Here is a 45,951-nt window from a genome sequence, read left to right on the forward strand (position 1 = left end):
TAAGTGAAGGGAAGGCCGTCCATGTTGGGTCGCCGGCAGGGAGGAAGGCGTCCTGCCATTCGCGGCTGCAGCGCAGCCAACGTGGATCTGTCGTTTTCAGCCCCTCCAGTGCGGAGCGCTTCTCCTCGCGCGTTCCGGTCAATTCGAGATACCGGACGTCGGCTGCTTCCTCCTCATCGGAACAGGCGGCGTTAGCGAAGATGAGGACGCTGAGTTGCCGGCCCACATCGGGTCCGAAGATGCGAGTGGGCATCGGTGGACGGTTGCCCTCGGGGGTGAGTTCGATGACCCAGCCCACCTTGCACTTGCGTCGCAGATACTCACGCAGACCGCTGAAGGCGCGGCCTCTGGTCACGCTGGACGGGACGATGAAGGCGACTATGCCCGCCGGCATGCGCTGCTCGGCCTCGAACACCTTCCAGGTCGCCCAGCGCAGGAAGTACCAGGGCGTGCCGTGCAGGTCGGACTCGTAGCGGCCGAGACCGTCGGCTCTGAACTCGTCGATGGAAGGGCGCTTGGAGACGGACCGGGACCCAGATGCTCCCCGCCGCGGATGTTCGATCCATGGGGCGCGGCCCTTCGCGTTTTCCACGTGCGGTGGATTGCCGATGACCACCATCACCGGAACCTTGAGCTTGATGTCGTTCGCCTCGTCGCGCGCTTCCTCCATCACCCGGTAGGGGGCGCCCAGCTTTCGCTGCACGTGGTTCGGGTCGGCCAGCGCATCGGTGAGGAATCGCCGCGCCTTGGGGGGTGTCTCCACCTGGAACCGGGTCTTGAAGGAGCCGTGGATGCGAAGTTCGGCGACCGCATACGGGGCGACCTGGATCTCGAACCCGATGAGCCTTTTCGAGACCAGGTCATGGACGAAGTCCTCGCGTGTCCCGGGACCGAGCTTGTCGCCGACGCGGTCGGCCACGGCGCTGATGATCTCGACGAGGAAGGTCCCGGTGCCCATCGCGGGATCCACGATCACGACGTCGTCGTCGGCGAAGCCCCACTCCTTGCCGAGATGTTCTTGCAGTACCTCGTCGACAAATCTGACTATATGGCGGGCGACGTCAATAGGGGTGTAGTAGGAGCCGGTGTCCTTGCGCAGCACGGGGTCGTAGGTCGCGAGGAAGCGTTCGTACAGGTAGGCGTAGGCGTCCGCCGGGCTGACGTCGAGATCATGGAGGCGGGCGACGTTGATGACACGGCGCAGGGTCTCGATCGTGTCCAGTTCATCGTCCACGCCGCTGGTGAGCACGGCGAACGCCTGCCCCATCAGCAGGTGCCGCTTCCCCAGTTTCTGGGCGATCTCGTGGTAGGTCTCGCCGAGGAGGTCGATGCCGTCGACACGGGCCAGGAGCAACGCGAACGTGATCGTTTGTGCGAACGCGTCGGCGAACCGTTCGTTGTCGAGACCGGGGAAGAGCAGGTCCCGCCAGTCGTCGGCGAGCAATGCCAGCCGCATCTGCGACCGCTTCTTCAGCGGGTCGGTGATCGCGGCGTGGACCTCCTCCTTCAACAGTCCGCACAGGCCCCCGATGATTTTCACCAGCGAGGTCAGCGTTTGCGGGGACTCCGGCTCCCAGAGCAGGAAGCGCCGAAGGACGCCGACCAGTTCGGTGACGGCATGCTCCGAGGGGCGGCGCAGGTCAGAGATCGTGTTGGCGAGCCTGACGATCGACGAGATCCGCTCGCCGTACGAGTACTGCGCCCACGTTACGCCGTCGGTATAGACCACGTTCGGGAGCGAGCAGAGCTTGCTCCACTGTTCCTGGTCGCCTTTCGTCGGGCGCCACTCCGCCGCTCCGGGGACACCCTTGCCAGGCTTTTTCAACTCGACGTAGCCGACTCGTACTTGCCCGATGTTCACGGCGTAGTCCGGCCGCGCGCGGAGTGGGCCGAGCCTCACCTCGCCATAGGGAACGGCCTCTACGCCGATGAGGGAACCGAGTTTCCGCAGGAGTATCTCTAGCGGCCCTCGTAGCTGGTCCTCCTCTGCTCCTCCCAGCCCCCGTTTCTGGGATACCGTCCGGCCGAACTCTGCCACGATCGCCTGTGCGGCGGCCCTGGTCTCGGGCTTGGAGGACCGTGTCACGCCCACCTCCAGAGAAGAGCGGCACCGCCCTCACCGTGAGCGCTGTTTCGGACTTCATCAAGTCGCTGGAGGGTCGCATCTGCACTGTTGGCCACATCCGGCTCAGCCCGTCACGCCGGACATACCTCGCTGAGCCGCGAAACGTGTCCGGAGTTTTCATACGTGCTGATCAAGGAGGGGGCCTATCGCAACGGGCCCGTGCGGCTTTGAGCCGCATCCAGCCGATGAAACCCGGATTACCGGGCGCCGTGCGGTCGTCTGGACCGTGACCCGCGTCGAGCACTGGCATTTGCCGAGCGCATGAAATGCCGCCCGGAGGTGACCATTTCATCGCGAGGCCTTGACGCGGTGCGGGTGCCACCGCCGCCCGCGGAGGGAACGTACGCGGTGACAGCACACGCAGGAAGCGCACGCCGCCGTGCGCGACGGTGACGGCAGGACGTCGCGCTCCCGGAACACGGGTGCCCGCTTCCGGTTCGGCCCGCTGGGGGAGAGAGATCATGGCGAAGGGCTTCAAGGGCAGGATCGCTCTGGACATCCGGGATTCGGAGCCGGACTGGGAGCCGTTCCTGTCGCCGTGGGCCCCGAAGGGCTCCCCGAACGTGCTGGTGATCGTGTGGGACGACGTCGGGTACGGGACGATGGACTGCTACGGCGGGCCGGTGAAGACGCCGACGATGACCCGGATCGCGAATCTCGGCGTGCGGTACTCCAATTTCCACACCACCGCGCTGTGCTCGCCGACCAGGGCGTCACTGCTGAACGGGCGGAACGCGACATCGAACGGGATGGCCACGGTCGCCGAGTTCAGCGCCGGGTTCCCCGGGATCTCCACCCGCATCCCGGCGGGGAACGGGTTCATCTCCGAAGTCCTCGCCGAACGCGGCTACAACACCTACTGCGTCGGCAAATGGCACCTCACTCCCGGGTGGGAGACCGGCATGGCCGCGTACAAGGGGCGCTGGCCTCTCGGGTGCGGGTTCGAGCGGTTCTACGGCTTCCTCAACGGCGAATCGAGCTCCTGGTACCCGAGCCTGGTCCACGACAATCATCAGGTCGCCACGCCGGGGACGCCCGAGGAGGGGTACCACATAGCCAAGGACCTGTCCGACAAGGCCATCCAGTTCATCCGGGACGCCAAGGCCGTCGATCCGGACAAGCCGTTCTTCATGTACCTGGCGCTCGACGCGGCCCACGCGCCGCACCATGTCTTCAAGGAATGGGCCGACCGGTACAAGGGGGTGTTCGACCAGGGCTACGAGGCGATCCGGCCCGAGATCCTGCGCCGCCAGAAGGAGCTCGGCCTGCTGCCCGAGGACACCGAGCTCTCCCCGATCAACCCGCACGGCGAGCCGCAGGCCACCGGACCGGACGGGCAGCCGTGGCCGGTGCTCGACACGGTCCGGCCGTGGGACTCGCTCAGCGCCGGCGAGCGGCGGCTGTTCGCCCGGATGGCCGAGGTCTTCGCCGGCTACGTCTCCTACTCCGACGACCAGCTCGGCCGGGTGATCGACTTCCTGGAGTCGGCCGGCGAGCTCGACAACACGATCATCGTGGCCGTCTCCGACAACGGCGGAAGCGGCGAGGGCGGCCCGGACGGGACGTTCAACGAGTGGCGCTTCTTCAACGGCCTGCCCACCCCCGCCGAACTGTCCCTGGAGCACATCGACGAACTCGGCGGCCCCTCCTCCTACAACCACTACAACACCGGATGGGCGTGGGCGTTCGACACCCCGTTCCCGTACTGGAAGCGCTGGGCCGGCTACGAGGGCGGTGTGGCCGACATGTGCCTGGTCGCCTGGCCCGGCAGGATCAAGGCCCGGGGCGAGGTGCGTCACCAGTACGTCCACGCCGTCGACGTGGCCCCGACGCTCTATGACCTGCTGGGCGTCCAGCCGCCCGAAGTGCTCGGCGGGCGCCCGCAGAACCCGATCGAGGGCGAGAGCTTCGCGGCCTCCATCACCGACCCGTCGGCGCCGGGGAAGCGGACCCAGTTCTACACGATGCTGGGCCAGCGCGCGATCTACCACGACGGGTGGCTGGCCTGCACCGTCCACCCCCCGCTGAGCGGCTGGGGCAGGTTCGAGGACGACGAGTGGGAGATCTACGACCTCTCCCGGGACCGCGCCCAGTCCAAGAACCTGGCCGACCGGGAGCCCGGCCGGCTCGAGCGGATGAAGAGCCTGTGGTACTACTACGCGGGCAACTACAGCGGGCTGCCGCTGGACGACCGCACCGCGCTGGAGCAGACCCTCGCCGAGCGCCCGCAGGGCACCCCGGCCCGGGACCGCTACATCTACTACCCCGACTGCGCGCCGGTGCCCGAGCAGTCCGGCGTCATGACCAACGGCCGGTCGTACACCATCGTCGCCGGGGTCGACGTCCACTCGGACGACGTCGAGGGCGTCCTGTTCGCCCATGGCGGCGTCTCCGGCGGGCACAGCCTCTACATCAAGGACGGCCGCCTGCACTACGCCTACAACTGGGTGGGCAGCCGCCTGCAGCTCGTGGCCGCCGACCTGTCCCTTGAGCGGGGCAGGCACACGTTCACGGCCGAGTTCAGGGCCGAGGAACGCAGCACCGACCCCGAGATGCCCGGCACCACGGGATCCCTCACCCTGTACGTGAACGAGCAGCGGGTGGCCGGCGCCCGCATCATCACCCAGCCCAGCTACTTCTGCCCCGTCGGAGACGGGATCTGCGTGGGCCGCGACGACGGCTCGCCCGTCACCCCCGGCTACCGGCCGCCGTTCCGGTTCACCGGAGGCGCCATCGACCGGGTCGCCGTCGACGTCTCCGGCGACCGCTTCATCGACCACGAGGCCGAGGTGCGCGGCTGGCTGATGGTCGACTGACCGCCTGCCGGCGATCGGCGTCCGCCCGGGCAAGGGGTCATTCGCTCGACCGCACCGCCGTGGCAGCCCGGGGGCTGAAGCATCGCTCCTGGCCGAAGCGGTACGGCACCGACCCGTCGTCCGATGTCACTGAGCGGCCAGCCATTCCTCTACGCCGCGTTGGTCGACGCCCAGACGACGGAGGACCTGCGCGCCGACGCCGTGTTGCTCGGCAAGGACTCCGAGCAGGATGTGCTCCGTTCCGACGTAGTCGTGACCGAGCCGTTGCGCCTCCCGCACACTCAGTTCGATGGCCCTCGTGCCTCGCGGGGTGTAAGGGAATTCTCCCGACAGGTCGTCAGACCGCGGCCCGAAGACCTCACTCATCGCCGCGCGCAGCCGTTCCGGCGTGGTCTTCTCGGCGAGGGCCTTCGCCGCCAGGCCCTGTGGCTGGCTCAGCAGGGCGAGAACGATGTGCTCGGTACCCACGTAGTTGTGCCCGGCGGCGCGCGCCTCGTCCTGGCAGGCGACCAGGATCGCCTGCGCACGGGGAGTCCACCGATCGTGGGCCCGCGCGAGTGCGGCCACGTCCGCGGGCTTGGTGACGAACCGCTTCTGGGCGGCCTGTCTGGTCATTCCCATCGTTCTGCCGATCTCGGCCCAGGTCGCCCCGGCGTTGTGCGCCGCGTTCACGAAATGCCCGACGAGCTGATCGGAGACGTCGTCGAGCATCCCGGACATGGCTATCGCGTCGGAGAGGTGCACGAGCGCGCCGCCATCCGGGTGAGACGCGGTCACGCGGTTTATCAGGTCATCGAGTCGCACTGGTTCTTCCATGCTGTCAACCTGAAAATGACAGATATGAGGTGATATGACCGTGGCCCGGCCCAGAGCCCCGCACCGCGACATCGAAGTTCTGTGTCATGGCAACCATGATCGGTTCCTTCGGCGGGAGAGGCCACTAAACTTGCGAGAATGGCAAACACGGACGAGGTGCTGGCCATGGTCGGGCCGCGGCTGCGCGCGATCCGTAGGCAACGTGGGACGACCCTTGCCGACGTGGCGGCCGAGACGGGTATCTCGGTGTCCACGCTGTCGCGGCTGGAGGCCGGTCGCCGCCGTCCCACGCTGGAGCTTCTGTTGCCGCTGGCGCAGGCGTACGGTGTGCAGATCGATGAGCTGATCGGTGCGCCGCCGACCGGTGATCCGCGTATCCACCTGCGTCCGGTGCAGCACAAGGGCATGACGTTCATCCCGCTGACCCGCCAGGTCGGGGGCGTGCAGGCGCACAAGGTGATCATTCCGCCGCAACGCCGCACACCCGAGCAGAAGACCCACGAGGGTTACGAGTGGATGTACGTGCTCCGGGGCCGTCTCCGGCTGCTCCTGGGCGACCAGGAGCTGGTGCTGACCGAGGGTGAGGCGGCCGAGTTCGACACCCGGGTGCCGCACTGGTTCGACAGCGCCGATCCCACCCCGGTCGAGGTGCTCATCCTGTTCGGTCATCAGGGCGAACGCGTCCACCTCCGCGCGCGCTCCGTACCGCGATAACGGCCGGCCACGCCGGCGGATCGGGTGAACGTCGGCGCGCGCCATCGTCCGCACTTTCGTGTGGCATATGGTCCGCACCCCCGGGGCTTGTCCACAACGGTGTGGTCTCGGAACGTGATTCGTGGGTCTGGTATCGCTAATTCTTGAGATGTTTGTGAACGCCATCTTTTCTCTCAGTTAGGTGCGCTGATGACAGCTGAGCAGACCTCGTCCGGGCTCTCCCGCGACGTACGGGCCGACTTCCCGATTCTCGCAACGGATCTCGACGGCAAGCCGCCCGTATATCTGGACAACGCCGCGACGACGCAGATGCCGCGTCAGGTGCTGGACGCCATGTACGACTACTACAGCAACGACAACAGCAATGTCGGACGTGGTGTCCACACGCTCGGCATGCGGGCGACGGATCGTTTCATGCGGTCACGCGAGCGCGTCCGTGCCTTCCTGAACGCCGCCCAGGCGAGTGAGATCGTGTTCACCAAGAGCGCGACCGAGTCGGTGAACCTGGTGGCGCAGAGCTTCGGGCGCCAGGTCGTGTCGGACGGCGACGAAGTCCTGATCAGTGGGCTTGAGCACCACTCCAACCTGCTCCCGTGGCGGCGGCTGTGCGAGCAGACCGGGGCCGCTCTGAAGGTCGCGGCCGTCGACGAGCACGGCGAGCCGTCCCTGGACTCCTTCCGCGCGCAGATCACCGAACGGACGCGGCTGATCGCGGTGGCCCACGTCTCCAACGTCCAGGGCACCGTGAACCCCGTACGCGACATCACCGCGGCGGCGCACGACCACGGCATCTTCGTGGTCGTGGACGGCGCCCAGGCCGTCGCGCACCGGAGCGTGGACGTGCGGGACATCGGCGCCGACTTCTACTGCTTCTCGGCGCACAAGATGTACGGCCCGCATGGCACCGGGGTGCTGTACGGCAAGGCCGAGCACTTCGAGCGGATGGAGCCGGTGCTCCTCGGCGGCGGCATGGCGCCGATCGCCTCGTACGACGGCCCGCTCATCTCCATGCCGCCACTGCGGTTCGAGGCGGGCTCGCCCAACATCGCCGGCATGGTGGGCACCGCGGCGGCGATGGACTATCTCGACGGCCTCGGCCGGGACGCGGTCCACGAGCACGACGCGGCGCTGGCCGCGCGCGCCGCCGAGGGGCTGCGCGCCCTGGGCGGCGTCACCGTGTACGGGGCCCAGGCGCCGCGGGGCGGCATCCTCTCCTTCAACGTGGACGGCGTGCATCCGCATGACGTCGGCGGCCATCTGAACACCTTCGGCATCGCCACCCGTACCGGCGTGCACTGCGCGTCTCCCTTCATGGACGGCCTCGGGCTCGTCGGATCCGTACGTGCCTCGTTCGGTGTGTACAACACGATGGACGAGGTCGAGCTGCTCATCGAGTCGGTGAAGACGTCGGAGAAGGGCTTCTGGTCGACGAACCACCCGAACGAGCGATTCCTGCCCCCCGGCCGAGACAGCGGCTGACCTATCGGAACGCCTCGGAAGCCTGGGGATGGCGAGGGGTGCCCTTCACCACACATCACCAAGGAGAACCGTCATGCCGGAGCACCGATCCGCCGTGGCCGTCGCCACGACGGAGGCGGCGGATCGGCGCGCCGAGGCGCGTCGTATCGCGTTTCTTTTCCAGGACGGGGTGCTGCTCGCCGCGGCCGTCTCGGCGTTCGACGCGCTCGGCCTGCTGGACGGAAAGCCGTACAACACCGGCGGCCTTCCCGGCACCGGGTACCTGGGTGCGGCCTGGCACTGCCTGGCCGCGGCCGGCTGGATCGAATCCGACCCCGCGGCATGGACCGAGCGGGGCCTGGAGGCGCTGCGGCACCGTGCGCGGCTCGTCGCCGGTGGGGCGTTCCTCACCCGCTTCGACGACAACGCTCCCGACTGCTGGGCCACCCCCTGGGACGCCGCCACCCGGGCGGCCTTCACCGCCCTGCTCCGTGAGCACGAGCGGTGGCGGGCCGGCGCCGACCCGGCCGACCCGCTCACGACCTACCTCGACGCGACCCTCGCCGTGCCGGCGATCCTCACCCTGCGCGGCACCGGCGGCCTGCACCGTCCGACCGGCGACTTCGCGAGGTTGTTCGTCCTGCTCGGGTGGCTCGACCGCGACGGCGGCTGGACCGGGCTGGGAAGGGCCTGCCTCGCCTTCTCCGGCCACTGCGGTCTCGTCGGCTCGTATCTGCCCATGCTGAGCCGGCTGCAGCGGCTGTTCCGCGGGGAACTGGTGGTCACACCCGGCCGCGACGAATGGCACTGCCAACGGCGAATCAACGTGGAGGCCAGCTCAGCCGCGCACCGGCGGTACTTCTCGGACACCGACTCGATCATCCAGGAGATATTCCGCCGCGCACCCCGCCCGTCCTTCGTCGCCGACATGGGCTGCGGAGACGGAACCTGGCTCGCCCATCTGCACGCCCTCCTCGGGGACGGCATCCGGTACGTCGGCATCGACGCCAGCCCCGTGGCCCTCGACCGAGCCCGCGAGGTGCTGAGCGCGGCGGGCGTGCCCGACCCGCTGCTGCTGATCGGCGACGTCACCGACCCCGACGCCCTGCGCGCGCGGCTCGCCGAGCACGGCCTCGCGATCGACGATGGGCTGCACATCAGATCGTTCCTCGACCACGACCGCACCTATCTCGGTGTGGACTCGCGCGACGACGGCCCGGGGTGGTCCGCCGGCGTCCATCTCGCGCCCGACGGGAGCCCGCTGAGCGCCCGCGAGGTCGAATCGGATCTCGTGGCCCACCTTCGGCGCTGGCGGCGGCACGTCGGCAGATTCGGGCTGGTCGTCATCGAGGCCCACAGCGTGGCCCCGAAGGTGGCCCGCCACCAGGTCGGCGCGTCGCACTCCGCGGCACTCGACACCTACCACGCCCTGTCGCACCAGTATCTCGTCGAGTACTCCGCGTTTCTGCGCTGCTGCGGACTCGCCGGACTGCAACCGGTCGGCCATCTCGAGCGCCGGTATCCCAGGAACAAGCCGTTCGTCGCGGTCTCCGCGAACCACCTCGTGACGGAACGGCCGATGCCGGCCGGCCCGCCGCGGGCGCGGCACGACACCTGGTCGCCGGGTCCGGAGGAGGATCTGGACGACGGCGCCGCTCTGCACCGGCTGCTGTTCGCCGACGGCGACCTCGCCCGCCCACGAACCTGGTGCTCCGGCCCGACCGGCATTGTCGTCCACCAGGTGCTCGAGGCGGTGGAGGCGCGCATCGAACACGTCCGCCCCGGCGACGCCGTCCGGGTGCTCGATTACGGGGCGGGCACCGGCTTCGCCTCCATCGAGCTGACGAAGGCGTGCCTTGAGCGAAACGTCGTACCACGCCTGGCCGAACGCGACGCGACGTTCGAGCTGCATCTCGTGGACATCCCGGGCGGGTGGTTCGCGCAGGGGTACGAGCTGCTGCGGGACGTCCCCTGGACGCGCTTTCACGCCCTCCGCCGGCCCGGCGGCGGAAGCTTCCGCCCACTGCGCGAGGTCCTGGCGGGGCAGGAGACCGACGCCGTACTCGCCAACATGGTCTTCCACCTTCTCCCCGCCCGGGCCATGCGGCGGGCGGCGGCGTCCATCGCCGGCGTGCTGCGTCCCGGCGGGCTGCTCGCCTTCAGCGCGCCCGACCTGGCCGACCGGCGGGCGGACTCGGTGCTGTTCCACGACGCCAACCGGCTGGTGAGGCGGTACTGGCTGGCCGCGCTCGACACCGACGACCCGGGTGGGCTCGCACCGGTCCTGCGCGAGGCGGCGGCATCGGTCCGGCAGCCGCTGCGCGCGGACGCCCAGCGGCGCGCGGACCGCAGGATCCTGCCGGCGCCGGTGCACGGCGAGGCGGTGGCCGCCGCGCTGGCGCCGTACTTCGAAGGGGCCGTCGAACGGCGCACGTACGAGTTCCTGGCCGAGGAGTGTCTGCTGGGCGCCCTCGTCCCGGCGAATCAGCGAGAGTACTTCGCGGAGATATCCGACCGCCGGCTGCGGGAGGCCGTGATCCGTCATCTGATGCTGGACCGGGTGCTGCCCGAGATGATGAGCGGCCCGGCAGGGACCGCGCACGGAGTGAACGTGGAATGGAAGCTCGGCCGGTTCACAGCGAGGTGATGTCCCTGATCTCGGCGCTCAGCCGGCGGGGAAGGGCGCGGCCCCCGCCGGCGGGGCGGGCTCCGGGGCCGGGCCGGGGACGGGGATATCAGGCCAGGTCAGGGTGGTGGAGGCCCAGGCGAGTCCGGCACCGAACGAGGTCAGCAGCACGCGCATGCCTGGTTTCAGTGCCCCCGCGTGCACGGCGTGGTGGAGGACGAGGGGGATGGACGCGGCCGCGGTGTTTCCGACATCGGCGATGTCGGACAGGACGCGCTGCTCGGGGACGCCCAGCCGGCGGGCCACGTCGGCGGAGATGCGCTCGTTGGCCTGATGGGGGGCGACCGCGTCGATCTCGGTGAGCGCCCAGCCGGCCTGCTCGGCGGCACGCCTGGAGGAGGCCACCATGCGCTGCACGGCATGGCGGAACAGGTCGCGGCCCGACATGGTGAGGAACGGGGCCTTGCCGGGCGCGGCGTGGTGATCGGCGCGCTGTCGTGACCCGCCGGCCGCGATGTGCACCACACTGCCGTGCGCCCCGTCACTGCCCAGGTCGAACGGACCGAGCGCGCCGCTCTCGCCGGGTGTTCCCGGACGCAGGACCACGGCTCCCGCACCGTCCCCGAAGAGGGGCGCGGTCTGGGCGTCATCGGGGTCGGCCACCCGTGTGATGGTGTCCGCGCTGATCAGCAGCACGTGCTCGGCGACACCGGCGCTGATGAGACCGTGGGCGACGGCGAGTCCGTAAACGAAGCCGCTGCAGCCGGAGTTGAGGTCGAAGGCGGCGACGCCGTCCAGTCCCAGACGGGCGGCCACCCAGGGGGCGCTGCTGGGAACGATGTGGTCCGGGGTCGTCGTGGCCAGGACCACCGCCTGCACCTGCGTGACCGAGGCCGCCTCCAGCGCTCTGCGCCCGGCTTCGGCGGCGAGATCGCCGGTGCTGACGCCGGGGGCCGTGACGCGGCGCCGCCGGATTCCGGTGCGCTGCGCGATCCAGTCATCAGTGACTCCCAGCCTCGCGCCCATCTCGTCGTTCCCGACTTCGCGCTGGGGGAGGCAGACGCCCAGCCCGCAGAGAACCGAGCCGGGTCCTCGCCGCCTACCGGTTGTTTCGTCCATGTCACCCTTCCGCCCGAAGGTTCGACGAGGATCGCCGAGATCTTTGATGTTAGTTCGGGACGGTGCTTCTATCGGGCGCCGGATGTGCGCGCCATGGTGCGCACTTTCGCGCGGTATATCGTCCGCTCCCCCGGGGCTTGCCCGCATCGGCCGGGTCCCATGAAGTTTAAGTCGGAAGCCGCTTTGCAAACGTTCGGTCTCACGACCACTAAAGGCTCACGACCACAAAACGGCATCATCCTCATGACACCACGCAGTGTGCGCTCCACGGAAAGCAGGTCCGCCGTGCTCGTCGACCGGCAGCGGATCGAAGACTGGCTGGTCGCCCAGATCGCGAGCATGCAGCGGATCGAGCCCGAGCAGGTCGACGTTGACGATTCCTTCATTGCCAATGGCCTCAGTTCGAGTTCGAGCGTCGCGCTGATAGGTGATCTCGCAGAAGTGCTGGGTGTCAGGCTGTCGGAGACGCTCACTTGGGAATACCCCACCATCGCTGCGCTGGCTGAGCATGTTGCCGGCATTGGCGCGAGTCCGCACGACGACTGACGATCCAAACAGGAGTGCGTGTCGCATGGAGCCCATCGCGATCATTGGCATGGGGTGCCGGTTTCCCCGTGCCGACGGCCCCGACGAGTTCTGGAGGCTTCTGCTTGACGGGGTGGATGCGATCAGGGAAGTGCCGCCCGATCGTTGGAAGGCCGACGAACTCTACGATGCCGACCCCGCCGCTCCAGGAAAGATGATCACGCGCTGGGGCGGCTTCCTGGACGATGTCGACCGCTTCGACCGGGAGTTCTTCGGCATCTCACCGCGTGAGGCGAGCGCCATCGATCCGCAGCAGCGGCTGCTGCTGGAGGTCGCCTGGGAGGCGCTTGAGGACGCCGGCCAGGTGGTCACGGCGCTCGCCGGCACCGACACCGGAGTCTTCATCGGCATCAGCAGCTACGACTACGCCCTGCTGCAGGCGCCCCGCTTGGAAGGCATCGACGCGTACTGGGGCACGGGCGTCGCCCTCAGCGTGGCGGCCAACCGGATCTCGTACATGCTCGATCTGCGCGGCCCGAGCCTGGCCGTCGACACGGCCTGCTCGTCGTCCCTGGTGGCCCTGCACACCGCGTGCCAGAGCCTGTGGAGCGGGCAGTCGCAACTCGCGATCGCCGGGGGCGTGAACATGGTCCTGTCGCCCGCCTTCGGGATCAACCTGACGAAGGCCGGCGTCCTGGCCCCGGACGGACGCTGCAAGACGTTCGACGCCTCGGCTGACGGCTATGTCCGCGGTGAGGGCGCGGGCATCGTGGTGCTCAAGCCACTGGAGCGCGCGCTCGCCGACCACGACGAGATCCGGGCGGTGATCCGTGGCGGCGCGGTCGGGCAGGACGGGCGCACCAATGGGCTGATGGCGCCGAACGGGCGGTCACAGGAGGATCTGCTGCGCGCCGCGTACCGGCACAGCGGCGTCGCGCCGGGCGACGTCGGCTACGTCGAGGCGCACGGCACGGGGACGCTCCTCGGCGACATGATGGAGGCTCAGGCCCTGGGGCGCGTGACCGGGCGTGACCGCCCGCCTGAGCGGCCGTGCCTGGTCGGATCGGTCAAGTCGAACATCGGCCACCTGGAGGCCGCCGCCGGGATCGCGGGCGTGATCAAGACGGTGCTGATGCTCGAGCATCGTCAGATCCCCGCCAGCCTGCACGTCGAGAACCCCAATCCGCAGATCGACTTCGAGTCGCTGCGGCTGCGGGTTCCGCGTGCCGGCGAGCCGTGGCCCCGGCACGAGGGTCCGCTTCGGGCGGGTGTCAGCTCGTTCGGCTTCGCCGGGACCTGCGCCCATCTCGTGCTAGAGGAGGCCCCGCCCCGCCGCTCCGACGGCGGTCATGGCCGGCCGCACAAGGACGGAACCGTACTGCTCCCCCTCTCGGCCCGGAGCCCCGAATCGCTGCGGCAGGCGGCGGAACGATTCCTGGGCGTGCTCACGAGTGAGGGCGATGCCCGGCACGGCCTCGCCGACCTGGCCCATACCGCCGGCACCCGCCGCTCACACCATCGCCACCGCCTGGCGCTCATCTCCGGCTCCCGCGACGGGGCCGCGGACCAGCTGCGGGCCTTCCTGGCGGGTGAACCCAGTCCCGGCATGATCTCGGGCGACGCGGGCCGGCGCCGTCGCCGCCGGCTGGCCTTCGTCTGCTCAGGACAGGGACCGGTCTGGTGGCCGCTCAGTCCGGCGCTGCGCGAGGAGCCGGCGTTTCTCGCCACGCTGGAGGAGTGCGACCGCCTGGTCCGGGCCGAGGCCGGTTGGCCGCTGCTCGAGCAGCTCTGGGCCGATGAGCGGGCATCCCGCCTCGACGAGCCCGACTTCTGCCAGCCGGCGCTGTTCGCCGTTCAGGTCGCGCTGGCGAACCTGTGGCGGTCGCACGGCATCGCGCCGGATGCCGTGGTCGGCCACAGCATGGGAGAGGTGGCGGCGGCGCACCTGTCGGGCGCGCTCAGCCTGGAGGACGCCGTGCGCGTCATCTGCCGGCGCGGCCGGGTGATCCGCACCGTCTCGGGCCGGGGGCGGATGGCCGTCGTCGAACTCCACGCTGACGCCGTCCGGGATGAGTTGCGCGGCCTGGAGGACCGCGTTTCGGTGGCGGCGGTCAACGCTCCGACGTCGACCGTGATCTCCGGAGACGCGGACGCCGTCGAGGAGGTCACGGCCCGGCTGCAGGCGAGCGGGGTCTTCGTCCGAATTCTGCAGTCGGTGGACTTCGCGTCGCACAGCCCGCACATGGAACCCCTCATGGGCGACCTCGCCGGTGCCCTGTCCGGCCTGAGCCCGACGTCGCCGCGGCTGCCGATGTATTCGACGGTGACGGGCAAGCTGGTCGGCGGAGGCGCCCTCGACGGCGGGTACTGGGCCGAGAACATCCGGACCCCGGTGCTCTTCGCCGCGGCGGTCGACGGCCTCCTCGACGGCGGTCATGACGTGTTCGTCGAGCTGTCGCCGCACCCCGGACTGCTCCCCGCGATCGCCCAGAGCGCGCAAGCCGGGGGCCGGGAGACCGTGCTCGTGCCATCGCTGCGCCGCGACGAACCACCGCGCGACGTCATGCTGACGTCGCTCGGCGCGCTGTACGCCATCGGCTTCGAGCCTGAGTGGACCGCGCTGCATCCCGAGCCTCGGCGCCCGGTGCGGCTGCCGGGCTACCCCTGGCAGCGCGAGCGCTGCTGGCTGCCCTCGCCGGGTGCCCTGCCGTACCTCCCCGGCCAGGCCGACGGCCACCCCCTGCTCGGGCGCCACCTGCAGCTCGCCGGCGCGGCGGGGAGCCATGTCTGGGAGAGCGCCGTCAACGTGGAGGCCCAAGCCGTCCTCGACGACCACCGGGTCCAGGGCGTCGCCGTATTCCCTGGCGCCGCCTGGCTCGAGATGGCGCGGACGGCGGCGGCACAGGTGTTCGGCGGGAGTTCCGGTGTTCTCACGGCGGTCGAGTTCCCACGCATGCTCGCGCTGGACGACGCCGACACGGCCACGATCCAGCTGAGGGTGTCCGCCGCGGACGGCGGTGGTGCGAGCGTGCGCGCGTACGCACGTCCAGCGGACGACTCCGGCCGCCGGCCGGAGTGGACGCTGCACATGACCGGGACCATCGAGCCCGGAGCACCGGCCGAAGCGGATCTTCCGGCACTGGACCTGGACGCCGTCCGCGCGCGCTGCCCGAACTCGATCGCACCCGCCGGCTTCTATCGGGACCTGGAAGCGCGGGGGCTCGAGTACGGCCCGGCGTTCCAGGCGGTCGAACAGCTTTGGCAGGGGGAGCGAGAGGCGCTTGTCGCTGTCGTCCCGCCGGCCAAGGTGGCGCCCGAGACCGGTTCCTATGGCATCCATCCGGTGTTCCTTGACGCCGCTCTTCAGGCCCTGGCCGCCGCCTTCCAAGGCGATACCGATGCCGACGACCGGCGCCCTCATGTCCCTCTCGCGATCGAACGAATGGTCGTGCGGCCTCCGGGGACGGGCAAGCAGGATCGCCTCTGGGCCCATGCCCGCATCCGCTCGGGAAGCGAATCCGTTCCGGCCGGCCTGGTCGGGGACGTCCGGCTGGCCGACGCCGACGGAACGACCGTTGCCGTCCTTGAGGGCGTCCATGTCAGGCGGCTCGACGGTGACGCGTGGATGCCCGCGTCGATGGCGCTCGATCGCGCACTCTACGAAGTGCGGTGGCAGCGCCGGGGGCGTGGCGCCCCCCGGCGAGCGAGCCGGCCCGGCGGTGGCTGGCTGATCTTCGCCGACGGCCGCGGTGTGGGGACGGCTCTGGCGGCGTGTCTCACCGAGGACGGCGAGCGAGCCGTCCTGGTGATCGCCGGAGACGGTTATGACGACTCGGACCCCGACCGGCTCGTGATCCGCCCCGATCATGGCGACGAGACGCGCCGAGCGGTCGGTGCGGCGCGGGAGCGGATGGGCGGGCTGAGGGGTGTCGCGCACCTCTGGAGCCTGGACGCCGCGTCGCTCCGCGACGCGCAACAGCGGGGCGTCGTCACCGTGCTGCACCTGGTCCAAGCGCTCGCAGAAGGCGCGACGGCGGATTCGGACACCCGTCTTTGGCTCCTGACCAGCGGCGTCCACGGCGTGGACGGCTCGTCCCCGGTGTCGGTGACTCACGCGCCCATCTGGGGGCTCGGCAGGGTGGCCGCGCTCGAACACCCCGAGCTGCGGCCCACCCTGGTGGACCTCGATCCCTCCCCGGATCCGGCGGCCGCGCGGTGGATCGCCGACGAGCTACGGGCTGACGACGCGGACACCCAGGTGGCGGTCCGGGACGGAGTGCGGCACGTGGCGCGGCTGGTTCGCCGGGCATCACCGCGCACCGCACCCACCGATGTCGTGCGCCGGGACGCGACCTACCTCGTCACCGGCGGCCTCGGCGCGCTGGGACTGCTGGTGGGACGCTGGCTGGTCGAGCACGGTGCGCGCCACCTCGTGCTCGTCGGCCGCGGGGATCCCGATGACGGTGCCGGCCGGGAACTGCGGTCGCTGCGCGATGCGGGCGCCGAGGTCCGCGTGGCGCGTGCCGACGTGAGCGATGAGCAGGCCCTTGCGCGGGTCCTCGCCGACGCGGCGACGTCCATGCCGCCCATCCGCGGCGTCGTGCACGCGGCCGGCGTCCTCGACGACGCCACCCTCGCCACCCTCGACCCGGCGCGTCTGCTGGCCGTCCTCGAACCGAAGGTCGCCGGGGCGTGGAACCTGCACAATCTGACGGCCGGCCTGCCCCTGGACCTCTTCGTGATGTTCTCTTCGCTCGCGGGGGTGCTCGGGTCGCCGGGGCAGGGAAACTACGCGGCGGCCAACGCGTTCCTCGACGCACTCGCCTCGTTGCGGGCCTCGCAGGGCCGGCCGGCTCTGAGCATCGCCTGGGGATCGTGGGAGAACACGGGGCTGTCGGTACGGCGTGAGGGCGTCGGCCGGTTCGTCGAACGCGCCGGGATCAGGGGCATCGCGCCGTCCAGCGGCGCTGGTTGGCTGGGGCTGCTGTTCGGCATCGAGGCGGCGCAGGTCGCCGTCGGGTTGGTCGATTGGCGGCGCTGGGCCGAGGCGGCGGGATCCCCGCTGATCTCCGAGCTCGCGGCCGGCGCCGGGCCGGCGCCGTCGGCCGCCGAAACGCCCGCACGCCCTAGCGGCCTCACCGCCGATGATCTGTTCGCCGCCGATCCGGCGGATCGTCAAGGGCTGCTCGAGTCGTACCTGCACGGCGCGATCGCGCGAGCGCTCGAAATGAAGCCGGAGCAACTGGACGCCGACCAGCCGCTCAACGAGGTCGGTCTGGACTCCCTGGTCGGGGTCGGCATGAAAAGCCAGGTCGAAGTGGAACTCGGCATATCGCTGCCGCTGGCCGCCGCGCTCGAGGGCTCCAGCGTGCGGCAGCTCGCCGCGCAGATGCTGGCCGGCGCCACGACCGGCACCGCGCCACCGCGGGATGACGGCTCGGAAGAGTCCTGGGAAGAGTTCGAAGTTCTGTGAAGTCACCTGGAGGCAAAGCAATGGGAACCGCGCAGGAGTTGATTGCGAACCTCTCACGACGGGGCGTGACCCTCTGGGCCGACGGGGAGGAACTCCGCGTTCGCGCCCCCAGGAACGCCCTCACGGACGAGCTGCGCAGTGCGCTGAGGGAACACAAGGACGAGATACTCACCACGCTCCGTGAGCGCGCGTCGGAACGGCCGACGGCCATCCCGAAGATCGTCCCGGCGCCCGAGGAGCTGCACGAGCCGTTCCCGCTCACGGACATGCAGCAGGCCATCTGGGCCGGCGGACGCGACGCGTTCGAGATCGGCAACCTCGCGGGCAACGGCTACGCCGAGATCGACACGGTCGCACTCGGCCTGGACCGCTTCGTGGACGTCTGGCGCCGCCTGATCCAGCGGCACGCCATGATGCGCGCCATCGTGCTTCCGGACGGGCGGAACCAGATCCTGCCGGAGGTGCCGGACTACGAGATCGAGGTGCTCGACCTGCGCGGCCGGCCGGCCGGCGAGGTGACGGCGCGGCTCGAGGAGTTCCGCCAGGAGATGCCGGGGGAGATGTTCGCCCGGGACACCTGGCCGCTGTTCCGGATGCGCGCGACCCTGCTGGACGGCGACCGTACGCGCCTCCACTTCGGCTTCAGCCTCCTCGTCGCCGACTCGCTGAGCCTGATGCAGATCCTGCGGGAGCTCTCGCTGCTCAACAGCGGTGCGGAGCTGCCGCCGCTCGCGCTGACGACCCGGGACTACGTCGTCGCCAAGACGAATCTGAAGGGGACGCCCATCTACGAACGGGCGCTCGACTACTGGCGGCGCCGGCTGCCGACGCTTCCCCCGCCGCCCGAGCTGCCGATCCAGGTCGCACGCGCCGACGGCCCTCCCGTGTCGAAGGCGCTGACCGTCCGGATCCTCGAACCCGAGTCCTGGACGCGGTTCAAGACGCGGGTACAGGAGGCCGGCCTGATGCCGGGCGCCGCGCTGCTGACCGCCTTCTGCGACGTCGCCGCGCTCTGGAGCAAGACCGAGGAGTTCAGCATCAACGCGCCGTTCTGGGACCGGCTGCCGGTGCACGAGGACGTCGGCTCGATCGTCGGCAGCTTCGCCCTGCCGAACCACCTCCGCGTGCTGGCGTCTCCCGGATCCACCTTCCTGGAGCGCGCCCGGCGCCTGCAGCGGCAGCTCATCGAGGACCTGGAGCACTGCCGCTACGTCAGCGGAGTCCAGGTGATGCGCGAGCTGGCGAAGGCATACGGCGGGACCCCCCGCCGGAACACCTACGTCGTGTTCAACAGCGTCGAGATGAGCAGCGTCGAGATGTCGGGGATCGGCGAGCTCGGCTACACCGTCAGCCAGACCCCGCAGGTGTACCTGGAGGTCCGCAGCGCCGTGCGCAAGGGTGGGCTGGAGTTCACCTGGGACGTCCTGGACTCGGTGTTCCCGCCCGGGCTCGCCCAGGACATGCTGGACGCCTTCGTGCGGCATGTGCGCAGGCTCGCCGAGGTGCCGGGCAGCTGGGACGAGCGGAGCCGCCGGCACATCGTGCCCGAGGCCCACCGGGCACGGCAGGCCGAGGTGAACTCCACGGCGGCGCCGGTACCCGCCGGACTCCTGCACGGCCCGTTCGTGACACGGGCGGCGGACCGGCCGGACCGGCCGGCGGTCGTGTCGACGACCAGAACGATCACCTACGGGGAACTCGACCGGCACGCGACCCGTCTCGGCCGCTGGTTGCGCGATCAGGGCGTCCGGCCCAACACGCTGGTGGGCGTGGTGATGGACAAGGGCTGGGCGCAGGTGCCGGCCGTGCTCGGCGTGCTCAAGTCGGGGGCGGCGTACCTGCCGCTCGACGCATCGCTGCCGCGCGAACGGCTGCATCGCATCCTGAAGGCCGCCGAGGTCGGGATCGTGCTCACGCAGGAGGGCGCCCGCAAGCGCATCGAATGGCCCGAGAACATCCGGTGCCTGCCCGTCGACAGCGAGCCCCTCGAGGACATTTCCGAGGAGCCGCTCGCGCCGGTCCAGCGCGAGGACGACCTGGCGTATGTGATCTACACCTCGGGCTCGACGGGCGTGCCGAAGGGCGTGATGATCTCTCATCGGAGCGCGCTCAACACGATCCTCGACGTCAACCGGCGGTTCGAGGTCGGTCCCGGCGACGGCGTGTTCGGCCTGTCCTCGCTGAGCTTCGACCTCTCGGTCTACGACGTGTTCGGGACGCTCGCGGCCGGTGGGCGCCTCGTGCTGCCCGACGAGTCCGGGCTGCGCGACCCGGCCCACTGGCTCGACATGATCCGGCAGGGCGGCGTCACGATCTGGAACTCCGTGCCCGGCTTCATGGGCTTGCTGGTCCAGTACGCCGAAGGCGTCCGGGCGGACATTCCCGCCTCGCTCCGGCTGGCCCTGCTCAGCGGCGACTGGATCCCCGTCGCCCTTCCCGGCCGCCTGCGGCGGCTGGTCCCCGGCGTGCGCGTGATCAGCCTCGGCGGCGCGACCGAGGCCTCGATCTGGTCGATCACGCACGAGATCGACCGGGTGGATCCGGCCTGGACCAGCATCCCCTACGGCAAGCCGATGGCCAACCAGCGGGTCCACGTCCTCGACCGCGAACTCGACGTGCGTCCGACGTGGGTGCCGGGCGGCCTGTACATAGGCGGCATGGGAGTGGCCGACGGCTACTGGCATGACAAGGAGACAACGGATGCCGCCTTCATCGTCCATCCGGAGAGCGGCGAGCGCCTGTACCGGACCGGTGACATCGGACGCCGTCTCCCCGACGGCAGCATCGAAATACTGGGCAGGGAGGATTTCCAGGTGAAGATCGGCGGCTACCGAATCGAACTCGGCGAAATCGAGAGCACCATACGAGAGCACCCGGCGGTGCGCGAGGCGGTCGTCCTGGCCGTGGACGGCGAGGGCGGCGGCAAGCGGCTGGTGGCGTACGTGGTCGCGGACGGCGGGACACCGCCGGAGACGGGCGAGCTGCGGACGTTCATCCGCGACAAGCTGCCCGAGTACATGGTTCCCAAGACGGTGATCCTGCGCGACAGGCTGCCGCTCACGGCCAACGGCAAGGTCGACCGCAAGGCCCTGGCCGAGTCCGACATCCCCGAGCTCGACGCCGCCCCTCGGCTGGCCGCGCCGCGCACGCAGCTGGAAGCGCAGCTGTGCGAGCACTGGCGCGACGTGCTGGGGATCGAGGAAGTGGGCATCTACGACAGCTTCTTCGACCTCAGCGACGACTCGCTGCAGGCCGTGAACCTCGTGTCGAAGATATCCGACACGGTCGGCAAGCAGCTCGGGGTGCGCTTCCTGTTCGCCCACCCCACCATCGCCGAGCTTTCGGCCGTGCTCGGCAAGCCGGACGCCGAAGACCGGGCAACGGATGGGCGGGCAGGTGGCCCGTCGGGCAACGGCGAGGTCAAAGGCAGTGTCACCACCGAACGGCGCGACCTGCTGACGCTGTACGCGAGCGGCAAGATCCCGCAGGTGGACGGTGCGGGCGTGCTGGCCACGCCGGCGGGTCTGTTCGAGCGGGCGGGCATCAACCCCGGCGACGTCGCGCACAGGCTCATGGCCATGGACACCCCCCATCTGTGCGGCATCATCGACACCAACCTGGGCCGCATCGCCACGATCATGATTCCGCGCCTCGACACGGCGGAGCTGTACCTGAACCGGGAAAGGCTGGTCGAGACGATCGTCGGCGGGATCGAGATGGGGGCCCGGCTCGGGGCGAAGAACATCTCCCTCAGCGGACTGCTGGTGACGGCGACGGACTACGGCCGCGGTGTCGCGGACGCCATCAAGGACCGTACGGATCTTCCTCCGGTCACCAGCGGCCACGACACCACCTCCGCGGCGGTGCTGCTGAATGTGGAGAACATGCTGGGCATGTCCGGGCGCAGCATGGAGAACGAGGTGATGGGCATCCTCGGGGTCGGTTCGGTGGGCAAGGCGTCCATGCATCTGCTGCTGACGCACCTGCCGCACCCGCGCAAGCTCATCCTGTGCGACCCCTACGCCGCGACGAGCGACAGCCCCAGAGGCCCTGCGGCGGGGCTCCCCAGCCGGCTCAAGAAGGCCGCCGACGAGGTGCGCGACGTGATCGGCTACACGGGCGAGATCCAGATCATCGGCGGGACGTCCAGGTTGCCGGAGGAGTTCTACGAGGCGACCGTCATCAGCGCGGACACCAACGCGCCCGACATCGTCGATGTGGCCAAGCTCAGGCCCGGCGCCATGCTGGTCGACGACTCGATTCCGCCCTGCTACGACCGGGACGCCGCGATGGCCAGGATCGAGGAGAAGGGCGACCTGCTGTTCGGCCAGGGCGACGTGATCGAGGGCGCCGCGCCGATGCACAAGATATTCGGCTGGCCGCCGATGATGTACGAGCTGGCCGGTGAAGAGGGCGTCGACTGGTTCGCGGCCAACACCCCGGACGCTTTCAGCACGACGCAGATCACCAGTTCCGTCCTGTCCAACGTGCTCGTCGCACAGGAGGGCATAGGGCCGGTGACGGGGCCGTCCCAGCCGGAGCGGGCCTCTGGGCACCTGGAGGTCCTGCGCCGGAACGGCTACGTGGGCGGACCCCCGCAGTGCGACGGCGTGATGATTCCCGAGGAGTCGATCGCCCGCTTCGTCGAGCAGTTCGGCGGGGCCGGCAAGCCGAATGCCAAGGCGACGTCCTAGGACTCCCATGCGGGAGCCACAGGAGCGGACCGGTCAGGCTCGCGATCCGGGTCGGCGGGCCCACCTCGCGAGCCGACCGGACCCCCGGAAATGGATTCAGTGTCCGCGCCCGAATCCGGACGCGAGCCTGCGCCTCGTCTGCCTGCCCTACTCCGGTGGCCGGGCGTCCGTCTTCAAGTGGCTGGCGGCGGAACTTCCCGGCGACGTCGAGTTGTGCGCCATCGAGTTCCCCGGCCACGGCCGTCGGCTCGGCGAGGCGCCGATGACCCGCCTGCGGCCGCTCGTCGAACAGCTCGCGGACGTCATCGCCGAGCGGATTCGTCCGCCGTTCGTGCTGCTCGGATACAGCGTCGGGGCGCTGATCGCCTTCGAGACCGCCCGCGAGTTCATCCGGCGGGGCGGACCCGGGCCGAACGCGCTGTTCGTCGCCGCGGCCAGAGCTCCGCACCTGCGGTCGACACGCCCCCCGCTGCACGAACTGTCCCGAGCCGAGCTGGTCGAAGGGCTCCATCGCCTGGCCGGCCGGCACAACGAACTGCTCGACAACGAGGAACTCGTCGATGTGATGCTGCCCGTTCTCCGCGCGGATCTGGGCCTCGACGAGACCTACGCCCGCGAGCCGGGAAGCCCGCTCGACTGCCCGATCGCGGCCTTTGGCGGCAGCGAGGACTGGACCGTGTCGCGCCCCGGTCTGGAGGCGTGGCGCGAGCACACCACCGGCGATTTCTCGGCCACCACTCTGCCGGGTGGCCACTTCTTCCTTGACTCGTCACAGGGCCTGTTCGCCGAGGCCCTGACCGCCGAGATCAAGCGCCTTGACGAGATGATCTGAAAGGGGGCTTGCCAGCATGGGGGCAGGGCTCGTGACGGCGCCGGACGACTGGCTGACCTCCCTGCGCAAGGGCTTGGAGGAGGACATCAGGCCGCTCGGCGACCGCTACACCGACGACCGGCTGCCGCTCGACATGCTGCCGGAGATCGTGAAGACGCTGCGCGGGCATGGCTATCCGATGGAAGATCCGCCGGACGAGGTGACCTTCGCCCTGGCGAGCGAGGAGCTGGCCAGGGTGTTCCCCTCGCTCGAAGGCTGCCTGATGATCTCGTACGCCTGCGCGCGCTACATCATGGCGGCGGGCCCGCCGGACCTGAGGGAACGGGCGGCACCGGGGCTGCTGCGCGGCGAGCGGATCGGCTGCCTGGCGTCCACCGAGCCGAATCACGGGTCGAACAACGCGGCGGTCGAGACCCGGGCGGTTCCGCGCGGCGACGAGTACGTCATCAACGGGCGGAAGCGCTGGATCTCGAATGGCGACATATCCGACTACGCGATTGTGCTGTGCCGGGTCGTCGCGGACAACGGGCAGGAGGAGATCAGGCCGGTCATCGTCGAGCGCGAACGGTCGCCCTACCAGACCAGGGACCTGCCCAAGCTCGGGCTCACGGCCTTCGTGACCTCCGAGATGATCTTCGAGGATTGCCGCGTCCCACGGGAGAACTGCATAGGTCCGGCAGGCGCACTCAAGAATTTGCGGCTTGTCTTCAGGACACTGCAATGGGCGCGCTGCCGGATGGCGGTCGTATCCCTCGGAATCGCCCGGGCGGCGCTGGAGGAATCGGTGGCCTATGCGAGGAAGCGCCGTCAGTTCGGCCGGCTGATCGGGGAATTCCAGCTCATCCAGGACAAGATCTGCAACATGGCCACCGAGATCGATGCCTCACGCCTCCTCATTCACCGCGCGCTGACCTCGATCGAGGAGAACCGGCGCTCTGACCGGGAGGCGTCCATGGCCAAGGCGTACGCGACCGAGATGGCGGTGCGGGTGACATCGGAGGCGATCCAGATCCATGGCGCCAACGGCCTGTCCCCGGACTACCCGCTCGAACGCCACTTCCGGGATGCCCGGGCGCTGACGATCGCAGAGGGGACGACCGAAATACACAAACTGGTGGTGGCCCGGTCGATCTTGGGGCTCTCCGCATTCCAGTAAGGGGTACGTCATGGAAGCTTCGCCCGGCAGGGGCCGACCCGCCGAGTTCCTGGATGAAGAAGAATCACTGCGTGACACCGTCCGCAAGTGGGCAGAGGAGAAGCTCCGGCCGCGGGTGGAGCAGATGGACCGCGACGCCCGCATGCCGCGCGACCTGATAGACGAACTCTTCGCACTCGGCCTTATGGGCATCCAGATCCCGGAGCGCTACGACGGCGGCGGCGGTTCGATCTTCATGAGCGCGCTGACCATCGCCGAAATCGCGAGGGTCGATCCATCGGTGGCGGTCTGTGTCGACGTACAGAACGCGCTGGTCAATACGGCGCTCATCCGCTGGGGCAGTCCCGCGCAGCAGGAGCGGTACCTCCCGCGGCTGGCGCGTGACCTCGTCGGCGCTTATGCGCTGACCGAGCCCGAGTCCGGCAGCGATGCCTTCGCCCTGCGATCACGGGCACGTCGCGACGGCAACGACTACGTGCTGGAAGGACGAAAGGTCTGGACCACCAACGCACGGGAGGCCGGCGTCTTCGTCGTGTTCGCCAATGCCGCGCCCGAGCACGGTGTGTTCGGCATCACGGCCTTCCTGGTGCCGCGGGACACACCCGGGCTGGTCGTCGGGCCCAACGAGGGGAAGCTCGGGATCCGGGCGAGTTCCACATGCGAACTCCAATTCGACGACGTGCGCGTCCCTCAGGACCACAGGCTGGGAGAGGAGGGAGAGGGCTACGACATCGCCATCGACACGCTCAACATCGGCCGCATCGGCATAGGCGCGCAGATGGTGGGTCTGGCCACCGGCGCCCTCGACGCGGCTGTCGCGTACGCCGGACAGCGCCGGCAGTTCGGTCAGCCCGTCGCCGCCTTCCAGGGCGTGCAGCTTCCCCTTGCGCAGGTGGCGACGGAGATCGAGGCGGCGCGCCTGCTGGTGTACGACGCGGCGCGCCTCGCCGACGGCGGCGGCCACGTTCCCGAGCTCCTGTCGCGGTGCGCGATGGCGAAGTACTTCGCTTCGCAGGTGGCCGGGCGGGCGGCGTCGCAGGCGGTCCAAACCTTCGGGGGCAACGGGTTCAGCAACGCCTATCCCGTTGAGAAGTTCTACCGGGACGCGGTGATCGGCCAGATCTACGAGGGAACATCGAACATCCTGCTGCGTACCATCGCCGGCCAGATTCTCGACACTCGCCGCCCCCGCACCGCGGGAGGAAGCCGATAGTGAGCGTCATCTCGGAAACCGCCTGGACCGGACGGGCCGGCGGGGTTCCCGCGGCCGTCCGGCGGCGCGCCGAATCCGATCCCGAGCAGATCGCGATGACGTTCGTCGACTACTCCACCGAGCCGCAAGGACGAACCCGAGACCTGACCTACGGGGAACTGGACGTGCGGGTCCGCGCCGTCGGCGCCCGACTCCGGCGGATCACCCGTCCTGGCGCGCGGGCCGCGATCCTCTGCCCGACCGGCGTGGACTTCGTCGTCGGGTTCGTCGCCTGCCTCTACTCCGGGGTGATCGCGGTGCCGCTGTCCGCGCCGGCCTCGTACCGCCACAACGACCGGATGGCGCTGGCGATGGACGACTGTGGCTGCGAGGTGGCGATCACGCCGCGGCCGGTTCGCGAAACGGTGGCCGAGATTCCCCTGTCCGCACCGGTACGGATCATCTGCCCGGACGAGGCCGAACTTGACCCGGCGGCGCCGTGGGCTCCGGTACGTCCCCAGCCCGGGGCGACGGCCTATCTCCAGTACACGTCCGGTTCGACGAGGCGTCCCGCGGGCGTCCGGGTGACTCACCGGAACATGGCCGCGGCAGCGAGCCAGAGCGTCACCGGTCTGCGCCTCGACGAGCACTCCACGATCGTGAGCTGGAGCCCGTTCTTTCACGACCTGGGTCTTGTCTTCGGGGTGATCCTGCCGCTGGCGATCGGGTTCCCGGTCGTTCACATGACACCCCTTGCGTTCGTGCGGGAGCCACGACGCTGGCTGCGGCTGCTGAGCGACCACGCGGCGACGCACATGCTGTGCCCTGACTTCGGGTTCGACATGTGCGTGGATCGGATCCCCGTGGAGGAGCGTGCCGGGCTGGACCTGTCTCGGCTGTTCTACGCCGGCAACGGTGCCGAGCCGGTGCGGGCACGTTCGCTGGCCCGCTTCACCGAAGCCTTCGCGCCGTGTGGTTTCCGGGCTTCCGCCCACACTCCCGTCTACGGCCTGGCGGAAGCGACGTTCATAGTGACCGCCGTCCGTGTGGACCGGGAGCCGCCTGTCTGCTCGTTCGACCGCGCCGAGTTGAACGCCGGCCGGGTCCGGCGGGTCGAGGACGGAGACCCGCGGGGGCTCACCCTGGTGGGCTGTGGGAGCCCCGTGGGCCAGGACGTCCGGATCGTGGACGCGGCGACCGGACGGCAGGCGGGACCGGAGGACGTCGGCGAGATCTGGGTGCGCGGCGAAAACGTCTGCGCCGGCTATTGGGCACAGGACGAGCACGCGGAAGAAGTCTTCGACGCGGTTCTCAACGGAGACGAAGGCTGGCTGCGCACAGGGGATCTCGGCTTCGTCCACGGTGATTCGCTGTTCATCGCGGGTCGGCGTAAGGACCTCATCATCATCGACGGCCGCAACCATTATCCGACCGATATCGAGTTGACCGTCGAAGAAGAGGTTCCGGCGGTGAGGTCTGGCAACGTCGTCGCGTTCTCGGTTGACACCGGCGAGAAAGAGCAGATCGTGATCGTCGCAGAGATACGGCGGGACGAGAACGCGGATCTCGGCAAGCTGCGAGCCAAGGTACGCCGAGCTGTCGCAGCGCACCACGACGTGTATGTCCACGAGGTCGTCTTCCTGCGCCACGGCACCATGCCGAAGACGTCAAGCGGAAAACTGCAACGCCGTAACTGCCGCGACCGGTACCAGCGCGGCACATTGATCGTCCTCGGTGATGGTTCTGGTTCGTCGGAGGGCACCGGGTAACGGGGGCACGGGAAGGGAGCCAAGGTGAACGAGGAGCTCAAGCGGATTCTGGTGGACGAGCTCAAGCTGGAGGAAGCGGCCTTGCGTCCCGATATCAGCTTGGAGAACGCGGGCTTCGACTCGCTCACGATAGTAGAGCTGTCCATGAGCCTGTTCGAGCGGTTCGGTCTGGCGATCAGCGAGGAGGATCTCCAGTCCGCTGCCAGCGTCGGCGAGATCGACCGGATGGTCGAGCAGCGGCGCAACAACGGCTGAGCTCATCGGCAGGCACGGGGATGGCCTCCCGTTCCGGGACGGGAGGCCATCGGCCGCCGTGGGTCAGGTCACTCGGGCCGCAGCAGGAAGAACCTGCCCTGCCAAAGCCGGTACAGTTCGCCCCTGATGTCCGCGTCGAGGCCGCCCACCGCCTCCGCGAGCGATGCCAGGGAGCGCACGCCGTCCGCGGCCTCCAGGACGGCGAAGGCGTCGGCGGATATCTCCGTTCTGGCGCCGAACGGAACGTCCATGAAGATTTCGTAGACCACATCCCGCTTCCGGGAGACCGTGTTCCTGACTCGCTTGACGAGCCGGGCCACCGGCCGGAACTCGGGAATCAGGTCGTCGAACGCGGGTTCCCAGTCCTGCCGCCGGCCGACCAGGAAGTCCTCGACGGCCAGGAAGTCGATTCCGGTGGTCAGGAAGCAGGTCAGCGCGTCGCGCACGTCCTGCACGATCGGCTCGGCATTGTTGTTGAACGAGGTGTTGAGCAGCACCGGCGTCCCGGTCAGCTCACCGAACATGCGGACCAGGCGGTGGAACCGGGGGCTGGCGTCCGGGTCGACGATCTGCAGCCGCGCGCTGCCGTCGATGTGGGTGACCGCACCGAGTTCCGCCCGCCGGCTCTCGCGCACGTCCACCACGAAGGACATGAATTCGTAGTTGGCTTTCGTCTGTGCCGGTAGGTCGAAGTATTCCGCCGCCGCCTCTTGGGTCACCACTGGGGCGAAGGGGCGATAGGCCTCGCGCTTCTTCACCATGGAGTTGATTCGCTGCTTGTTCTCGGCCGGCCGCGGGTCGGCGAGAATGCTGCGGTTGCCGAGCGCCCGGGGCCCGTACTCGGAGCGTCCCTGTGCCCAGCCCAGTACGGATCCGCCGGCGAGCAGCCGCGCGCTCTCCGCGACGATGTCCGTGGGCTGTGAGTACTCGATGAGCCCGCCCCAGGCCGCCAGCTGCTTCTCGATCTCGTTCGCGGTACCGAGCCCGGGACCCACACTGGCGGACCGCAGGCGCGGCTGCGACCGGGACGGCCCGAGCAGCTGGGCGGCCCCGAGCGCGGCGCCCTCGGCCGCGCCGGCGTCATGCGATACGGGATGGACGAAGATCTCCTCGAACCTTCCCGACCGGAGCAGCAGGCCGTTGAGGCTGCTGTTGTGCGCGACCCCGCCCACGAAGCACAGGCGGGCCAGCCCGGTGTGTTCCGCCCAGTGGCACATCACGTGCATCGCGAGTTCCTCCAGGGCGTGCTGGAGGCCGGCGGCGAAATCACGGTGCTGCCGGGTGAACTCCTGGCCTTCTCGGCGCGGCAGGAAGCCGTTCAGCAGGAAGACGTTGGGGTCCGTGTGCAGGTCGAAATCGCCGCTGTCCCGCAGTGTGTACATCGAGCTGAAGAGGTCGCGGTAGGTGGCGGGGTCGCCGTACGGCGCCAGGCCCATGACCTTGTACTCGTCACCGAGCCGGTAACCGAGCAGCTTGATGTGGTTTTCGTAGAATCTTCCGAGCGACTGCTCAAGGTTGTAGGTCGCGAGCCTTTCGAGCCGCTCGTTCTGCCCTCGGAATATCGTGGTCGAATGTAGTTCTCCGCGAAAGTCCATGACCACGACCAGTGCCTCTTTCATGCCCGACCTGATGAAGGAGGACATGGCGTGGCAGACGTGATGCTCGCTGTACAGAAGCCGGTCGGACGGCACTTCGATGCCGAGCTCGCCCGACAGGTGGCCGGTGATGAGCTCGCGAGAGCTGCGCAGCGGAAGCCGCGGGTTCTCGGCGTACACATTGCCGAGTGCGATGTCCAGGAAGTCTTCCCGTACGTAGTGCCCCACGGCATCGAGCTGGGACGGCTTGACCCCGGCGGTGGCAAGGCACGCGCGAATCGCATTTATCGGGAATTTGGTCGTCTTCTTGACCCGGTTGAGCCGTTCCTCCTCGACGGCGGCCACCAGCTCGCCGTCCCTGATCAGGCATGCCGCGGCGTCATGGGCGTATCCGTAGCCCAGGTTGGGGGCCAGCTCGATGTCTGGGGGAGAAAAGTGCCCGGCCAGGCCCAGTACGAGCATGTGGAGCTCCTATTTTTCCTTGAGGGTGTCCATCGTCGAGGGGGCGTGGGACGGTAGTCGCGATATTGAACCCACGAATAACGTTCCGAGACCACACCGGTGCGGACAAGCCTCAAGGGTGCGGACGATGTACCGCACGAAAGTGCGGACAATGACGCGCCGGCGTTAACTCCGGCTGGTGGATGGTGGGGCTGTTCGCCGTTGCGGTGCCGCCCGGCTTCCACCGCCTTCCGCCTTGTTGCCGCGGGGATCCCCCTGCGGGCGGAGACGTGCTTTTGTCAGAATCCCCGAGCCGGCGCCCGGTCGTCGCGGAGCATTTGGGTGACAAAGTGGACGCGACTCGGTGAGTTCACCTTGTTGAGCACGGCCGAGACGTGTCGCTTGGCGCTGTGCACGGAGATCCCCAGCTTGCTGGCGATCTGCTGATTACTGAGTCCCTCCAGGAGCAGGGAAATGACATCGCGCTCACGGGGGCTGAAATAAGGCTGGTGCGGCGATGGGGAAAACTCGCTTGACCGGGCGCGGTCGAGGAGGTAGCTCGCGATCGGCACGGGTATGGGCAGCTCCCCGCGCATCAGGGCCTGCAGCGTGACGTCCAGCGTCGCCTCCGTGATGTCGTGCACCATGAGGTAGCCGTCAGCGTGCGTCCTCGCGGCCATGGCGAGGTGCTCGGGATCGGCTCTGGTGACCAATTCCAGTATGCGGCTCGCAGGAAATGCGGTCCGGACATGGCTGGAGATATCGTCGGGAGCGCAACAGCTGACGATGATGACGTCGGGGTTCCATTCGCCGCCGCGCGCCTTACTTGTCATGAGTAGCAGTTCTTCCATGCTGCGATGGCATTCGAGCCTGCCGATCCGGTCGAGTTGTCGCAGCATGGCCTCCAGTCCGCGGCGAAGGACTTCCAGCGACTCGAGTACGACGACATCCATCCCCGCGGCTCTCCTGACATCCGTAACCCACAGGACGTAACCAGGTTAGTCGCGATGGAACTGGAACGAAAGGGGCATTTGCGCCGCTCTGGCGCGGCGCTGTGAAGCGGGTGGCTCAGGTGGTGGAAGTGTGACTTTGGGTTGAGGGTGACCGAACTTTGGTGCGCTCCATTGTCCGCACTTTCGAGCGGTGAACCGTTCACACTTTTGAGGTTGAACGGCGCGCCAATGCATATATTGACATCATCTTCGGGGTGTCCGACGCTATTGTCATGTCGAATTCCATGCCGATTGAAGTTCCAGTCCTGGACATTGATCCGTTCGCCGAGGATTTTCGGCGTGACCCCGACACGTTCCATGAGCGGCTTCGGAAGGCCGGCCCGGTGGTCTTCCTGGAGCGTTACCGCGCGTGGGCGGTGGCCCGGTACGCCGAGGTACACGAGGTGCTGCGTGACCATGAAAGGTTCTGTTCGGCCGCTGGGGTCGGGCTCGCCAACTTCTGGAATGAGGAGCCGTGGCGGCCCCCGAGCCTGCTGGTGGAAGCGGATCCGCCGGCGCACGCCCGGCCGCGGCGGATCACCGCGCGGGCGCTGTCGCCACGGGCGATCGAGCGTTTCCGGCCGGAGTTCGAGCGGCACGCCGAGGAGGCGGTGACCGCGGTCGTGGCGCGCGGGCGGTTCGACGGGGTCACCGATTTGGTGCAGGCGTATCTGGTGCGGGCGTTCCCGGAGGCGTTCGGGCTGGACCCGGATGAGGGGGAGAAGCTGCTCCGGTACGGGGACATGGCGTTCAACCTGTTCGGCCCGCGTAACCGGCTCTCCGAGGAGGCGATGGCCGCGGGCATGCCGCTTCACGAGTGGTTCATCGAGCAGTGCGGGCGCGGTTCGCTGGCCGCCGGCGGGCTGGGCGCGGCCGTGTACGCCGCCGTCGACCGCGGTGAGGCCACCGAGGAGGAGGCGGGTCTGCTGGTGCGCTCGCTGGTGATGGCGGGTCTTGATTCCACCATGGATGCCATCGCCTGGACGCTGTACTTGCTCGCCACCTGTCCCGGGGAATGGGCGGCGTTGCGCGACGACCCGGCACTGGCCCGTCCGGCCTTCGAGGAAGCCCTGCGGTACTACTCTCCCGTCCAGCATTTCTTCCGCACCACCACCCGCAAAGTGCGGCTGGCCGGCACAGTGATCCCGGCCAAGGAGAAGGTCCTCTGCTTTATCGGCGCCGCCAACCGCGACCCTCGCGAATGGGGCGACCCCGACCGCTTCGACATTCGGCGGAGGGCGGTGAACCATCTGGCCTTCGGGTCGGGCATCCACGCCTGCGTCGGCGCGGCGATCGCCCGGCTTGAGGCGGAGATCCTGCTCACCGCGCTGGCCCGGCAGGCTCGCACCCTCGAACTGGTCGGCCCGCTGCGCCCACGCCCCCACAACATACTCAGATCCCTGGCCGAGCTGCCCCTGCAGGTCCGTGCCGCGTGACGCGCCGGTCAACGGTCGACGATGACGACCTCGTACTCGTCGGCGGTCGGCCGGACGCCCGTGTCGGCCTTGGCGTTGATGACGGCCAGACGGTCGCCGAAGGGGACGGCGGTCGTCGGAAACTGGAAGAGGTCGTGTGTGATGACACTTTCGACCGTCCCGGACATCAGGTCGCGGCTCAGCCGGATCCGTGACACCTGATTGGACCAGTTCTGCACCACCCATAGCCGCCGGCCTTCCAGCACGAGGCCGTCCGCGTTGGGCACGTCGAGACCTTCGATCGTCCGGCTGGCACCGGTCGCCGGGTCGACGGTGTAGAGCCTGCCGTTGGCCGTGTGCGACATGATCAACGGCTCTCCGGCGTCGGGTGCGACGATCCCGTTCAGATTGAACTCGCCGCTGAGGTCGGCCGCCGGGCCGGTGACCGGCAGGGTCCTGGCCGGCCCGAGTTCCCCGGCCGGGCTGATCGGCACGAAATACAGGACGGCGCTTGACGTGTCACTGAAGTAGGCACCCCGCCGGGTGACGAAGACCTTGTTGACCACCGTCGTTTTCAGATCACCGATGGTGCCGAGCCGGTAGGTGGCGACGGTCGCGCCGGTCTGGATGTCGTACACGTATGCCCAGCCGAGAGCACCGCCGACGAACAGCCACCCGTGCCGGAGATCGGCGCACAGGCCCATGGACATCCGGCCTTCCGGGGCCTCGATGAACAGCTCGGCGGTTCCGCGCTTGAGGTCTCCCCGGAAGATGTGGCCAAGGTACAGATCGCCGCAGTAGAAGGTGTCGCCCGCCCCCTTGGCGATCCCTTGGGCAGACGTGGCCCCGGGGAGCACGATGACATCGGTGGTCGGTGCCGCGGCCGCGGGGCCGTCCGTCATCGGTACCTCCGGCTCGTTCCGCAGTGGCATCGAGATCGCGACGTTTCATGCTGAGATCGCCGTCAGGATGATGCTCACGACACATGCCCAGCGTGGACAAGCCCTGGGGGTGCGGACGATGTACCGCGCGAAAGTGCGCACCATGGCGCGTGCAGCTCCGCTCTTATGGAGCTCAACGTGGAGCGGAGCGCTGCTTACGATGCCCCCATGTCGACCCCCAGGCAGTCTGCGCCAAGCTCGTCGTCCCCTACGCTGCCCCAGGCCGCGACGATCGTGATGGAAGCATCAAATGATCCCGGCTGGGGCATGTTCGTCTGGCTCCTCCTGACCGTCGGCGCCCGGCGCGGTGAGTTGTGCGCCCTGCGCTGGGATGATGTCGACTTCGATACCGGTGTGCTCACCATCCGGCAGCGTCGCATCGAGCTCGACGCACAGACGATCACTCTGCTGCGCGCATATCTGGGCCATTGCGCCGCACAAGCCGCCATGCTCGGCATCGAGCGGCGCCCCGACGCCTACGTTTTCTCGCCCTCGCCGGACGGCGGAACCGCGCCGGAGCCCGCCATGGCCACGGAGCGTTACGCTCGGATGTGCGCGAACCTCGGCTGGAACATGCACCTTGACCGGCTACCGCACTACTCCGCGACCGAGCTCATCGCCGCCGGCGTCGACGTGCGCACCTTCAACTGGCGGCTGCAGCGCGGGCTTTCGCGTATCCAGCGGCGGCCGAGGGCATGACCTGCGCCAAGAGCCCTATTGGCGGGACGGCGAGACCCCGGCCTGGCCCGCGGGCTGGGCGCCGGCCTTCTGCGGCTTCATGGACGGCGCGAGGACCAGCGAGACCACCGCGGCCACGGCGGCGACCGCGGCGAACAACGTGTAGGCGTTGGTGAACCCATCGATCGAGGGCGTGCTGGTGAGACCCGCGGCGGCGACGGTGGAGCCCACCGCGACGAAGATGGCGGCACCGGTCGGATTACAGGTGTAGACGATGGCCGACACCAACCCGGCCTCGTGCTGAGCGACGCCGGCGAGGGCGGTGGTGGTCGCGGTGACGAACACCGCGGCGGCGCCCAGCGAGAACACGACGACGCCGGGAAGAGCCCAGGCGTAGACGTTGCCGTGCGCCGGCAGCATTCCGATGAGAAGCCCGTTGCCGATGGCGACCAGGGACAGGGCGGCGAAGGCGACGTGGCGGGTGCCGGCGGTGCCGACCAGGCGGCCGCCCGTGATGGCACCGACCACGGTGGCCAGGGCTGCGGGCAGGAAGAACAGGCCGTTCTCCAGCGCGCTGTAGCCGCGAAGGTGCTGCAGGTACTGCGAAGTGATGAACAGGTCCCCGCCGGCCACGCCGGCCGCCATGAGCATGAGGAACGTGCCGGTCGCGACCGGACGGCGCGCCAGCATCCCCGGGCGTATCAGGGGGTTCCGCACGATGCGTTCGGCGGCCGTGAACACCCCGTACAAGACGATGGCGACCGTGATGGGCACCAGCGTGCCGGGATCCGCCCAGCCGTGGTTACCGGCGTTGATCATGCCGTAGATGAGCGAGCCGGTGGCGGCGGTGACGGTCACCGCTCCCAGCACGTCGACGTGCCGGTCGGCGCCCTCGATCCGGCGCTCTGGCACCAGTGCCCGGATGGCGCCCAGCAGGGCGACGCCGATCGGGATGTTGATGAAGAAGACCCAGCGCCAGCCGGGGCCGCTGGTGAGGAGACCACCGACGAGCAGCCCGGTGGCGAAGCCGATGCCGCCGAGGGAGGACCATACGCCCAGCGCCTTGTTGCGTTCGGCGCCGGTGAACAGGCCGGTGACGGCGCGCAGCGCGGCAGGGGACATCATCGCCGCCCCGACGCCCTGGCAGATACGGCCGATGATCAGCAGGTTCTCGTCCTGCGCCAGGCCGCTGGCCAGCGAGGCGAGGGTGAAGACCACCAGGCCGGTCAGGAGGATGGAACGCGCGCCGAAGATGTCGGCGAGCCGGCCGCCGAGCAGCAGCAGCCCGCCGAGGAACAGCACGTAGATGCTGACCGACCAGGTGAAGGCCACACGACTCAGGCCCAGGTCGGCGCTGAGGTCGGGCAGGGCCACGTTGATCACGGTGGTGTCCAGCATCAGCATGAACTGCGCCATGCATATCGCCGCGAGCGCCTTCCAGCGGCGAGGGTTCGCGGCCTCATACGAGTCATGCATCACAGGGCTCCTGACGGTCGACGATGTGCTTCACGACATGCGCGGCGTCGGGGCCGACCCCGGCGAACACCGACGACCCCGCAGAGTGCAGCCAGGGCAGCCCGACCGCGTAGAGCCCGGGGTGGGTGGTGACGCCCCTGGTGTGCCGCGGGTACCCCCACTCGTCGAACACCGGCAGATCCACCCAGCCGAAGTCGAGCCGGTAGCCGGTCGCCCACACCACGGAACCGATTCCGGCGGCGGCGAGGTCGAGTTCCGTGCTGGTGGCCGGGGCGGGCGAGTCGCCGGGTGGGGGACGGTCGTCGGGCGCCGCGTCGATCCCGGCCGCCGCGATGTAGGCCTCGAACAGCCGCCGCTGCGTCTTGTCGAACTGGGTCTCGATGAACACCAGCCGGTCGGCGAGGTCGTCGCTGAAACGCACCGTCGTGCCGTCCGCCGACTCCAGCCGGCCGTACAGGCGGATGCCCTCCCGGGCGAGCCGCCGCAGGTCGATGCTGTGGCCGCCGCCCTGGCCGGACACGATCGGGTTGGGGGCGAACCGTGCGGCCGGCGACGGGAGCTTCATCTCCACGCCCACCTCCGGGCCGTGCCGATACACCTTCAGCAGCCACCAGCCGAGGTCGCGGCCCCGGTAACGGCGGGGAGCGGCGGGGACCTTCGAGACCGCCAGGTGGACCTCGCGGCCCGCCCGGTGCAGCTCCTCTGCGATCTGCACGCCGGACTGCCCGGAGCCGACCACGAGCACGGCCCCGTCAGCCAGCTGCCCGGGCCTGCGGTAGTCGTTGGAGTGCAGTTGCTGGATATCACCGGAGATCTTTCCGGCCGCGGCCGGGATCTTCGGCCGCGGGTACGGTCCGGTCGCCAGCACGACGTTGCGCGCCCGGAAGGTCGTACCGTCGGCGTGCGCCACGAGGCCCTCGTCCGTGGCGGCCAGCCGGGTCACGTTGGTGCCGAACCGGACCGGGGCGCCGATGACGGACGCGTACTGCGACAGATGCTTCACCACGTCGTCGCGCGCCATGAAGCCGTCCGGGTCGTCGCCGTCGTACGGCATCCCCGGCAGCAGGAGCGTGAAGTTCGGGAGGACCAGGCAGAATTCGTCCCATCGATCGAGCCAGCCCCCGCCGAGCCGGTCCCGCCGATCCACGACGAGGTGGTCCACTCCCGCCTCGGTCAGGTGGTGGCTCGTGGCCAGCCCCGCCTGGCCGCCCCCGATCACCAGCGTGTCGATCCGCTCTACCGCCCCGCTGTCCATCATGATCGACTCCTCCCGCCTTCCGTTGCGCGTTTCGTCATCGTCCTCATGGCGTTCGTCGTCGCGGCCGTCAGCCGGTGGCGCGCCGTACCGCGCGCAGGACGGCGTCGGTGAGCGTGATCTGCTGTCCGTCCGGGTCGGTGGCCGGGCGCTCCGGGGCCGAGGCGGTGACGTCCCACTCGGACGGGTCCAGCACGGCGGCGATCTCTTCGGCCGTGAACATCAGGTGGGGGAGGCGCGGGCGCCGCAGCGTCGGGACCTCCAGGTCGGCCGGGTGGTGGCCGACGATGAGAAGCGTCCCGCCCGGGCGGACGGCCGCGGCCAGCCGGCGGATCAGCGCATCGCGCGCGGGCCGGGGCAGTTGCAGGTACTGCGCCGACACCAGGTCGAACTGCGCTGGTACGGGATCCCATGCCGTGACGTCGGCCTGCCGCCACGTGATGTCCACGCCGATCTCGGCGGCGTGCCGGGCGGCTCGGTCCAGCGCGGCCTGGGAAACGTCGACGCCGGTGACCGTCCATCCGCGCGAGGCGAGCCAGATCGAGTCGGCGCCTTCGCCGCTGCCGACGTCCAGTGCCGTGCCGGTCGGGAGGCCGGTGGCTGTGGCGACCACCTGCGGATTGGGTTTGCCGCTCCAGGCCCGTTTCCCCGACGCGTACTGCTCCTCCCAGTAGTCCTGCGACAGCACGCGGAGGGTGAGCTTCGTGTCCTCGGCGATGAGGTCGGCGTTGATCGCGGCGGCCGCCGATGCCCCGCCGGTGGCCGAGCTCATCACCTGCGCCATGACGTCGGTGACGTTGCCGGCGACCCATACGCCGGGCACCTCCGTCAGCCCTGCCGGGTCGGCCGCGATCGACTCGCCGACGCCCATCGGGTGTGCGGTCGGTTTGAGACCGAGGCCCGTGAGCACCGCCGAGTTGGCCACCAGCCGCGGCGCGACGGTCACCGCCGAGCAGGCCACGACCGTCCCGTCGGCCAGCCGCAGGCCGGTGATCCGGTCATCGGCCACCTCCAGCGACTCCACGGGCCCGGTGACCACGCGGATGCCCCAGGCGCTCAGCTGGGCCACCTGCTGTTCGGTCAGCGCCGGCGCGGTGTGCTGGAAGAAGGTCACCTCCGGTGTCAGCTGCTGGAACATCAGCGCCTGGCGCACGGCCCACTCGGTGTGAGTGGCGAGGACGCCGACGGACCGGTCGCGCAGCTCCCAGCCATGGCAGTGCGGGCAGTGCACCACGTCGCGTCCCCAGCGCTCCGCCATCCCCGGGATGCCGGGCAGCTCGTCGGTGAGGCCGGTGGTCACCAGCAACCGCCGCGCCGTGATGATCTGGCCGTCGTCGAGGGTCACCTCGAACCCACGGTCGGTACGGCGCGCCGCGACGGCCGTGGTACGCAGCATGAGCCCGCCGTAGTGCTTGACCTCCGCACGCCCGATCTCGACGAGCTCGAACGGGCTGACCCCGTCGCGGGAGAGGAACCCATGCACGGCGTCGGTGGGCGCGTTGCGCGGTGGCCCCGCGTCGACCACGACCACCGAACGCCGAGCCCGGCACAGCGACACTGCCCCGCTCAGCCCGGCGGCGCCGCCGCCGAGCACCGCGACATCGAATTTCTGCGTCATGGAAACCACGATCGGTTCCCGTGGGCGGGAGGGGCCACAAAACTTGCGGGAATGGCAAACACGGGGCGGCCGTGGCCGGTCAGAGCTTCGGACCCGAACGTCACGACGCGGGGGACCGGGAGGGCCAGGGCGCTCGCGGCCGCCACGAGGACGCCGCCCGCCACCAGGGGGTGGTCCCGCCCAGAACCGCCACACCGGGCCGACCGGCGCGGCGTATGGGACGGCGACACATTCGTCGGCGGGGCCTTCGGCGCCGACTCGCAGTTCAACCTGCGCAGCGGGGCGGCGAAGGCCGTTGTCGCCGACCTGGTGCGGCGCTTCGGCGAATGTGAGGGTGTCGCAGTCGACGTCCGGTGTTCCGGTCACCGCGCCAGGCTGCCCCAGCCGGCGTGCGCCTCCCGCCGGACACGTCCCGGCGGCGGTGCCTCGAACTGAGGCTGGTAATAGTTCGCGAGAAGCACGACACATGGTTGTCGAACTTGTCGTCGAAGAAGCCCCCCGGCAACTCCGGTGCGAGCACGAACAAACGCATGATGTCGGTTGACGGCCGTGCTATCGCGGCCATTTGCTCATACTATGTCGCGGTGAATCCGGTGGGTTCTTCCAGTCATATATCGGCGACTTTCCAGGTGGACGGATAGTCGCCGAGTTCGCGCGTTCCGCCTCACTCAAACCGCCCGTCGTGTGTGCCCCGAAGGCGTCGTGCAGACCCATGCGGCGGAGTCCTGACACGCCGGCCCTGTTCGCCCTGCGTGCCTGCTCAGCTTTGGAGGCCCTGAATAATTCACGGCTTGTCTGAAACATTCTTCCGCGAACTCGCGTGGCCCCCCGTGACCCACGGCGGTGAAAAATCCGGGGTTTCGCACGCCCTCCCGATCGCCGCGGCCAACGCGGCCCGCCCGGGCGGGTCGTCCCGCGTGGACAGGCCGATGACCGGCACGAACTCATCGGATGCGACGACACCGGCTCGTCCCGCGACGCAGTCTCCTCCCGGCCGGCGGCCCGGTGAGGCCGCGCGTGCGGCCGCTCACCCATGGGGGCCTCTCGGTGGCGCTGACATTCCATCTGGTATAACGAGAGTCCCGGAGGGGGTTTCGGGCTTGGACGCAATTAATCCGGCGCCCCCGGACCCTGTTTCCAAATGGCGAATTTCGGGTGGCGAAAACAGCTCGACCGCAATAACGGAAAGTGACGAAGCCGGACACGCTGAGGAATCGTCGCCGGTTGCCGCGAACGCGATGTAGATCGCTCTTGACACGGGTGATTACGAAAGTGCACGATCGAGTTCAGGAGGGCAAGGTACGGGAGGGGGATCCAGTGGATGTCGCCGTGGTCGAACCGCGTGAACTCATCCGCAGTGGCCTGGCAGCGATACTCGAACGGCTCGGTGGGATTCAAGATCTCGAATGTCACTGCGACCTGGACGAGCTGCTCGTCTCGCCGAAGGTGCGCGGCGGCGAGTGGCAACCCGACATCTGCATCGTCGGCTCTGACGCCGCCGTCGCCCGGCATTTGCGGAGCAGGTTCCCCTCCTGCCGCCTTCTGGGCCTGGTCGCCAGCGCGGAACCGGAGGACCTGGAGCGGGCCGCCAGGACGAACGCCGACGGCTACCTCATGCTGCACGACACCACGGCGACGACGCTTGTTGGCACGCTCCACGCCGTGATGTCCGGCGAGCTGCCGATGCCGCTGCAGGTCGGCAACTACCTGCTCGAACGCGTCAGGACGACCGAGGCGCCGCCGCCGCGCGTCCAGCCCTACTTCAGCCCGCGCGAGCACGACGTCATCGCCCTGCTCCTGGAGGGGCTCAGCAACCGGCAGATCTCGGTCCGGCTGGGGATCTCCCTGCACAGCGCGAAACGGCATGTCTCGGCCATCCTGCACAAGGTGAACTCGCCCAGCCGCGCGCATTTCGTCGCCCAGATGCTCCGCGACGGCTGACCGGGCTCGTATCAGCCGCCGGAACCGGCGGCGGTCTGCTTGACGCCGATGACGCAGACCACGGGCGGGTCGAGCGGGAGCGTGTCGGACCTGATGCCGGTGAGCCCGACCTGTTCGAGCATCTCCATCCGCTCGCAGGCGGCGAGGACGGGGTCGCGCGTGCCGTCCGCGCCGCGCGGTTGCGTGGCGATGGCGATGCGTCCGCCCGGTGCCAGCAGCCGCCCCAGTTCCGTGAGCCGCTCGGCCGGTGACGTCCAGAACCCCATGGAGTTGACGGCGTACACGGCGTCGAAGGGGCCCTCGAAGCCGGAGGGCAGCGCCTCGACCGACGCCTGAGCGAGCGTGATCCGGCCGGACCGGACGGCGGCGGCATTGCGCCGGGACGCGTGCCGGAGCATCACCTCGGAGCGGTCGATGCCGTAGACGTGCCCGGTGGATCCCACCCGGCGCGCCGTCTCGGCGATGGCCACGCCCGGCCCGAATCCGACTTCGAGGATCCGCTGCCCCGGCTGAACGTCCAGCAGGGAGACGACCCACCGATTGCGCTCGACGTTGGAGCCGCGGTGCGCCATCACCCAGCCTGCGATGCTCCCGACCGCCCCCCGCGGGTGGCCGAACTGGCGCACAATGGCCAGTTTCACGTTCTCCTTCACATTCACTGGGGCCATCTCCCTCCGGCGGACGCTCCGTCCTGCCGCGGACTCGTGGCACCAGGTTCGCTGGCACCGCCCCACGCGGACAGGCCGCGAGAGCGCGGACGATCGACCGCCCGAAAGTGCGCCGCGAGACCGTCCGCTCCGAGGCGGCCGCAGGGCGGTGATCGGCGCCGGTGCGGGGATCGTGCGGCGCTGGCGGCGATCATCTTCATGGCGACCACCGGCTGCACCTGGCCGCGGATGCCGCCGGTGTTCGGGCCGCCGGGCCCTACCGCGCACCGGCGTTTCACCGAGTGGACGGCCGCGCGGGTGTGGGCCAAGCCGCACCGCCTGGTGCTGGACGAGCTGGACGCGCGGTGAGCTGGACTGGTCGTGCCGCGCGATCGACTCGGTCGGCGTCACGTGCGACTCATGCACCCAGGCTCATGTGGAGGGGCCGGCTTCTTCCAGGTGAACCCGCTTGTCGTTACCCCAGGATCGACCTCGCGGACGTCGACGGGCAGCCCCGTGTCGAAGCGGGCGACCGATCGGGAGTGGTCCAGGGCCTGGCGGACGAGAGGGAAACCCATCTCCTGGGTGTCTTGCATGAGCTGGGGTGTGGCGATGATGTAGTCGACCTCGCGCCAGTCGTTGTGGAAGACCTGCCTGACGGCGGGGTCCAACTCGGCCTTCCAGTAGTAGTGGGCCTGGGGGAAAGGCCGCTGTACGGGGTCGTGCGGGTCGTGGAGGTAGGAGTACATGTACATGTCAATGATGATCTTGTTGTCCGGTGGGATGTGCGTCTTGACCCAGTCGACGGCCGCCTGCTGCCCATCTGCGGGTTGAGCGTGCCACCATTCCCGTTTCCCCGGCCGGGCGATCTGGAGGACGAGCGCCCTGCGCAACCGAGTGCCACGACCGAGCGCAGGACCGCCGTGACCGGGCCTTTCTGGCGGGGCACCCGGTCTCCCGCCGCTCTGGCAGCCCGCCAGGTGACCGCCGCGAGGGCGAGGGCGAGGAAGGGCAGCAGCGGGACGAGGTAGAAGCCGAGGGTCAGCCCGCCCCTGCCCAGGAAGAGCCAGAACGAGAAGATCAGCCACCCCAGCATGGACAGTCCAGGGTCCCGGCGGACAAGGACGACGCAGGCAAGGGCTGCGGCTGTGCCGCCCACAACGACGACGGGGTCTTCCGACGCCCAGTGGATGGCGTTCTGCCAGAACCCGCTGCCGAAGTCCGCGATGCCGCCGTCGGTGCTCCGGCTGGCCTGCCACTGCAGGCCGCACAGCAAGCTGACATGGGGACGGCGTCCGCCCAGCAGTTCCCCGTAGGGGAACAGCTCTCCGCGCAGCAGGGCCATCAGCGGATATAGGGAGATCAGAGACAGGCACAGGGTCAGCCACGTCCAGAAGGACAGCCACCGAGCATGGGGGGCGGCCCGCCGGGCGGTCAGGACCGCCAGCGCAGGAAGGACGGTTACGGCGATCTCCTTGGACCAGACGGCCACCGCGAGCGCCACGGCGCTCAGCCAGACCCGGCTGAGCCGCAGAGGCATGGAGAGCAGCAGAAGGAAGGCGGCCAGCATCCAGAAGGCCGCGATGTTGTCCAGCAGCACACGGCGGTGGAACTCGATGCCGTAGGGGGACAGACCGAAGACCAGGGCTGCGAGCAGGCCGGCCCCCAGGCTGCCGGTAAGCCTGCGGCCGGTGGCGACGACGAGGAGGGTCGACCCCGCGTGCAGGGCGAGCATGAAGATCCGGCCCGACGCGATCCCATGGCCGAACAGGCCGTCCGCCCCGCCGGTGAGCACCTGCCATCCAGCGATCTGGAGCCATCCACCCGGGGGATGGTCATAGAAGTAGGTGTAGGGGCTCAGGCGCCCCTGGGCGAACACGGCCCAGCCCTGGGAAACGTAGGTCCCCTCGTCGTTCTCAAGGTACGGGTAGTGCAGAGCGTTGTAGCCCAGCACCGCGACATTGAGTACGACCACGGCCGTGACGGCGGTGATTTGCAATGGCGCCGTACGGCCGCGCCGCTGGGGGGAACCCGTCGGCCGTCGTGGGATCAGGTCGGTGCCGCCAGACGAGGGAACGGTGGTCATGCGTCGCTCTCCAAGCGGGGAGAGGCGGCCGAGGGGAGGCTGGGTATGGGAACGTCGGCCGGTCCTTCCACAGCGGGACCGGGGGCCTGGCACACGGGCACGGTCTGCGAACGGTGGGCTCCCACGTGTTCGGTCTTCTCCCAGTCCGTCCGCCGGTAAAGGTGGCGGGCCACTGCCCGTACAGCGGCGGCACCCAGCAGGAACTGGTAGAGCAGATGGGTGAGGGGGAATCGGCAAAGGGTGGTCGCGGGCAGCTTGAGCCCGAAGTCCCGGGCGAACATGCGCGCCCCCACCATGTGCGTCACCATCTGCAATAGAAGCCCGTACAGCGGCGCGAAGGACAGCAGCGCGACATAGACGGGCGGTCTGTGGAGGAAGGGGCCGCCGAAGAAGGGGCCCACGATGGCCAGTGGCAGGGTGCACATCACGGCCGCGTCGATCAGCGGCTGGGCGAAGGTGAACAGCGCGAGGGCGCGGCGCCGCCACCCGGGGACCCGCCGCCAGTCCGCCTTCCCCAGCACCTGGAGGAATCCCTGATGCCACCGGGTGCGCTGTCTGACAAGGGCGCCCACGGTGACCGGTGTCTCTTCCCGAGTGGCCCACTCCTGGTCGTACGCGACGCGGATGGGAACGCCGAGGGCACTGATGCGCATGCCGATGTCGGCGTCCTCGGTGAGGCATCTGTCGTCCCAGCCCCCCACGCGCTCCACGAGGCCACGCCGCAGGAAGATGGTGTTCCCCCCAAGCGGGATCATTCCCACTCCGGCGTGGAAGTGAAGCCGGCTCTTGTACCAGAAGTAGTACTCAAGGCAGTTGTGAATGGAGAACCAGCGGTCCAGCATATTGACCAGTTGGACTCCTCCCTGGACGACGGGGACCTGCTCGTCGAGCATCACCGTGTTGACGACATTGAAGATGTCGGGATGGATGTCGTCCTCGGCGTCAAAGACACATACCACCTCATTTTCTGATACGGCCAGACCCACATTGAGACCGCGCGGCTTGTTCACCGGAGTCCCGCCGAACGTCTCAACGGATACGTTCACCAGCTCGCAGCCGGCCGTCGCGGCGCGGGCGGCGTCGATGGTGGACTCGTCGTCCGCGTGGCAGATCACCCGGACCTCCAGAAGGCCACTCGGATAGCGGACCGCCGCCACCTTCCGCACCGTCTCGGCGATCACCGCCTCCTCATCCCGCGCAGGCAGCAGGACCGTGAAACCCAGCTCGGGCGCACGAAAACACCTCGGCCCCCGTGTAGCCGCCATCCGCTCGGGATGGTTCCACGTGTACGTCATCAGCCACAGGGTGAGCAGGACATGGCCCAGCAACCCCAGGGCGACCGCCGCCACAAGCGCCTCGATCATCCGCGTCTCCTCCGCAAACGCGGTTTCGCGGTCGTACCGACGAGCGGGCGTCCAGCCCTTCGGCACTACCGTCGGCGGCGCCCCCGCCTCCAGGCTGCGACGGCGCCTCCCCACCCCCGCCGGCACGCCGGCCGGACGGCGATCCGGAACATGACACGCAGCCGGGCAGGCCGCCCGGCGCCTGCTCACCCTTCCATCGGACAAGCCGACGGGACCAGCGGACCCGATGGAATCGCGAAATCAAAGATCGTTATTTGCTGGATGCTCGACCACTCTGGGGAGAAGGCAAAAAGGAATTTGATTCCTCCAGGCTGAGAGATGCCATAATTCTGCCCGCTGTGGTCCCGAACGATCCGTCGCCCGGTAGGCCGCACACGGGGCTGCGGGCGAACAGTCGGGCGAGAATTTTCGCCCCTGGCGCCACCCCCGCCTCACGTGCGGCGACCCCGCAGAACGCGAATTTCGCCACGAATGCTCAAAAATACCTCAATCGGATTATCGTGAGGTATTTCCGCCGGCTTTTGCTGATCTAGGACGTCCGTGCGGGGCTCCTTGGATGTGGACATAGCCGCCGAGTTATGCAAAACAAGGGGGCAATCTTGGTTGTCAAGTAATTTGGCCACTCGTACGGTGGGAGGTGAGGTGAGGCGACATCAATCCAGAAGCGGGTTCGACGTGCCCTCCCCTGACGACAGCGGATTCTTTGGGAAGAAAGGAAGGTCATGTATCAAGCTCGTGCCAGAAGGTTCATGTTCGTGCCGGGATTGGCGCTCGCACTCGGACTTGCCGGGGGCGTCTCCCCGGCCTGGGGGCCACCTCCGTGCCGCTGAGCGCGTCCAAGGCACAGGTCTCCCGGACCGCCCCCGCACTGGGTCCCGCCGAAGACCCTGACAACGGCGCCGTCCCGGCCCAAAAAGTCGCGCTCACCCGCCAGAACAGGGACTGTCTGGGGATGCCCATCGGCCCCACGCTGACCCAGAGTTTCGGGTTCTCCGTCGTCAGGAGGACCGGCTCGAACATGATCGTGACCACGGTCGTGCTCCAGGGAGCTGCACCCAACGCCACCTACACCATCAGGCTCATCCAGTTGGGGCCGTCTCTCGGGACATCCGACTGCCAGGGGAGCGCCGGGACGGTGACCACCGACGAATACGGTAATGGCGAGGCCAATGTCAGGGAGAACGTGCTCCCAGGCGCCACCCACGTCTTCGTCGATCTCAACAATGCGGCAGACCCGAATGGAGACTACTTCACGACCGAGCCGGTCTCCCTCTTCCGGTAGACAAGCGCTCCTCAGACAGTCGGCGACACCAGACTCCTCGTGCGTTCCGGCCCCCGGACACCGGGGGCCGGAACGCACGAGCGGGTCCAGGAGCGACCGGCGCGTTGACCAACCGGCTATCACTCAAGTTCCGCCTGCCGAGGTATCCCTGGAACTGGACCGGTCGCCGCCGTCCGACCATACGCCGTGCAGGTGGAAGCGGGGCGCCGGATCAGCCACTTGTCCACGGCCTCGGTCTTGTTGGTGGCGTAGGCGATCACCGAGCCGGTCCCGATGTCCATCGCGGCGAACAAGCCGGTGGTGCCGTGCCGCACAGAATCGTGCGTCATCCGCGCGGGTGCGGCGGGCATGACCGGCAGATGTGAGACAGCCCGGCCACATCGCCGACTCTGTCCACGAACTGCGGGTGGGTGGACGGCTTCCAGCGAGGTCCCCGCCTGTTCGGCGACCCGTCCCATCGTGCCGCCTCCCGCGCACGGCAACACGATCCGTGCCCGCAGCGCCGGCGCCTGAGCGGTCTTCCGCCGGCTGGCCCACTCGGTCAACTCCGAGCGTTCTTCTTCCGACAACACCATTGGCTCAAGCTTCGGGCTCGGCATCCCCACAGCCTGCCGAGTAATATGAAACTAATGACTGAGGAAATTACGTTT

The 45,951-nt window shown here is 69.0% G+C and carries 29 protein-coding genes and 1 pseudogene; 17 read left to right on the forward strand and 13 right to left on the reverse strand.

The window, feature by feature from the left end:
* Positions 1-1,861, reverse strand: a 1,861-nt coding sequence (locus AF1_RS14365; RefSeq protein WP_169804034.1) for an N-6 DNA methylase, incomplete at its 3' end; no start/stop codon positions are given.
* Positions 1,862-2,586: 725 nt separating this feature from the next.
* Between AF1_RS14365 and AF1_RS14370 the strand changes: the two genes are divergently transcribed.
* Entirely contained in the window at positions 2,587-4,941 is a 2,355-nt protein-coding gene (locus AF1_RS14370; RefSeq protein WP_067798112.1) for an arylsulfatase, read from the forward strand.
* A 126-nt stretch (positions 4,942-5,067) separates the two neighbouring features.
* On the opposite strand, the gene AF1_RS14375 is transcribed toward AF1_RS14370, so the two are convergent.
* Positions 5,068-5,757 carry a Clp protease N-terminal domain-containing protein gene (locus tag AF1_RS14375; RefSeq protein ID WP_067798115.1) on the reverse strand — a complete coding sequence of 230 codons (690 nt, stop codon included), beginning with the start codon at positions 5,755-5,757 and terminating at the stop codon, positions 5,068-5,070.
* 138 nt (positions 5,758-5,895) lie between these two features.
* On the opposite strand from AF1_RS14375, the gene AF1_RS14380 reads away from it, so the two are divergent.
* The 3 genes from AF1_RS14380 (at position 5,896) to AF1_RS14390 (ending at position 10,576) form a co-directional block, all read left to right on the forward strand.
* On the forward strand, positions 5,896-6,471 hold the full coding sequence (locus tag AF1_RS14380) for a helix-turn-helix domain-containing protein (RefSeq protein WP_067798118.1): 576 nt from the start codon (positions 5,896-5,898) through the stop codon (positions 6,469-6,471).
* A 189-nt stretch (positions 6,472-6,660) separates the two neighbouring features.
* Positions 6,661-7,950 (forward strand): aminotransferase class V-fold PLP-dependent enzyme, encoded by a 1,290-nt coding sequence (locus AF1_RS14385; protein WP_067798121.1) that lies wholly within the window; start codon positions 6,661-6,663, stop codon positions 7,948-7,950.
* A gap of 73 nt (positions 7,951-8,023) precedes the next feature.
* Positions 8,024-10,576 carry a class I SAM-dependent methyltransferase gene (locus AF1_RS14390; protein WP_067798126.1) on the forward strand — a complete coding sequence of 851 codons (2,553 nt, stop codon included), beginning with the start codon at positions 8,024-8,026 and terminating at the stop codon, positions 10,574-10,576.
* Between the two features lie 18 nt (positions 10,577-10,594).
* Here AF1_RS14390 and AF1_RS14395 read toward each other — a convergent pair whose 3' ends face one another.
* Complete coding sequence (locus tag AF1_RS14395; protein ID WP_067798129.1) at positions 10,595-11,674, reverse strand: beta-ketoacyl-ACP synthase III; 1,080 nt, start codon at positions 11,672-11,674, stop codon at positions 10,595-10,597.
* Between the two features lie 93 nt (positions 11,675-11,767).
* Between AF1_RS14395 and AF1_RS33280 the strand changes: the two genes are divergently transcribed.
* Genes AF1_RS33280 through AF1_RS14435 form a run of 8 tightly spaced genes read left to right on the forward strand, consistent with a single transcriptional unit; the run spans position 11,768 to position 27,570 of the window.
* Positions 11,768-12,220, forward strand: a complete 453-nt coding sequence (locus AF1_RS33280) for an acyl carrier protein (RefSeq protein WP_084262884.1) — start codon at positions 11,768-11,770, stop codon at positions 12,218-12,220.
* Positions 12,221-12,245: 25 nt separating this feature from the next.
* A complete protein-coding gene (locus tag AF1_RS14405) occupies positions 12,246-17,672 on the forward strand; it encodes a type I polyketide synthase (RefSeq protein ID WP_067798135.1) in 5,427 nt (1,808 codons plus the stop codon).
* A gap of 20 nt (positions 17,673-17,692) precedes the next feature.
* On the forward strand, positions 17,693-22,366 hold the full coding sequence (locus AF1_RS14410; RefSeq protein ID WP_084262886.1) for a non-ribosomal peptide synthetase: 4,674 nt from the start codon (positions 17,693-17,695) through the stop codon (positions 22,364-22,366).
* Positions 22,367-22,373: 7 nt separating this feature from the next.
* Positions 22,374-23,198: a thioesterase II family protein gene (locus AF1_RS14415; protein WP_067798143.1), complete on the forward strand. Its 825-nt coding sequence runs from the start codon at positions 22,374-22,376 to the stop codon at positions 23,196-23,198.
* Positions 23,199-23,214: 16 nt separating this feature from the next.
* On the forward strand, positions 23,215-24,354 hold the full coding sequence (locus AF1_RS14420; protein WP_067798146.1) for an acyl-CoA dehydrogenase family protein: 1,140 nt from the start codon (positions 23,215-23,217) through the stop codon (positions 24,352-24,354).
* A gap of 10 nt (positions 24,355-24,364) precedes the next feature.
* Complete coding sequence (locus AF1_RS14425; RefSeq protein WP_067798149.1) at positions 24,365-25,567, forward strand: acyl-CoA dehydrogenase family protein; 1,203 nt, start codon at positions 24,365-24,367, stop codon at positions 25,565-25,567.
* Positions 25,567-27,315, forward strand: coding sequence for a fatty acyl-AMP ligase (locus AF1_RS14430; protein WP_067798152.1), 1,749 nt, complete (start codon positions 25,567-25,569; stop codon positions 27,313-27,315). The genes AF1_RS14425 and AF1_RS14430 overlap by 1 nt, the downstream gene beginning before the upstream one ends.
* Before the next feature lie 24 nt (positions 27,316-27,339).
* Positions 27,340-27,570 carry an acyl carrier protein gene (locus tag AF1_RS14435; protein WP_067798155.1) on the forward strand — a complete coding sequence of 77 codons (231 nt, stop codon included), beginning with the start codon at positions 27,340-27,342 and terminating at the stop codon, positions 27,568-27,570.
* Positions 27,571-27,638: 68 nt separating this feature from the next.
* Here AF1_RS14435 and AF1_RS14440 read toward each other — a convergent pair whose 3' ends face one another.
* Positions 27,639-29,627, reverse strand: a complete 1,989-nt coding sequence (locus tag AF1_RS14440; protein ID WP_067798158.1) for a carbamoyltransferase family protein — start codon at positions 29,625-29,627, stop codon at positions 27,639-27,641.
* A gap of 278 nt (positions 29,628-29,905) precedes the next feature.
* Positions 29,906-30,559, reverse strand: a complete 654-nt coding sequence (locus AF1_RS14445; RefSeq protein ID WP_067798161.1) for a LuxR C-terminal-related transcriptional regulator — start codon at positions 30,557-30,559, stop codon at positions 29,906-29,908.
* A gap of 284 nt (positions 30,560-30,843) precedes the next feature.
* Here AF1_RS14445 and AF1_RS14450 point away from each other — a divergent pair, with 284 nt between their 5' ends.
* A complete protein-coding gene (locus AF1_RS14450) occupies positions 30,844-32,034 on the forward strand; it encodes a cytochrome P450 (RefSeq protein ID WP_131732810.1) in 1,191 nt (396 codons plus the stop codon).
* An 8-nt stretch (positions 32,035-32,042) separates the two neighbouring features.
* On the opposite strand, the gene AF1_RS14455 is transcribed toward AF1_RS14450, so the two are convergent.
* Positions 32,043-32,915 (reverse strand): SMP-30/gluconolactonase/LRE family protein, encoded by an 873-nt coding sequence (locus tag AF1_RS14455; protein ID WP_207394131.1) that lies wholly within the window; start codon positions 32,913-32,915, stop codon positions 32,043-32,045.
* A 207-nt stretch (positions 32,916-33,122) separates the two neighbouring features.
* Here AF1_RS14455 and AF1_RS14460 point away from each other — a divergent pair, with 207 nt between their 5' ends.
* Positions 33,123-33,653, forward strand: a complete 531-nt coding sequence (locus AF1_RS14460) for a site-specific integrase (RefSeq protein ID WP_207394130.1) — start codon at positions 33,123-33,125, stop codon at positions 33,651-33,653.
* A 15-nt stretch (positions 33,654-33,668) separates the two neighbouring features.
* On the opposite strand, the gene AF1_RS14465 is transcribed toward AF1_RS14460, so the two are convergent.
* The 3 genes from AF1_RS14465 to AF1_RS14475 all read right to left on the reverse strand — a co-directional run bounded on the left by AF1_RS14465 (position 33,669) and on the right by AF1_RS14475 (position 37,981).
* The gene (locus tag AF1_RS14465) at positions 33,669-35,108 is read right to left on the reverse strand and encodes an MFS transporter (protein WP_067798173.1); all 1,440 of its coding nucleotides are present in this window, start codon (positions 35,106-35,108) and stop codon (positions 33,669-33,671) included.
* Entirely contained in the window at positions 35,101-36,366 is a 1,266-nt protein-coding gene (locus AF1_RS14470) for a flavin-containing monooxygenase (RefSeq protein ID WP_207394129.1), read from the reverse strand. The genes AF1_RS14465 and AF1_RS14470 overlap by 8 nt, the downstream gene beginning before the upstream one ends.
* A gap of 67 nt (positions 36,367-36,433) precedes the next feature.
* Positions 36,434-37,981, reverse strand: a complete 1,548-nt coding sequence (locus tag AF1_RS14475; protein ID WP_067798176.1) for a bifunctional NAD(P)/FAD-dependent oxidoreductase/class I SAM-dependent methyltransferase — start codon at positions 37,979-37,981, stop codon at positions 36,434-36,436.
* A 1,329-nt stretch (positions 37,982-39,310) separates the two neighbouring features.
* Between AF1_RS14475 and AF1_RS14480 the strand changes: the two genes are divergently transcribed.
* Entirely contained in the window at positions 39,311-39,922 is a 612-nt protein-coding gene (locus AF1_RS14480) for a response regulator transcription factor (RefSeq protein ID WP_131732809.1), read from the forward strand.
* 11 nt (positions 39,923-39,933) lie between these two features.
* Here AF1_RS14480 and AF1_RS14485 read toward each other — a convergent pair whose 3' ends face one another.
* On the reverse strand, positions 39,934-40,563 hold the full coding sequence (locus AF1_RS14485) for a class I SAM-dependent methyltransferase (protein ID WP_207394128.1): 630 nt from the start codon (positions 40,561-40,563) through the stop codon (positions 39,934-39,936).
* Between the two features lie 147 nt (positions 40,564-40,710).
* Between AF1_RS14485 and AF1_RS14490 the strand changes: the two are divergent.
* A pseudogene (locus AF1_RS14490) lies at positions 40,711-40,978 on the forward strand (transposase); the annotation flags it as partial.
* A gap of 66 nt (positions 40,979-41,044) precedes the next feature.
* Here AF1_RS14490 and AF1_RS14495 read toward each other — a convergent pair.
* Both AF1_RS14495 and AF1_RS14500 read right to left on the reverse strand, forming a co-directional pair.
* Positions 41,045-42,544 carry an ArnT family glycosyltransferase gene (locus AF1_RS14495; protein ID WP_165488425.1) on the reverse strand — a complete coding sequence of 500 codons (1,500 nt, stop codon included), beginning with the start codon at positions 42,542-42,544 and terminating at the stop codon, positions 41,045-41,047.
* Between the two features lie 107 nt (positions 42,545-42,651).
* Positions 42,652-44,019 (reverse strand): glycosyltransferase, encoded by a 1,368-nt coding sequence (locus AF1_RS14500; protein WP_067798188.1) that lies wholly within the window; start codon positions 44,017-44,019, stop codon positions 42,652-42,654.
* Positions 44,020-44,971: 952 nt separating this feature from the next.
* Here AF1_RS14500 and AF1_RS14505 point away from each other — a divergent pair.
* Positions 44,972-45,301 carry a hypothetical protein gene (locus AF1_RS14505; protein ID WP_067798191.1) on the forward strand — a complete coding sequence of 110 codons (330 nt, stop codon included), beginning with the start codon at positions 44,972-44,974 and terminating at the stop codon, positions 45,299-45,301.
* Between the two features lie 119 nt (positions 45,302-45,420).
* On the opposite strand, the gene AF1_RS34355 is transcribed toward AF1_RS14505, so the two are convergent.
* Positions 45,421-45,900, reverse strand: coding sequence for a hypothetical protein (locus tag AF1_RS34355; RefSeq protein ID WP_131732807.1), 480 nt, complete (start codon positions 45,898-45,900; stop codon positions 45,421-45,423).
* Positions 45,901-45,951 lie beyond the last annotated feature (51 nt).

This window comes from Actinomadura formosensis NBRC 14204 (genome assembly GCF_001552155.1).
GTDB lineage: Bacteria > Actinomycetota > Actinomycetes > Streptosporangiales > Streptosporangiaceae > Spirillospora > Spirillospora formosensis.

Coding starts and splice junctions, on each gene's coding strand:
- AF1_RS14370 (WP_067798112.1), top strand. CDS start 2,587: ATGGCGAAGGGCTTCAAGGGCAGGATCGCTCTGGACATCCGGGATTCG.
- AF1_RS14375 (WP_067798115.1), bottom strand. CDS start 5,757: ATGGAAGAACCAGTGCGACTCGATGACCTGATAAACCGCGTGACCGCG.
- AF1_RS14380 (WP_067798118.1), top strand. CDS start 5,896: ATGGCAAACACGGACGAGGTGCTGGCCATGGTCGGGCCGCGGCTGCGC.
- AF1_RS14385 (WP_067798121.1), top strand. CDS start 6,661: ATGACAGCTGAGCAGACCTCGTCCGGGCTCTCCCGCGACGTACGGGCC.
- AF1_RS14390 (WP_067798126.1), top strand. CDS start 8,024: ATGCCGGAGCACCGATCCGCCGTGGCCGTCGCCACGACGGAGGCGGCG.
- AF1_RS14395 (WP_067798129.1), bottom strand. CDS start 11,674: ATGGACGAAACAACCGGTAGGCGGCGAGGACCCGGCTCGGTTCTCTGC.
- AF1_RS33280 (WP_084262884.1), top strand. CDS start 11,768: ATGGTGCGCACTTTCGCGCGGTATATCGTCCGCTCCCCCGGGGCTTGC.
- AF1_RS14405 (WP_067798135.1), top strand. CDS start 12,246: ATGGAGCCCATCGCGATCATTGGCATGGGGTGCCGGTTTCCCCGTGCC.
- AF1_RS14410 (WP_084262886.1), top strand. CDS start 17,693: ATGGGAACCGCGCAGGAGTTGATTGCGAACCTCTCACGACGGGGCGTG.
- AF1_RS14415 (WP_067798143.1), top strand. CDS start 22,374: ATGCGGGAGCCACAGGAGCGGACCGGTCAGGCTCGCGATCCGGGTCGG.
- AF1_RS14420 (WP_067798146.1), top strand. CDS start 23,215: ATGGGGGCAGGGCTCGTGACGGCGCCGGACGACTGGCTGACCTCCCTG.
- AF1_RS14425 (WP_067798149.1), top strand. CDS start 24,365: ATGGAAGCTTCGCCCGGCAGGGGCCGACCCGCCGAGTTCCTGGATGAA.
- AF1_RS14440 (WP_067798158.1), bottom strand. CDS start 29,627: ATGCTCGTACTGGGCCTGGCCGGGCACTTTTCTCCCCCAGACATCGAG.
- AF1_RS14445 (WP_067798161.1), bottom strand. CDS start 30,559: ATGGATGTCGTCGTACTCGAGTCGCTGGAAGTCCTTCGCCGCGGACTG.
- AF1_RS14450 (WP_131732810.1), top strand. CDS start 30,844: ATGCCGATTGAAGTTCCAGTCCTGGACATTGATCCGTTCGCCGAGGAT.
- AF1_RS14455 (WP_207394131.1), bottom strand. CDS start 32,915: ATGACGGACGGCCCCGCGGCCGCGGCACCGACCACCGATGTCATCGTG.
- AF1_RS14460 (WP_207394130.1), top strand. CDS start 33,123: ATGTCGACCCCCAGGCAGTCTGCGCCAAGCTCGTCGTCCCCTACGCTG.
- AF1_RS14465 (WP_067798173.1), bottom strand. CDS start 35,108: ATGCATGACTCGTATGAGGCCGCGAACCCTCGCCGCTGGAAGGCGCTC.
- AF1_RS14470 (WP_207394129.1), bottom strand. CDS start 36,366: ATGATGGACAGCGGGGCGGTAGAGCGGATCGACACGCTGGTGATCGGG.
- AF1_RS14475 (WP_067798176.1), bottom strand. CDS start 37,981: ATGACGCAGAAATTCGATGTCGCGGTGCTCGGCGGCGGCGCCGCCGGG.
- AF1_RS14500 (WP_067798188.1), bottom strand. CDS start 44,019: ATGATCGAGGCGCTTGTGGCGGCGGTCGCCCTGGGGTTGCTGGGCCAT.
- AF1_RS14505 (WP_067798191.1), top strand. CDS start 44,972: ATGCCCATCGGCCCCACGCTGACCCAGAGTTTCGGGTTCTCCGTCGTC.
- AF1_RS34355 (WP_131732807.1), bottom strand. CDS start 45,900: ATGCCGAGCCCGAAGCTTGAGCCAATGGTGTTGTCGGAAGAAGAACGC.